Source organism: Sorangium sp. So ce131, from assembly GCF_051519095.1.
Lineage (GTDB): Bacteria > Myxococcota_A > Polyangia > Polyangiales > Polyangiaceae > Sorangium.
On record NZ_CP150455.1, the window covers coordinates 8,923,783 to 8,981,453 of the forward strand.

Below are 57,671 nucleotides of genomic sequence, written 5' to 3' on the forward strand. Positions count from 1 at the left end.
CTCAAGGTCGCCGCGCTCGGCGGCAACCCGACGCTCGCGATGGCCGTGATGGCGCCGGGCAACAGCAGCGACGTGATGACCGCGCTGCAAACGTACCTGAACCAAGGCGCCCAGTGGTCCCCGAGCAACCCGGGCCTGCCGCTCTCGTACAAGGTCAACCACCTCGCCACGGACAACGTGCTCAAGCTGGCGTACGCCAGCCGCTACACCGTGCCCGACTGCCACCTCAGCGCCGACAAGCTGCGCGTCACGCTCGAGCGCATCGACGTGGTGAACGACGGCGACAACATCGGCAAGGGCGACTTCAAGTACGGGTTCGGCGTGTCGCGCACCGACACGTCGGGCGGCCTGAACACGACGGGCGACACCTACAAGCGGGCGAACGGCGAGCAGATCCACATCGGCCGCTTCGAGGACATCCTCGTGGAGCAGCGCGAGGGCAACTGCTTCAACGTGCGCATCAAGGTGAACGAGTACGACGACGGGTTCAACAGCGTCCACACCTCGCTCTATCCGCACGATCCGGAGCTCCGCTACTGCTTCAACGCGGGCAGGAACATCTGGGAGCTCAACCGCTCGCTCCCGAAGGAAGGCGACACGAACATCCTCGAGATGGTCGGGGGCCCGGTCAAGGTCAACGTGCGCTTCAGCGTCTCGCGGGTGAACGACTGCCCGAGCGGCTTCGTGTCGGACGGCACGGTCTGCGTCGTCCCCTCCGCCTTCGCGATCAACAAGGACGCCCGCAACGAGGTGACGGCCTGCTACGACGACGCGATCATGATCGACGCGCGCAACCTGTACGCGACGTCGAGCCACGTGCAGCGCGCGCAGGATCACTTCTTCGTCGAGGTGGGCCGGACCAGCGCGGACATGGCGGCGTGGTACGAGGGCGCGAACCAGTGGATCCCGATGGGCCAGAACTTCCCGTTCCTGCTCGAGAACCGCGTCAACCTGGCGGGCTTCCTGAGCTACCACGGCCTCTCGCTGCAGCCGAACGCGTACTACAGCGTGAAGCTCGCCGCCGACCCGTGGAACGAGACGCGCAAGCGGCTCTTCGTCCGCGGGAGGCAGAGCTCGTTCACGATCAACGACAGCGCGAGCGCGACCGTCGGCGTGGCGCACGACGGGGACATCCTGCTGAACGGCGCGGACTCGTGCACCGCCGGGAACGTGTACACGCTGACCGTGCAGGGCCCCGGCGGGGCGCTCGCGCAGGGCGCGCTCGGCGCGGCCGAGGTCAAGGACCTCGGCAAGCTCGACGTCCGCGCCTTCGCCAAGCAGCGCGGCCTGGAGCTCGTGCCCGGGAACACGTACTCGGTCTCGCTCGCGGTCAGCAGCGGGCATACCCAGACCAAGAGCGTCGCGATCTCGGCCTGCCCGTCGTTCACGAAGTGGAACGGCTCGGAGTGCGTGACCGCCATGGACACGTCGGTGTGGGACGCCGACAACGACAACTGCCTCGTGAGGACGGGCCCGGGGACCGTGGGCGTCGCGAGCTGCGCCGGCAGCCTCCCGTCCTTCGAGCTCCTCCCGTTCGGCGACAACCTCGTGCGGCTCCAGTTCCTGGGCACGTCCGAGTGCCTCGCGGCGGCCGACTTCACGAACGCGCCCGCCGTGACGCGGCCGTGCGGCTACGGCGACAAGGGGCTCTTCGAGGTGGTCCAGCTCGGCGGGGGCGTCGTCCAGCTGGTGAACGCCGACAGCGGCCAGTGCGTGAGCTTCCAGCCCTCGGGCTCCGCCATGCTCACGAGCTGCACGAACACGGAGCCGACGCGCGTCAAGTTCGACTGGGAGCGCGGGACGGCCGTGGTGTCGAACCTCGCGACCGGGGCGACGGTCACGGCGCAGTCCACCTTCGGCGGGTACTCGGCCGCCCGGATCAACGACGGCGACCGCAGCACCGCGCTGGGGGGAGCGACCAGCTGGGCCAACCTGTCCGCGTCCTCGCCGGGCGGCGGCCTGCCGCAGTGGGTGGACCTCAACTTCGGCGCGCCGAGGACGTTCTCCCAGGTCCGGGTGTACACGACCGCCTCGTACCCGATCCGGGACTATGACCTCCAGTCCTGGAACGGCACCAGCTGGCAAACCATCCTCGCGGTCACCGGCAACACGCAGGCGCTCCGCACGGACACGTTCCCCGCGGTCACGAGCGATCGCCTGCGTGTCCTCTGCCGGCGAGGCCCGGACGCACAGCCCGTCTACGCCCGGCTGAACGAGGTCGAGGTGTACTGAGGCGCGCTCCCGCGGAGACCCCTCCCGGGATACTCGCCGGGGCACGGCCGCCACGAAGGGGCCGTGTCCCGGGCGACGGAGCGAAGGGCGGGCGCGTCACTCCGGCGAGCTGGCCGGAGGCGTCCTCACCTCCTCGAACACCTCGGCGTCAGGCAAGGAGAGCACCTCCCTGCCGGCCGGCCCCAGCTTCTCCCTCGGCACATCACGGAAACGCGCGCGGAAGGCCGCCGACGGACGGAGGGTGATCGCCTGTCCGGTCGATTTGCGCCGGTAGGTCGTCTCGACGCCGGCCTCGGTCGCCTCGACCAGGCTGAGGTTCAGCTTGCCGAGGCTCGCGCCGGTGGCCGCGGCGGCGCCGTCCGCGATGCACGAGAACTGCACGTTCCGCGGGCTGTGGTGGACGACCTCGAGGTCGAAGCTGCCCTGCGCGAGCCCGAGCTTCGCGATCGCGTACCTCCCCATCCGGTAGCCGGCGACCGCCCACGGCCCCGCCCCGCCGTGGATCGCGGCGACCGCGCGGAGCTCGTCGTCCCGCGGGTCCGTCGCAGGCCCGCCCGGCGAGGGCCGGTGGCCGTGCGCTCCGTGGCCGTGCGCTCCGTGGCCGTGCGCCCCGTGGCCGTGCTCTGGGCCCAAAGGCCGCTGCTCGTGACCCGCGGCGTGGCGCGGGCCGTCCGCGGCGCCGGCGCCGCCGCAATGAATCGACGCCACGGCGACGAGGAGAATCGATACCGCGCTGCTCACCGCCTGCCGCATGTCCGGGCCCTCGCGAGGCGAGCGACGTGTCCCCGCGCGCGGGCGACGTCAAGGGGGTCGAGGCTGCGCGCGAGCGCCGAGGACCCGCGCCGGCGCACGGACCTTGGACGGTTTCGCGCCGCGGCGCGCCGGACCGGGGTAACATGCGGCCGTCATGCCACGCGCTCCCGTCCGCCTTCCCTTTCCCCTGGGGCCCGAGGGCCTCGCCGACGAGGTGACACCTCGCGGGGCCAGGTCAGCGGGTGGTCCTCGCCCATGACGCGCGCCGAGTCGGAAGGCCTGTGGGCGGAGGCGCTGGTCGGCCGGGTCCTCCGCGGCAAGTGGCGCCTCGATCGCATGCTGGGCTTCGGCGGGATGGCCGTGGTCTACGCCGGCACGCACCGCAACGGCATGCGCGGCGCGGTGAAGCTGCTCCGCCGCGAGCTCTCGGAGGACGAGGAGGCGCGCTCGCGGTTCCTGCGCGAGGGCTACGTCGCGAACCGCGTGGACCACCCCGGGATCGTCCGCGTGCTCGACGACGACGTCACCGAGGACGGCGCGGTGTTCCTGGTCATGGAGCTGCTCGAGGGCGAGACGGTCGAGGCGCGCCGCATGCGCGAGCCGACCGGGGTGCTCCCCGTCGCCGAGGTGCTCGGCATCGCGGACGACCTGCTCGACGTGCTCGCCGCGGCGCACGAGCGCGGGATCGTCCACCGCGACCTCAAGCCCGACAACCTGTTCCTCACGCGCCAGGGCCAGCTCAAGGTGCTCGACTTCGGCATCGCGCGGCTGCGCGAGCTCGCGGCGAGCCCGGTGAACGCGACCACGCGCGCCGGCACCCTGATGGGCACGCCGCAGTTCATGCCGCCCGAGCAAGCGAAGGGGCAGTGGGACCGGGTCGACGCGCGCACCGACCTCTGGGCCGTCGGGAGCACGATGTTCCAGCTGCTCTCGGGGCGGTACGTGCACGAGGCCGAGACGCTGCCGCTCCTCCTGCTCGCGGCCATGACCCAGCCGGCGCCGCCCGTCGCGAGCGTGGTCCCCGGGCTCCCGCCCGCGATCGCGGGCGTGCTCGACGTGGCGCTCGCGTTCGACCCGGACCGGCGCTGGCCCAACGCGCGCGCGATGCAGCACGCGCTCCGCCAGGCGCGGAGCGGCGCGGCGATCGAGCTCCCCCCGCGCGCTCCCTTCTCGGAGCTCGGGCGCCCGCCCGTGCAGGCGCACACGCCGGCCTCGTTCCCCGAGCCCGCGCGCCTTTCGGCGCAGCAGGCCCCAGGCTTCTTCGGCGACCCCGCGCGCCCGCCGGCGCCGGCGCACGCCCCGGGCAGCGGGCCGCGGGGGCCGGCGTTCGGCGCGATGGGCACGGCGAGCGGCGCCGTCCTGCCGGAGCGCCCCGCCGGCGCGCCCCGCGCGGCGCCGCGCGCGGCCATGGGCGCGCTCCTCGCGGGCGCCGCCGTGGTGGCCCTGGCGATGGTGGGCGCGGTCCTCGTGTGGCTCGGCTCGCGCACCCCCGGCGACGCGGCGGACCCGGCGAGCGCCTCGGCGGTCGAGGCCGAGCCGCGGCCTTCCGCGGGCGCCCCGAGCGCGCCCGAGGCGCCGATCCACGCGACGCCGTCCGGCGTCGAGCCCGCGGCGTCCGGCGCCGACGTACCGGCCGTGGCGCCGTCGTCGCCGGCGCCACCGATCACGTCGGCATCGGCATCGGCGGCGCCGGCGAGCTCGCATGCGCCCCCCTCGCCGCCCGGCCCCAGCACGAGGCCCGCCGGCGGCAGGCCGCGGGGGCCCGCCGCGCCGTCCACCGCGCCGGCGAAGACACCTCCCGCGCCGGCGCCGGCGGAGGACCCTTACAACCGGAGACGTTGAGGTCGCACGGATGCCAGGATTGAGCTCACGCAGACGACGATTCCGAGCCGGGGTGCTCGCCGCGGGAGGGGCCGTGCTGCTCGCCAGCCCGGGCGCATCCGCGCAGCCGCGCGATCCCGCGGCCGCGGAGGTGCTGTTCGACGCCGGCAGGGCGGCGCTCCAGGCGAAGGACTACGAGACCGCGTGCGCGAAGCTCCGGGAGAGCTACGAGCTCGATCCGGCGCCCGGGGCGCTGCTCAACCTGGGCGACTGCGAGGAGAAGCGCGGCAAGGTGGCGACGGCGTGGTCGGTCTTCCGGCAGCTCGCGCGCGACCTGCCGGCGACCGACGACCGGCGGCCGATCGCGCAGGCGCGCGCGGCGGCGCTGGAGGGCCGCGTGCCGAGGCTCGTCATCCGGCTCGCGCCCGGCGCGCCGGCGGACACCGCGGTCCAGCGCGGCGGGCTGCCGGTCGGCGCGGGCTCGCTGGGCACGCCGCTCCCGGTGGATCCCGGCGAGATCCACGTGACGGCGACGGCGCCGGGCCGGATGCAGAAGACGTTCACCGCGCGGCTCGCCGAGGGCGAGCAGGTCGAGCTGCTCGTCGCGCCGGAGGAGCCCGCAGCGGCCGGAGGGGGCGCGGGGACCGCGCTCCCCCCGAAGGAGGCCCCGCGGGAGGCCGGCGGCTTCCCCTGGCGCACGGCCGGGTGGATCAGCGGCGGCGTGGGCGTGGTCGGGCTCGGGCTCGGCGCCGTGTTCGGGCTGAACGCGCTCGCAAAGAAGGGCGACGCGGAGGAGTACTGCGACGGGCGCAACCGCTGCACGCAGCAGGGCATCGCGCTGCAGGAGCAGGGCGTCACCTTTGGAACGATCTCGACGGTCGCGTTCGTCGCGGGGGCGGCGGCGCTGGGCGCCGGGGCGGTGCTCGTCCTGACGGCGCCCAGCCCGGCGCAGACGTCCTCGGCCCCGCGGGCGACGCTCGGCGTGGTGCCCGGGGGCGCCGTGGCGACCGTCGTGTTTTGACGAGCGGCTCCCACGACGCCTCACAGGCTGCGACCGGAGCGCCGCGAAAGGCGCTCCGGCGGGCCGTTGACGCCCGGGAGAGCGGCGGCTTTCATCGGGGCATGCGTCCAGACCTCTTCGACGGCCGGAGCGACGACCTGCGTGCAAACCGCAGATCCGGCGATGGCGGTCTCTCTGCGGCGACCTCGACGGCGCCGCGCGGCGGGGGACCGAAGTGATGAAGCGCGCTGTCGGAGGGATTCGAGCCCTGTGCGGCGCCGGGCTGCTCGCCGCCGCTTCCGCCGCGGGCTGCAATGCGATCATCGGTCTCGAGGTCGGCGAGCTGGATCCCTCGACGGGCGGCGCGGGAGCGACCTCGTCGAGCGCGTCGTCGGGCGACGGCGGCAGCGCGGGCGACGGCGCCGGCGCGGGCGGCGCGGGGGATGGAGGCGGCGCGGGCGGCGCGGGGGGTGGCGGCGGCGGCGAAGAGGCGCTCTGCAGCTACGTCCGCGCGGGAGATGGCGACCCCCCAGCGGGAGAGTGGGGCGCGCTGGCCGGAAGGGAGATCGTCGACATCGCGGCGGGCGCTCGCACGGTGACGGCCCTCGTCAACGGCCCGCAAACCTTCTCCGTCGCGAGGTGGACCGACGCCGGCGCCCTCGACAGCGGCTACGGGATGGAAGCGACCCTCGTGACAGGCAGCATCCGGGGCGAACGTCTGGCCATCGGCGGGGAGAACACCTACATCGCCGGCTCGGCGGAGCCGGGCGCCGAGACGCCGGTGCTCACGGGCGGATGTCAGATCAGCGCGAAGGCGGATCTCAGCCCCAGGGTGAGCTTCGTGGCCGCGCTCGACGAGAAAGGCGCGTGCCAATGGGCCTGGAGCGTGGACGCCGTGTCCAACACCACGCCGCTCGACCTCGTGGCGACGCCCGAGTCGGTCCTCTTCGCGTTATCGCTGTCAGGGGCCCCGACCACGAGCAGCGGCGCTTGCACGCTCGGGTCCGGCGCCAACAATGCCGTGGCGGAGCTCATCTCGATGACCCCCTCGGGGACATGCCGGTGGAGCCAGGCGCTCGGGCCGTGGGAGGTGGTGCGCATCGCGGCGCTCGTCGTCGATCCGCGGGCGATGGATGTGCTGGTGATCGGCGACTACAGCGCCCCGGATGGCGCCATCGCGATGCAGGGGAAGACGCTCCCCCGCTCCCTGGACAGCGACCTGTTCGTGGCGCGCGTCCGGCTGGCCGACGGCGGCCTGAGGGACGTCACCACGATCAACGCGCCGGGCCGCCAGGCCGCGGCGCGGCACGGGGCCGCGCTGATGGAGGACGGCGACGTCGTGATCGCCGGGACCTACTCCGGTCCGTCCTTCGATTTCGAGGACGACCAGTGCCCGTCGATGCCGCCCGCGGGAGAGAAGGACAACACGTTCGTCCTGCGTGTCTCGGATGGACAGGTGCTCTGGAGCCGCGGGTTCGGCGACGAGGTGGAAGATCAGCTGGTCACCCGCGTGGCGGTGGACGAGCAGGGCTCGATCTACGTAACGGGGACGCTCGAGGGCGAGATCGACCTGGGGAACGGCCCGCCGCTCACCGCCCCGCCGGGTCAGATCGCGAGCTTTCTGATCGTGATGAACGAGCACGGCAACGTCCTCTCGTCCTCCGCGCTCGTGGGCGAGGAGACCGTGTGGACGTGGCGGGTCGCGCCGGGTCCGACGCTGCGCGATCCCCTCTACATTGCCGGTCAGATGACGAAGTCCTTCTACCTCGTGCCCAGCGATCACCCCATCGCGGAGAAGGGAGAGGGGTTTATCGCTCGGCTCGCCGGCCTGTTGTGATGGCGGCGCGCCGCGCGCGGCACGCCGCGCCGAGAGCTCACGACATCCCCGCACGCGAGCTCAGGCGCTGCGACCGGACCGCCGGCGCCCATGTCCGGATCGGCGTTTGGCGCGGGCCGACCGCCGGTTGACGCCGGGGGGAACGACGGGTTCCATCGAGGGATGCGCTCGATTCCTCCTTGCTTCGGTCTCGCGCTCGCCGTGTTTCCCGCCGCAGGCGCCGCGCTGAGCGGAGGGTGCGGCTTCCCGGACGTCGTCGTCGTCGGGGACACCGGCTCCGCGGGCGCAGGCGCGGGCGGCGCGAGCTCTGCCTCCGCGTCCCCGAGCACCGCGGCCGGGTCCTCGGACGCGGCGGGCTCGGGCGGCGGCGCGGCGGGCTCGGGCGGCGGCGACGGCGACGGCGGCGCGGTGACCTCGGGCGGCAGCGGCGACGGCGGCGCGGCGGTCTCGGGCGGCGGCGGCGACGGCGGCGCGGCCTCGGGCGGCGGCCCGGCCGCCTCCAGCTCGGGCGCTGGCGCGGCGACCTCGGGCAGCGGCTCGGCAGCCACCGGCTCCGGCGGCGGCGTCGTCGACTGCGACGTCGACAGCGACGGCTACCGGTCGACCGCGTGCGAGGGCGGCAACGATTGCAACGACAACAACAGGCTGGTCCACCCGAACCAGCCCAGCGTGTTCTACGACACGCCGATCTCGTCCGGGGGCGGCTTCGATTACGACTGCAGCGGCGAGGAGGAGAGGGAGTTCCCCGCGGTCAGCTGCTCCGGCCTCGTCTGTACGGCGGCGACCAACGTGTTCCTGGCGAACGTCGCGTGTGGAAGCCGGGGCCCGCTCGGCAACTGCAACGCCCTCTGCCAGTCGACGATCACGTATCCCGACTCCATCAGGGCCTGCCATTGAGCCCGCGCCCGCGCGATGGCCGCCGCGAGGATTGCACGCAACGGAGAACCGAGGTGATGAAACGCGATCGTAGGAAGATCCGGTCCGTCCTGTCTTGCGCCGGCCTGCTCGCCGCCGCGGCGGGAGGCTGCAACGCGCTCATCGGGCTGGAGGTCGGCGAGCTGGACCCGTCGCAGGCCGGCGCGGGCGCCGCCCCGAGCGCGGCGTCCTCCACGGGAAGCGCGGGCGGCGGCGGCGCCGGCCCCGGGGGCGCCGGCCCGGGGGGCGCCGGCCCGGGGGGCGCCGGCCCGGGGGGCGCCGGCTCCGGGGGCGGCGACGCGGGCAGCGGGGCCGGGGGGCCGTTCTGCGACGGCCCTGGGGGCGAGGTCCTCACCGAGCCGCCTTCCGGCTGGGGCGAGACGGTCGGCTTCCACATCGGCGACCTCGCGGCGCTGGAGGGCACGGCGACGGCCGCCATCAACGAGGTCGCCGCGGACGGCAGCGAGAAGCTCACCGTGGCGAGGTGGAGCCCCGCAGGGGCGCGCGACGCCGGCTACGGGCTGTCGGCAGCTGGTGCCTGGGGCACGCACCTGGCTGTCGGACCAGGCTTCGCTTATGTGGCCGGCGACGCGACGAAAGGGCTCGATCTGCCCAGGTCCGAGGGGCTCACCGCGTGCCGCATCGGCGCCCCCGTGCTGCAAGCGACCTACGAGCCCAGCTTCGTGGTCGCGCTCGATCCGGCAGGCAAGTGCAGCTGGGCCTGGGGCGTCGATTCTCGCGGCGGCGCCACCACGCGCGGCCTCGCCGCGACCTCCGAGTCGGTCGTCATGGCCGTGGAGGTGGTGACCGAGGGCACGACGTTCGGGCGGTGCGCGCCGGCGGGCGGCGTCCCGCAGGAGTCCGTTCTGCTCGCCGCGCTCCGCCCCGCGGACGGCGCCTGCCAGTGGAGCCGGGTCCTCGGGGCGCGGGGGCCCGTGACCCCGAAGGTGGTCCTCGCCGACTCGAGGGCCGGATCGCGGCTCGTGACGGTGGTGGGCGACTACGACACGCTGAACGGACCCGTCTCGTTCGGCGGGGAGACGCCGTTCGAGTCGATGGACCGCGATCTCTTCGTCGCGCGGTACGTGTCGAACGACGGCGCGCCGCGGGAGGTCACGACGCTGAGCTTCGAGGGAGATCAGCTCGTGGCGACGCACGGGGCCGCGCTGCTCCCGGGCGGCGACGTCGTGATCGTCGGCACGTACCGCGGGCGCCTCGACTGGGGGGACGGCTGCTCGGAGCTCCCCGACGCGGCCGAGACCGACAACTTCTTCGTCGCGCGCGTCTCGGACCACGGCGTGGCATGGAGCCGCGGGTTCGGCGACCCGACGGCGAGCCAGACCGCGACGGGCGTGGCGGTGGACTCGGTCGGCTCGATCTACGTCACGGGGCAGTTCGAGGGCGAGCTCGTCCTCGACAACACCGGGAGCTTCACGACCGTGCCGGGGACGCCGGCCGGTTTCCTGATCAAGATGGATTCCAGAGGCAACATCCTCTCCGGATCCAAGCTCGGAGGCGACGACGTCGACCCCGTCTCCCTGTGGGCCGTCGCGGCGGGCCGGGTGTCCAGAGATCCCGTCTACGTCGCGGGCACGGTGACGGGGACCCTCGACCTGGGCTTTCCAAGGCCGCTCGGCAGCGACACCGATCAGGATTCACACGCGTTCATCGCGGGGTTCACGGGCATCCCCTGACCCGCAAGCGCACGCCTGAAGCAGCGGCCGCCCTCGATCACGCGCTGACCGCACGTCGACTCGCGATCGCCCCGACCCCCACTCGCCCGACCGCACCCGAACCCCGCTCGCCAAGGGAACACACGCCCCGCGGCATGCATCAGGCGAGCCGCGATCAACACATAAGGCGCTCCCCGGTATCGAGGGTGTGCATTCCCAGGCAACGGATATATTTCCAGCCGATGTCCTGCGCTGAACGGGGCCCGCCCGAGGGCTGCACTGCGCTGCGCTCCGCTCCTCGATCTCAGCACCTCACGCCCAGCTCAGCTTGGCATTGCGCCGAGGCTGGACCGATGGCGAGGCCGGCGGCGGCATGTAATAGAGCACGCACAGTAATGAAATGTGCTCTCAGGAAGGTTCAGGTCGCGTCCTGCGCCGCGCTGCTCGCCGCCGTGGCGGGAGGTTGCAACACGCTCATCGGCCTCGAGGTCGGCGAGGAGGACCCGGCGGGGACCGGGGCCGGCGCGCCCCCGTCCGCGAGCAGCTCGTCCGCGGGCGGCGCGGGTGCGGGCGGCGCGGGTGCGGGCGGGGACGACGGCGCGGGCGCGGGCGGCGGGGACGGCGCGGGCAGCGGCGGCGGGGCTCCGGCCTGCAACCAGGTCGACCCGGCCGCCGCCGTCGCGCCGCGGGGCCTCTGGGGCGACACGATCGGCGACGACGTGCGCGACATCGCGGCGGGGGACGGCGCGGTGACGGCCGTGGTCAACGAGGGGGCCTCGCTCACCGTCGCGCGGTGGAGCGCCAGCGGGGCGCGTGAAGCCGGGTACACGCTGTCGGCGCCCGGCGTCTCGGGGATGCACCTCGCCGTCGCCGCCGGCGCGGCGTACGTGGCCGGGGAGGCGGCGGAGACCGCCTCGCTGCCGTCGAGCCAGCGCTCCGGCTGCCGCATCGGCCCGCCCTCGGGGAACGGCGAGCGGCCCAGCTTCGTGGCGGCGCTCGACGCAACGGGTCGATGCACCTGGGCGTGGAGCATCGACGCCGACGGCGGCACCGCCGCGCGCGGCGTCGCCGCGACGTCCGACGCGGTCGTCGTCGCCGTCGAGACGCTGGGCAAGGGCAAGGCGTTCGGCGCGTGCGAGCTCAGGTCCGACGTTCCGGAGCGGTCCGCGCTGGTCGCCGCCTTCACGCCGGCCCGGGGCGCGTGCGCGTGGCACCGCGAGCTCGGGACACGCGAGGCCGTGACCGTGCGAGCGCTCGCCGCCCGCGCGGTGGCGGGGTCCGGCGCGGTGGCCGTGGTGGGCGACTACGACGCGGCGAACGGGGCCGTCTCGCTCGGCGGGGAGGCGCCCGTCACCTCGGAGAGCCGCGGCCTCTTCGTCGCGCGCTACGCGTCGCGCGACGGCGCCCCCCAGGCCGTCACGACGCTGAAGCTCGGCGGGGCGCCGAGGGTCGCGCCGCACGGGGCCGCGCTGCTCCAGGGCGGGGACGTCGTGATCGCCGGCAACTACGCGGGAACGTTCGACTTTCAGGACACCTGCCCGCGCATGCCCGACGCGGGCGCCACGGACAACGTCTTCGTCGCGCGCGTCTCGGGCGACCACGTCGCGTGGAGCCGCGGGTTCGGCGACGCGACGGCCGACCAGACCACGGCCGGCGTGGCGGTGGACGACGCCGGCGCGATCTACGTGACGGGGCTGTTCACCGGCGTGATCGATCTGGGAGCGGCCGGGAAGCTCACGGCCTCGGCGGGGAAGCAGGCGGGGTTCCTCCTCAAGCTCGACGCCGAGGGCAACCTCGTCGCGGCGTCCAAGCTCGAAGGGGACGGCGCCACGGACCTGCGGGCCGTCGCGACGGACAGGGCCTCGGGCGCCCTCTATGCCGCGGGGAGCTCGACGGGGCTGCTCGACCTCGACCTGGATCTCGGCCAGCTCGGCAGCGCCGTCGACGGGCCGCACGGGTTCATCGCGGGGCTCGCGAGCCCGCGCTGAGCCAGCCACCGGCCGTGCCGGAGCCCCACCGCGTCCGGCCGGCCGCTCAGCCGCCGGGCGAGAGCTCGATGGGATAGACGACCGTGGTCTTCTCTCCGGCCGCCGGGAACCTCAGCGCGCGCGTCGCCTCCACCATGCACGCCTCCAGGGTCGCGTCGCGCAGCGTCGTCGTGGCCGGGTCGACCTTCACGTCGGCCACCGTCCCGTCGCCCAGGATCGCGAAATCGAGCGGGATCGTCCCTGCCGCGGCCGGGCTCCGCTCGAGGAGCTCCTCGTAGCAGACCCGGAACCGTCCGAACTGGCCCCGCACAACGGCCTGGATCTCGTCGCGCAGCAGGTGCTTCGGCAGCGGCACCGCCACGGGCGCCGCCGGCAGCGCCTCCATCGCGGCGAGCGCCTCCTCGACCGCGGGGAGCTGCGCCCGGCGCGGGGCGGCGATCAGGATCACCGGCGGCGCGCCGCTGCGCTCGCGCGCGGCGATGAGCCCCTCGCCCTTCGAGAGCCGCTCGACCACCTCCGCCGAGGGCAGCGGCAGCTCCGCGTCGTACCGCGCGGGGATGTGCAGGTCGCCGAGGTCGAAGTAGAAGACCGCGAGGCTGGATCCGAGCCTCGCGCGGGCGGCCGGGATGCCGACCCAGCTGCCGGTCCGCGATGACCGCGCGTGGATCGGCAGCCTGTCGTCGCAGCGGGGGCAAGCCTCGCGCCGGAGCTCGCGGATCGCGGGCGCGAGCGCGAAGGTGCCGAGCCGGTCGCTGACCTCCCTGCTCCCGCCGAACGAGTGCACCTCGATCTCGATCTCCCGCGGCCCGGCCTCCGGCGCGGGGAAGTACCGCGCGAGCGCGCGGGCGAACGGCGACGTGTGCTCGTGCTCGCCCGGCTCCCCCGGCAGCGGCGCCTCCCCGCGCCCGGTGAGCAGCAACCGCAGGCGCTCCTCGGCCGCGGACTGGAGCGGCCACGACGGGCTGTCCGCCCGCTCGCCGAGCAGCGCCTCCACGGCGGCGATCGCGCCCTCGCGATCCCCCTCCGCCTCGAGCAGGCGGCTCATCGCGAGCCGCGCCTGATCGCGCTGCTCCGGAGCGGCCGCCGGATCGGCGAGCGCCTCGTCGAGCGAGCGGCGCGCGGCGCCGAGCTCGCGGCCGGTGTCGATGCGGCGCTCGGCCTGCTCGATCGCGAGCGCGACCGCGGCGCGCCGGTCCTCGCCGGCGGAGAGGTCGGCCTGCGCCTCGCCGTTCGGCGCGCCGGGCGCGCCGGGGGTCGGCCCGTCGACGCACGCGGCGGGGGCAAGCATCCCGAGGATCAGGGCGGCGGCGGCGGTGTGGTGATGGATCGTGTTCATGGCGTCTCGTTCCCTCCGGCGCGCGGCCAGCGTGCGGCAGCGCGTGAGGGGTATCTTGCGCGTCGCCCTTGTTGGCTCCGTCTTTGCCATGTCACCGTTCTGTCTCCGGCGCCGGAGCGCGGGTGAACCGGTAGCCGGCGCCCCGCACGGTCACGAGGTGCCGCGGCGATTTCGGGTCGGGCTCGAGCTTCGCCCGCAGCCGGTTGATGAAGTTGTCGACGGTGCGATCGGTGCCGAAGTAGTCCGCGCCCCAGACCGCGTCGAGGATGCGCTGGCGCGGCAGGAGCGCGCCCTCGCGCTCGACGAAGAAGCGCAGGAGCTTCATCTCGAGCGCCGTGAGCTCGACGGGCTCCCCGCGCCGCTCCGCGCGGTGGGCGCGGAAGTCGACGACGACCTCCGCGAACCGCACGACGGCGCGCTCCGCCTCGCCGAGCCGCCGCCGGCGCAGCGCCGCGTCGACGCGGGCGAGGAGCTCGGAGACGCCGAACGGCTTCACGATGTAGTCGTCCGCGCCGAGCCGGAGCCCCCGCACCTTGTCCTGCTCCTCGCCCTTGGCGGTGACCATCAGGATGGGCAGGTCCACGTCGCGCCGGCGGAGCTCCTCGCAGATCTCGAAGCCGTTCATCCCGGGCAACATCACGTCGAGCAGCACGAGGTCGGGCCGCGCGGCGAGCGCCGCCTGTAGCCCCTCGGCGCCGGTCTTCGCCACCTCGACGCGGAAGCCCGCGGAGCGCAGCGTCTTCTGGAGGCCGAGGCGCAGCGTCGGGTCGTCCTCGACGACGAGGACGGTCTCCAGCCTGCCTTCGGGCGTCTTCTGGGTCATGGCGTCTGCTCCTTCGGTCCTCTGGGTCCTGGGATCCACAGCGTGAACGCGGCGCCGCGGCCCGGCTCGCTGTCGACGCGGGCGCTGCCGCCGTGCGCGCGGGCGACGTGCCGGACCAGCGACAGCCCGATGCCGCTGCCCGAGACGGCGCGGCTCAGCCGGTCGTCGGCGCGCTCGAACGGCTCGAAGATGCGGCGCTGATCGCGCCGGGCGACGCCCGGGCCGCGGTCCTCGACGGCGATGGCGACGCCGCCCCGCTCGCGCGCGACGCGGACGCGGTAGGGGGCGGCGAGCGGCGCGTACTTCAGGGCGTTGGCGAGCAGGTTGTCGACCGCGAGCTGGATCTGGCCCGCGTCGATGCTCGCCTCCGCGGCCGGGTCGAGCTCGCGCACGACCCTGGGCATCTCCGGGTTCCGCTCCTCGAAGGTGTCGATCGAGGCCGCGACCGCCTCGGCGACGCGGGCCGGGGCGCGCCCTGTGGCCGCGCGCCCGGCCATCATCCGGCTGAAGCCGAGCAGCCGCTCCACGGTCTCGCCGAGCCGCCGCGACTCGCGCCCGAGCGCCTCGAACACCTCGCGGTGCTCGTCCGGCGCGAGCCGCCCCTCCTCGAGCAGCTCCGAGAGCATGCGCACCGACGCGATCGGCGTCCGGAGCTCGTGGGAGACGGCGGCGACGAAGTCGGTGCGCAGCTCGCTGGAGCGCCGCGCGGCGCGCATGCGCGCGAACAGGAGCGCGGCCAGCCCGAGGGCGAGCGCCGTGGCGGCGGCGCCGACGCCGACGAGCAGCCGCTTGCCGCGCGCCGCGTGCCGCTCCACGGCCGCTGGATCTGCGGGCGAGAGCCGCACGGCGAGCTCCGGCGCGATCGTCAGGAGCGCCGCGGGCGCGCCGCCGACCTCGGGCGCGACCGGCGCGCGCCCGGCGGCCCCGGCGAGCACGTCGGCGCGGACGTCGGGCGAGAGCGGGCGCGCGTCGCCGCGGAGCCAGCCGGCGAGCGAGCCGGCGTGGATCACGAAGCCGGCGGAGCGCCCGTCCGGGAGCGCCCGCAGCGTGCCCGCGGAGGCGCCCGCGCGCCACGTGACGAGCCCGCGCGCGTCGGGGCGCGCGCGCAGCGCGGCGTCGACGCCTCCGCGACGGAGCTCGGCCACGAGCGCGTCCCGCTCGGCGCGCGGGGCCGCGAGCGCCGCGCGCGCCCGCTCGCGCGGCTCGCCCGCGAGCGCGGCGTCCACCTCCAGCGCGGTGGCCTTCCGCTCCGCCTCGGAGAGCCCCGCCGCGTGCGCCTCGAGCCACACGGCGACGGCGCGCTGGTCGACGGAGACGGCGCCGCCTCCCGCGGCGTCGAGCGCGAGGACGGGCCAGAGCCACCGCCCCGCGGGCGACCGGGCCTCGGCGCAGCGCGCGAGGAAGTCGCGCCGCGCGCCGGGGCGGGCCTCGGCGTCCGGCCCGGCCGCGGCGCGGGCGAGCGCGGCGCAGCCCTCGGGCGCGGGCGCGGCCGGCGGCGCGGCCTGGGGCGGCAGCAGCACGGATCGGTCCGGGGCGAGCAGCACCGGCGCCGCGAACGGGGGCGCAATCCTGGAGAGCGCCGCGGCGACGGCGTCGGGGGCGCCGTGGCTCGGGAGGGCGGCGAGCGCGGCGGCGGCCCTGTCCGTCGCCTGGTCGAGCGCGCCCGAGAGGCGCGCGGACGCCGTGGACAGGCCGAGCGCCACCTCGCGGCGGGCGCCGTCGGCCTCGTTGGAGAGCGCGCGCAGGCCGAGGACGCCGACGCAGATCGCGGGCAGGCTCGCCGCGGCGGCGAAGAGCGCCCAGTCGCGCAGCCGGCTGGCCCGAGCGGAGAGCATGGCCGAGGATCTCACGGCCATGTCACCGGCGTGTCACCGGGCAGGGCGGCCCCGGTCGGGCGCGCCCCGGGGCGAGGCGCGCGAGGCCCGGGCCTCAGAAGCGGACGCGGAGCGAGCCGCCGGTCGGACCGACGACCAGCTCGGGGGCGTGGAGCGACGCCGCGCGCGGGATGTCGTTGCGCACCCAGACCTCCTGGTTGGAGACGAGGCCCGCGACGAGCAGCACGAAGCCCGACACCTGGGTGACCCCGTTCAGGAGGATGAGCGAGCCGGTGACCTGGCCGTCGTCGTCGTCGAAGTCGACGTCGTCGCCGCTCCCGAGCGTGATGAACGGCCCGCCGAGGGGCAGGAGCAGCGGCGCGTAGCCGCCGCTCGTGCTCGACCCCTCGCTGAGGATGGTCCCGCCCGTCAGCGCCGCGATCGCCCACGCTCCGCCGAGGACGGCGGTCCCCGCGATGATCATCCGGCGGTTCATCTGCGTCTCGAGGCGGTAGCCCTCCGGGGGCGTGCCGCGCTCCTTGTAAGGCAACGTCCGCGGCATGCCGAGGATGACCGGCGTCGGCGCGTACGGCGCGTCGCCTGGCGGCGGCGCGTAGCCCGGCGGCGGCGCGTAGCCCGGCGGCAACGTGTAGCCGGGCGGCGGCGCGTGGCCCGGCGGCGGCGCGTAGCCGGGCGGCGGCGCGTGGCCCGGCGGCGGCGCGTAGCCCGGCGGCGGCGCGGCCGCGTGGCCTGGCGGCGCGCTCGGCGCGGGCGACGGGGCGACGTCTTCCGCCGCCGCGGCCGGCGCGGCGAGCGCGAGCGCGCCGAGCAGCGCGGCCATCGAGTGGACAGTGCGGATCGCGGTCACGTGCGTCTCCCTCCAGGGTGAGAGCTCCCGGCGACGGCTCGCCGGCTCAGAAGCGCCATTGCAAGGCCGCGGACGACGCGCCGATCGAGACCTCCGGCCAGCGCGAGGCGGCGTGTGTCACGCCGCTCGATCCGACATCGAACTGGCGCTCCAGGTAGACATCCTCGTTGGCCATCCCGGCGGCGATCAAGATCAGGCCGCCCACCTGGAGCGCCATGTCGACCGTGAGCCAGAAGGTGCCCGCCCCCTCGGCCTCCAGGGTCGACGTCGCGATCGTCGGACCGACGAACGGAAGGAACAGCGGCGCGAACTCGTCCTCCTCCGCAAGCGACGCGATGCCCGCGACCGTGAACGAGACCGCGTACGGAACGATGGTCGTCACGAGGCCCGCCCCGACGAGCGCGCGATCCGCCCTGGTCTTGAGCGCATAGCCGCGGGGGATCGGATCCCCCGCTTCGTAGACGATCGTCCGCGGGTTGGCCCACGGCGGCAGCGCCGGTGGCGGCGGGATGTAGCCCGGCGGCGCCGGCAGCAGCTGGGCCCCTGGAGGCGCCTGGGGCGCGGCCGGCGCGCCCGCCGCGCTCTCGAGCGCGGGCCCCGGCGGCGCGTCCCCGTGCGGCGCCTGCGCGGCCGCCGGCGCGGCGAGCCCGAGCAGCGCCGCGGTCGCCGCGGCGGCCTGCGCTGCGAGCGCCACGGCTGCGCGGGCGCGGCGCGGGCGCCGCGCTGCGGGGCGGCGAGGCGGCATGATTCTCCCTTCCTTTGGCCTTGTCGGCATGCTGGCTCCGGTCGCGCTCGCGCGGCGACTCCAGGGAACTGCGGGTGACATCGGTGCGGCGACGCCAGGATACGCGGACAGCGCGCGAACTCAACGGCGCACGAGCGCGGGCGGCGCGGCGCGGCGCGGCCTCGATCCGGCCGCCGCACGCGAGCGCCGCCGCGTGGCCGGCGGAATCGGCGCCGCATCGGGACCAGCTCTGGAAGCACCTCCCCGCCCTCATGGGAGAACGCCGCTCCGGTCCTGCCGCGAGGCGCGGCTGGAGGTCGGCGCGCGCTCGAGCCCCGCGATCGCCGCCGAGCTCGATGGCGCACACATCATCTCACTCCTCACTCGGCGCGAGCTACCACGGCGCTGCCAAGTCGCGGCGACAGACCGAGCGGACGATCCACCGTCAGAACGCCGGAGAGGCGCGGGTCAGCCATCGATGAGCAAGGTTCTCTGGATTGCTCCTAGGACTTTCGACGCAGCCGAAGCGCCCATGATGCCACGCGTGCTCTCGACCGCATGGTGCACCGGGACAAGGTGGGTTGAATTGTGGAGGCAGATATCATCTCCTTCTTGGACGGCTTGAGCCGCGCCTGCGAGGTCGAGCGAATCTGACGCGGCGGACGCAGAGGGATCCGCCATGGCGCCGCCACCCCTGAGGCGGCACTTTCCCCGCGTTCTCCCGTCGTTTCACGTCGGTATGGCCTTTGCGAGAGGCCCAGCGTCATGCCGACGCTCGAGCACAACGCCCTCGTCGAGATGTTCCGCGAGACCCCGGAGCTCGCGCCCCGCTTCCTCGTGACCCTCTTCCACGTCGATGTGCCGCAGCATGCCTCGGTCGCGGTGGTCGAATCGTCGCTCGACCAGCTCATCCCGGTGGAGTTCCGCGCCGACCTGGTGCTCGAGCTCCGAGACGCGAACGGCACGCTCGTGCTGGCCATCGTGGTCGAGATCCAGCGCGACGAGGACCCGGACAAGAAGTTCTCCTGGCCCGTTTACGTCACGGTCGTGCGCGCGAGGAAGCGCTGCGACACGGTCGTCCTCGTGGTCGCGCCGGGCGCCGACGTGGCCGCCTGGGCGGCGGAGCGCATCGACGTCGGCCTCGGCTTCGGCCACGTCAAGCCGCTGGTGCTCGGTCCGGCCGTCGTACCCGAGATCACCGACCCGGCAGAGGCGGAACACGACACGGAGCTCGCCGTGCTCTCGGCGGTGGCGCACGGCAACGGGCCGAACGGGCTCGCCGTGGTCCAGGCGGCGCTCGTTGCTCTCGAGCGGCTCGACCAGGAGCACGCGGCGGTATACTTTCAGGTCATCTGGAACGGGCTGCGCGAGCCCATGCGGCGGGCTCTGGAGGCGTTGGTCATGGAACGACAGATCGAAGGCGAGGCGACGTTCCCCTCATTCGTGCAAAAGCTCATCGATCGCGGCAAGCTCGAGGGCATCCGCGAGGGCAAGCTCGAGGGCATCCGCGAGGGCGAGCTCAAGGGCAAGAGGGACACGCTGCTGCGGCTGCTTGCGCGTGCAGGGATCCCGCTCACCGAGCACGAGAGCGAGCGCATCCAGGCATGCACGGATGTCGCGACCCTCGACCGCTGGATCGACAACGTCCTTGCGGCGAAGACTGCCGCCGATGTGCTCTCCTGACGGTTCTAGGGTGCAGCCCAACAAGCGATGATGCTGACGGGCGTTGCCCGCCGCTTATCGACAGGTCATTAAGTGACAATGGCGACATCACACGGCACGCTACATCGAATGATGCCTGACATCCCGCAATCAGTTTCGGAGCTCGTCGACCTGCTGGCTGCCATGCCGGGCACGGTGGCCGTCGTCCTGGGTGGCTCGCGCGCCCTCAATCGCGGCGACGAGGGGAGTGACTGGGACCTCGGTGTGTACTACCGCGGCACGATCGACCTGACCGCGCTGTCCACGCGCGGGACCGTGTTCCCTCCAGGCTCGTGGGGACGCGTGATGAACGGAGGCGCGTGGCTCGAGTGCGGCGGGGAGAAGGTCGACGTCCTCTTACGGGATCTGGACGTCGTCGAGCATTGGACCAAGCGCGCTCAGGAAGGCGAGTTCGAGCGGGACGCGCTGCTCGGTTATCTGGCCGGGATTCCGACTTACAGCCTTACGGCAGAGCTCGATTCGTGCGTCGCGCTCCGGGGGCACGTCGAGGCGGCGCCGTTTCCGCCGAAACTCGCGATAGCCGCACCGCGGGTCTGGCGCTTCTGCAGGTCGTTCAGCCTTGACTACGCGCGGATGCACGCGAGGCGCGGCAACGTGGCCGGGGTCGCGGGGCAGGCGGCGGCTGCAGTCATGGAGGAGGCCCATGCGATCGCGTGCGAGCGCGGCCAGTGGGTATGCAACGAGAAGCACTTGATCAAAGCCACCGGCCTCGGCGACCTCAACGCCCTGTTTGCGGAGATTCCAGTTGAGCGCGCGAGCCTTCTCCAATGGGTGGGTCTCGTCGCGGACCAGCTCGGCGTGCCGAGAGACGAGGCGACGCCATGGAAGAGGGGTACGTTGTGAGGGCGCGCTCGTCGACTAACTGCGGCGTGCAGCGAACGCCGATCGCCGACACGCCGGCGTGCCAGGGCGCGCTGCGCCGGGGCAGCGCCTCCAGGTGTGCGGCATATATCCATTTCACCGGAGGCCGGTGACACCGGAGCTCCTGGCATCAATGTCTTCCGTCTAGAGGGATTCGATCCAGCAGGCGTCCCCTCGCGAACTCGTTCAATTACATGGCCGTGCTCGACAGCGCACATGTGGTCCGCACGCTTGAGCCTGATATTGCCGCCATCAAAGCGCTGGATCGCAGCGGGGTGATCGTGACCGCGCCGGGAGACGACAAATACGACTTCGTGAGTCGCTACTTCGCCCCGGCGAAGGGCATCCCCGAAGATCCCGTGACTGGCGGCGCACATTGCATGCTCACGCCGTACTGGGCCAAGCGGCTGAACAAGATCGAGCTTCGCGCCTTCCAGGCTTCGCCGCGCGGGGGAGAGCTGCTGTGCAGGCTCGCCGGCGATCGCGTCGAGATGGAGGGCTCTTGCGTCTTCTATCTGGAAGGCGAGGTGCAGTTTTGAAGGCTATGCGCGCCGCGCGTGTCGCCCGACAATGCCATGCACGCGACGTGCGAAACGCACGCGCGTGACGGCGAGCGACCCCCTGCGGGACGCCCACACGCGCCGCCGCCGCGGTCGTCCCCGCCCCGCCGTGGTGCACCACCTCGGCGCCCCTCGGGAACAGCGTCTGCGTCGGCGTGCTCCGAAGTCGGCGCGTCGTAGTCGCCGACGCCACCCTGGGAGACCGGGTACCCTCTTGTCGGGCGCGGCCCGAGGTGGAGCTCCGGCTCATCCAGGAGCACCCAGCCGCCGGGTCCGCCCATCGCCGAGGAAGGCGCTGCCGAGCTTCATCAACTCAAGATCCACGGCGCTATGGGCTCCAACGTCTTTGAACACCTCGGCCAGCCAGCCGATAGCGCCGATGCGCTGAAGGTGCCGCAGGGGTGAGGTATCGCTGGTGGCCTCCGCCAGCGGCGGCCTCCAGCGCGCGGAGCTCGGAGCAGCGCCGCGCCGTCTGAGCTCGTCCGGGCGGGTCGGCGACGGGGATCGCACGACGCTACACAATCGCACACTGCGGTCTCGCAGGATCCGATGACGCAGGCTCACCCCTCGACTCCAAAACCGCCGTTCAGGGTCAACGATGTGAGCCTTCCTCCTATATCCACATCACCCCTTGTTGTCTATGCGATGGGTCCTTGACAGCCCACTCCTCCACGTGATGCAGTGTCTCGAGGGGGCGGGCATGTATCATCGGTACCAGCAGGGGTTCCCTGCTCGCAGCCGCTTGCACGGCATGAGGAGATCGCTGGTCGTGGGGCTCGTGTCCGCGCTCTCGGCATCATGCTCGCCGGAGGAGCCCGGTCACCCCACGGATGCAGTCGTCATCGGGGCCATCCTCCCCTTCTCTGGGAGAGAGTCGGCCATCGGCGGCAACCTCGAGAAAGCCATGTTGCTCGCGCTCGAGGACCTGAACGCTGCGGGTGGGCTCGACGGCAGGCCGTTCGACATCGTGAGCCGAGACAGCCACTCGAGCGTGGAGCGCGGGTTGCATCAAGCGCGCGAGCTGCTCCAGACGGGAGAGGTCGCCTACCTGGTAGGGCCCGAAGAGGATGACCTCGTCCGTGAGATCACGCCGGAAATGAGGACGCTCGACCGCTTTCACATGCTGCCGGGGTACGCCGCGCCTTCCGTCGCGCGCAGCGATACGAGGGGGGGCGCGATGCGGCTCGCCCCTTCCCCGTTCGCCATCGGCTGTGCGCTGGCGAAGCTCGCCGTGCGCGACGGCGTCGCCACCGTGAATAGCCTCGCCGCGCGGGACGACTACAACACCAACGTCAGCAGCCGGTTCATGACCATCTTCGTGGAGCTCGGGGGCAAGGTCCTGCCCTCGACGACGTTCACGCCGGGCAAACAAGCGTACACGACCGAGCTCGAGTCCAGCTTCGAATACCGCGCCGAGCGCACGTTGCTGGCCGCCTACCCGACCAGCGCCTCGACCATCGTGACCGAATGGACCGCCTCCGGACGCCCGGGGACGTGGTTTCTTGGTCCTGCGCTGCGCACGGAGAGGCTGCTCGCCAACATCCCTACAGGCTCCCTCGATGGATACGTCGGGGTCACACCTTCGCTCAGCCTGCAGAGCGAGTGCCGCATCACGGACGCAGCCCGAGAGACGGTCGACTGCAGGACCGAGAACGCCGCCGCCTTCGTCGCGCACTTCTCCCGCCGGTGGGACCGTGAGGAGCCGTTCCCGGCGGCGCACTTCTACTACGACGGCGTCGTCCTCATCGCGATGGGCCTCGTGTACGCACAGGCGACGCGCGGGGAGATTCCTTCGTCTGGATACGAGCTGCAGCAGATCATCCGCGACCTGAGCAGCCCCGCCCACGAGAGCGCCTCGTGGCGGGATCTGAGGACGGCGATGGCCAAGCTGCGCGCGGGGATCCCTCTCCGATACGTCGGGGCGGCCGCAGAATACGAGTTCGACGAGCACGGAGAAAATGAGCATCATTTCATGCAAACGTGGACGATCCACGGTGATGCCTTCGTCGACCTCGGCCCCGCTCCCGTCACATGCAAGTCTTGGAATTGAGCCCGATGCAAGCTCGACGCTCACGCAGCCAGAGTTTGCCGCGCGCGGACGAACGAACCACGAACGGGGAGGAGCCTCATGACGAAGATTGGACGATGCTGGATGACGGCCTGCGGGCTCGCGCTGATGACGACGGCATGTGGATCGAGCGATGCACCCGACGTCCCCACGGAGGAGAGCCCCACACCCATCAAACGAAGGCCGACCCCCGTCACCGAGTTCACGCCGGTGGAGCTCGAGGCGACGGTCGATGATCTCATCGCCGAGCTCAACGAGCACGCGAACGAGTCCATGCACGCGGAGATCCTGCTGAAGATCGTCAACGGCTTCTTCGCGCCGGTCACCACGGCTGCGAACCGAGCCATGGGCGAGCTCGGGATCACGGGGAACGTGGTCGGGCGTCTTGAAGAGCCGGGCGATCAGGAGGAGGCGGTAAGGCTCCAGAATGAACAGATCGAGCAGACGGTCGCGGGGGGCGCCGAGGCCATCGGCCTCGCGCCCTTCGGCGACGGCAACGCATCCGCCATCGATGCGGCCGTCGCGAAGGGGATCCACGTCGTGACGCTCGACGCCGACGTGGAGGACTCGAAGCGCTCCATGTACGTCGGGACCCTCAACGGGGCAGCCGGTGCCACGGCAGGGGAGACCTTGCTCAAGGTGCTGCGCCCGCCGCCGGGCACGGTGCTCATCCACGGCAACGTCAACCCGGTCTGGGCTACCGGGCTGGAACGAACGCAGGGTGCTCAGCGCGTGTTCGAGGAAGCCGGTTACAAGACCGTGGTGACCCAAATCACCTTGACGGCCATGGGCGACGTCGAGGACGCCGGATCGATGAGGACCCAGATCGAGACCGAGGACCCGCCCGTCGTGGGGATGATCGGCATGTTCAACGAATCGTATCGGTGCGCGATGGCCGCGGAGGACGCGGGCAGGACGGACATCCCCATCGTCGCCTTCGACTTCGATCCGAAGACCGTCAACTACATGCGCAAGGGGCTCATCAACGCCACGCACACGCAGCGGCAGTACTACGAGGGCTACCTCGTGCCCTACATCCTCTACGGCATCAAGAACCTCGGCCTCGACGCGACCAAGAGGATCCTCGCCCCGCGGATGGCCGACGACAGCCGCCTCGACACCGGCATCGACGTGATCACGGTCGACAAGCTCGACGCCTACAATGACTTCCTCTACGCGCTCGGCGTCAGCCAGTAACGCCGCGTGATCCCGCCGTGGTCAAGCGCGCGGACGTGCTGAGCGCCTACTGGCGGGTGCGCTCGCCGATGGTCAGGAGGACGCGGCAGCCGGCGCGCTCGCCGCTGCGGACCTCGAAGGCGTGGCCGTCGTCGCCGGCCAGGGCCCAGTGATGGAGCGTGAGCGGGCCGCAGCGCTGCGCCGGCGGGTCGAGCAACGCGGTGTTGCCGTGGACCGCGAAGGTCCACGTGCAGCCGTCGCCGTCGGTGGCGGCGGCGGTGTGCGGTCCGGTGCGCTCGAGCGTGATGCTGCCGAGCTGGGGCTCGTAGCTCGGGCCGTGCTGTCCATGATCGCGGCAAGCCAACACCATGAAACCCGACGTCGAGAGCCACCGCCGCTTCCTGTTCGCGATCGCCTACCGCATGCTCGGCAGCGGGGCCGACGCCGAGGACGTGGTGCAGGACGCCTACATCCGCTACCTGGCCGTGCCCGAGACCGAGGTCGAGTCGCCGAAGGCCCTGCTCGGCACCATCGTCACGCGGCTGTGCCTCAATCTGTTGGGCTCGGCGCGCAACCGGCGCGAGACCTACGTCGGCAGCTGGCTGCCCGAGCCGATCTGGAGCGAGGTCGACGCGCTCGACGCCTCGTCCCCCTTGGACCGCTGGCAGTCGGTGTCGGTGGCGTTTCTGGTGGTGCTGGAGCAGCTCTCGCCGCTCGAGCGCGCGGTCTTCGTCCTGCACGAGCTGTTCGACTACGACTACGCCGAGATCGGGCGGATCGTCGAGCGTACGCCCGCCGCCTGCCGCCAGCTCGGGTCTCGCGCCCGCGAGCACCTCGAACGGCAGCGGCCGCGGTTTCCGCCCACCCCCGAGGCCCACCGCGAGCTGGTCGCGCGCTTCGCCCGGAGCGTGGGCTCGGGCGACCTGCGCGGGCTGATCGACCTGCTCGCCGAGGACGTCGTGCTCGACGCCGACAGCGGCGGGCGGTTTCCCGGCGCCGTGCTGGCGCCGTTGCGCGGCCGCGAGGCGGTGGCGGGCTTCGTCGCATCGACCCCGCGGCTCCCGGCCGGCCCCTTCGACGGGGCGATCGGCGACATCAACGGTGAGCCGGCGCTCCTCTTGCGCGACCGCACGGACGCGGCGATCCGCGTCGTCATCACGCTCGAGATCGACGGCGGCGTGGTGCGCGCCATCCGGGCGATGGCCAATCCCGACAAGCTGCGGTGGCTCAATGTCAGCCGCGATCGGGGCTAATCAAGGGCTCGCTTCAGGGCGGCGAGAACGGTCCAAAGAAGCCGGCGATGAGCGTCAGCGCGCTGGTCGCGTCGACGAAGCCCACATCCATGCCATCGAGCGATGCCGCGCTCCCGCCCTCGAGGCGCCAGCGGAAGTGCACCAGGCCATGAGCCTCGATGGCTCCGCTCGCCGGTACGATGTCCCCCGCGACCGAGGCCTGGAATTGGGCGATGGTCGCGTCGAGGCCGCGCCGACCCAGCTCATCGGCCGTCGGGTCGACGTAACGAGCTCCGTCCGTCCAGCTCTGCTCGATCAACGCGGCGCGCGCGGCCGGCTCGCGCTCGTTCCACGCGGCCTGGTAGGCTCGGACGACCGCCGACGCCGAGGCCGGATCGGTCGGTGGCTGGGCGGCGAGCGCGAGCCACGAGGCCCGTCCGTCGGCGTCCACGGCGCCGAAGAGGACGCTCTCTTCGTCGCCCCGCCGCACCTTGACGCGGAAGACGTCATGATGGGAATCGACCTTCGACTCGAGGAGCCACGGCCCGCCGGCGAGCAGCGCCGCCGGCGCCTCGGGCACCTCGCTCCGCCCTCGCGCATCGACGTAGAAGGCCGTCGGCCCGAGCTGCGCCCGCAGCTCCGCCTCCTCACCTTCGGAGAGCGCCCGCGTCAACCCCTCGACCAGAGGCGCCGCGAGCGGGTTCGGCGGCGCGAAGGTAGGCGCCCCGCCGGTCCCCTGTCCCGCGGAGGCGCCACCTCCGCCGACCGAGCTGTCGTTCCCCCCCGCGCCGGCGCTGTTCGCCGAGCTGTCGTCGGAGCAGGCGGGCAGCAACCCCAGCAGCATGAACGCGCTGGCCGCGGCGACGCCGGCCCACCCGGGACCAGAAGGGAGCTTTGCAGTGTCTTTCACGATGTCTGTCTCCGTGCCCCTCGCCGGCGCACCCCGTGCGCGCCTCCCAGGGCTGCCCGCGAACCTTGACGACGATCCGCTGCTCGGGCTCTCGATTTCGGCCGGGCGGCGCGTCCGCCGCGACGAGCGGTAGGCGTGGCGGCGCGAGCGGCGCGCCGCCTTGAGCTGGACCGCCGCCGCTCTCTGCTTCGGGTCGATCCAGCCGAGGTCGAGCCCGGCCTTGATGCTGGGCGCCAGAAGCAGCGGAAGCGCGGCTATCGTATTTCCCGTCACACGGTGGGCACAGTGCCCCCGTCGATCAGGTACTCGCTTCCATGGATGGACGCCGCCCTGTCGGAGGCAAGGAACGCGACGAGCTCCGCGACCTCTTCGGGCCATGCGGGACGCCCGATGGGGATACCGCCGAGCGCGTTCATGATGCCCTGCCGGGCCGCGTCTTCACCTGTACCGGCGTGGTCGGCAAGGCGCTTCACCATGGCGTCGGCTGCCGTCGTGCGGATCCATCCCGGGGCGATCGAGTTCACGCGGACGCCCTTCGGCCCGAGCTCCTTGGAGAGCGCCTTGCTGTACGTGGACAACGCGGCTTTCGCGGACGCGTACGCGATCGTCGCGTCGTGGAGCGGGAGCCGGCGCTGAATCGACGAAACGTGGAGGACGACCCCCGAGCCTCGCGCGACCATGTGCGGGAGGAGCGCGCGATCGAGACGCACGGCGGCCATGAGGTTGAGCGATAGCTCGTCGTGCCAGATGTCCTCGGTGAGCGACGCAAAGCCGCCGCCCGGTGCAGAGGATCCGCCGAGGGTGTGGACCAGGATGTCGATCCCGGAAAGCTCGCCCAAGACCGTGCGGACGACGGCGTCCACGCCCGCTGCCGTGGCGAGGTCGGCCTGTACGAAGACGTTCGGCGACTGACCTGCCGGGAGCGCAGAGCGCGCCGTGGTCACGGTCACGGCGCCCCCAGCTCCGAGGCGGCGGACGATGGCCTCGCCCGTCCCCTTGGTGCCGCCTGTGACGAGCACGCGCTTGCCGGCGAACTCCTCGGGATCGATCGAGAATTTTCGGGGCATGTTCATCCGTCGATCTCCAGGCGCGCGATCCGATCTCGAAATTCGGGTACTTGCATGGGCGGTGGTTCCTCCTGGGGGGACGACGGCACGCGGCCCGTCACGTGGGCCCCCTCGCACGCAAAGTTGGGCTAGGCTCATCGGGTGGCAAGAACGCACAAAAAAGTGGGGTACGCACCCGAAGGTGAGTACGAAGAGCCCGCCACCCCCGAGATCGCGGCCGAGCGCGTCGAGGAGGCCCTCCAGCTCATCAAGGGGCGCTGGAAGCTGGTGATCCTCTTTCGCCTCTTCGGAGGGAAGGTGCAGCGCTTCTCGGAGCTCGAACGCGCCATCCCTGGCGTCTCGCAAAAGATGCTGATCCAGCAGCTCCGGCAGCTGGAGCGCGACGGGATGGTGTGGCGCGTCACGCACCCCGAGGTGCCGCCCCGGGTCGAGTACGGGCTCACCGAGTGGGGGCAAGCGCTCTGCCCGGCGCTGGACACGCTGCTGCGATGGGCAGCGAAGCGCGGCGCGTCCTCTCCCGTCGACGCGCGTTCGTGTGATGGCTGCCCCGACTGTGACGCCTGATGTGAAACTGCGTGAGATTGGCGAGCATCCGGCGCCATGCCGTCGATGCGAGCGGCGGGCTCGACGCTCGGTCCGCCATCGATCTCGACGTGGAGCGCCTTCGATGCGCCCGCCGTGGCCCCCCGCAGCTCGAGGTGATACTCGGCGGGGCTGCCGCGGAGCACCGTCAAGGGACGGTCAGTACGCTGCGCTCGCACAGCCCGAGCGCGTATTCGGCTGACCATTTCCCCGCCGCGGGGAACCCACCGCAGTCCGCATCGCTGGCGCCGGGGGACTTGAGCCAGTAAAACGCGTCGACCAGCGGATGGCCGGTATCTGCAGTCGGCCGGGAGCCGAGCGCACGGCCGGGCGGGTTGGCCCACGCCGGGCAGTCGCCGTCGTGTGTTCCGCCGGTGTAGGGCCCCAGGCCGTTGCGGGCCGTGTCGACGACGAAGTGTTTCCCACCAACGCCGGCGCTGACCTTTTCACCCCACGCGATCTCGTTCGCGGTGAGCTGAAAATTGGCGTTGTTCGTGCTGAAGCCGTCCGCCCGCTCGATGCCTGCTTCCTTCAGCCTGCTGATCACCACGTCGGGCGTGTGCCACGCGCTGTGCCCCGCGTCGATGTAGACGTGCGCGTTCGGCCTCGATTTGAGCGAATACACCGCATATTTGAGCAGATCCAGGCGCTCGATCTTCTGCTCTTCCGACAAGCAGCTCATGTAGGCGATCGCGTCGGGCTCGAGGAAGACAATCGCCTTATCGTCCCCGATCCCTCTCGCAAAGCCGTCGATCCAGTCCCGGTACTGGCTCGCCTCCGTGAAGCCGCCCTCGGAGAAGCTGCTGCAGTCGCGGTGCAGGATGGCGTATGCCCCCATGACCGGCAGGGCGCCGGCGGCTTTGACCGTCGACACGAAGTTCTTCACCTGGAACTCAACGCCGTTCGAGTTGCCCGTCTCGGTCCACTCGGCGAAATAGCGCACGGGCTTCGCCGCGTCCGCGATCTTGCGCAGCTGCTGCGCGTCCTCCTGCCGTCCTTCCGCCGACCAGGTGGCCACCGTCGTCGCGGCCGGCGAGCGCGGGTCGACGTAGAATTTTTCACCGGCGAAGGGGTTCGATGTCGGCGGTTCTCCCAGTGTGACGGTCACGTTGTCCAGCACCAGATCTCGGTCGCATAGCGAGGTCGAGGCGTCGTTCGAGTAACGCACCTCGAGCGAGTGCGCCCCCGCCGATAGGTTCAGCGCTGCGCTGTAGGTCGTGTAGGTCGTGCCGGAGACCGTCGCGTTCAGCACCAGGTTGCCGTCGACGTACACCGCGGCCACCGGCGAGCCATCGCACAGGTTAGCGCGGGCCCGGATCGCGACCTGCTGGAGCGCGCCCGAGACGGTCGTCTTCGCCGATCCGTTGGTGTAGAAACGAACGGCCTTCGACGCCGTCGCCGAGCTGTCCGAGTAGACCCTCACCACCGAGCCGCTGAGCGACATCGTGTCAGCCTCGATGACCGATGATGCCGCCGCGGCCGACTCCTCGATCTCGACGACGGCGTCGCCGCCCTCGGTGCTGCCGGCGACGCAAGACGCAAGTGCCCCGGCGAGACCAACCATCGCCGGCGCGAGGCGCACCGAAGAGGCGCTCGAGCGGTGTTGATGTGCAAGAAAAGGAGCTCGATACGAACGATGCATGCTCTCTCCCACGAGGATAAGACGGTGTACGCTCGCCTGGGGCGTCGCCCAGGTCCGAGACGAGCCCGTAGGCCGGCAAAGCTTCTCTGTGACGGTCGATGGAATCTACGTATGCCGACGATTGAGCGCAACCCCACCGGAGCGACCACCACAAATCTTAACGTATCGCTGCCTCGCTGCCTCGCTGCCATCGTCATCTCATCATCATCGCATCATCGCCTCACCACCTCACCACCTCACCACCTCACCACCTCACCACCTCACCATCAAATTACATGCCATGAAACGAGAAAATATCATTGTTGACGTCGCGCGTCTGTGAGCCCGGCCGGCTCCCCCGCTGGAGCCGGCCGGGCCTCCCCTGTCTACGCGTCGTGCTCGTCCCCGCCGTGCTCGTAGGGTGGTGTGGGCGACGGCGGAGGGGCGCTCTGCCGGGGCTCGAACTCGGGGCAGGAGGGAGGGCAACACGAGGTCGGCTGCCGTGATGAGCTCTCGGCCGCGCGATCTCGGGTGATAGCAGGATGGCGTTCTCCCTCCGGCCTGCACCCGCTCGAAACCGAGGCGAGCGGTCTCCGGCGAAGAACACGAGCTGCGGGGCTCGGTGCGCACCACGGCGAGCGAGAGGATCGGCACCGAGGTGCTGCCCGCGGCGCTTGCGGCCTTCCGCGAAGCGCTCCCTGGCATCGCCGTAGAGGGAGGTGCGATCCGTCGTCGCGCCCTCCCCAAACCCCGGTGGATGCGACGGATCGGCAGCGTTGCCCTAGCTCCGCTCGCCGAGCAGCGCGTCCAGCTTTTGATAACAGGCTTCCATGCCCTGATCCATGCCGGAAGCGAGCGCGCCGTCGCGGTCTTCTTTCGAGTCGTAGGTTTGCGTGATGCTCATCGCAGTGGCGGCGCCCTGATCGGCGAACTGGTGCTTTTCCACGAGCGAGCCAATCGTCTGGCCCGACCCCAATGCCATCGTCTCCGTGTGAACGGCGTGCTCGTGCAGGGCCACCTCCGTGAATTCGCCCCGGAGTGTCATGACCGGATTGGCTTCATCGCTCTTCCACGCCACCGAGAGCTTGCCGCCCACGCGCGCATCACACTCGATGGTGGCCACGGTCCAGCCCGGCGGCGGCAGCATCCAGCGACGCATCTTGTCCGGAGTGAACATGGCCTCCCACACCAGCCGACGAGGCGCGTTGAACGTGCGGGTGAGGACGATGGTGGTGTCCGTGGGGGTTGAGATTTGCAGGCCTTGGGGTGAAGTGGTGTTCATGGTGTTGTGACTCGTGACAGACGACCGAGAGGGGTCGGAATGGGTTGAATGGCGGTGAGACGCTCAGGTCCGGCGGGCACGCGCTCGCTCCTCGGACTTCATCTCATCGAGCAGCGAGTCCAGCGCTTCGAAGCGGGCCTCCCAGTGCTGGCGGAACGACTCGGTCCAGAGCGTCGCTTCCTTGAGCGGCGCGGCCTCTAGGCGGCAGAAATGCTGCCGGCCTTCGACGCGGCGCCGGATGAGCTTGGCGTGCTCCAGCACGCGCACGTGCTTGGTGGCCGCCGGGAAAGTCATTTTCAGGGGCGCGGCCAGCTCGCTGAGGTTGCGCTCCCCGCCCGAGAGTTGCCGGATGATCGCCCGCCGGGCCGGGTGGGCCAGGGCGTGAAACACGAGGTCCAGCCGGGGCGAGTGATCTAAAACCATCTGGTTTAGTATACCAAATGGTTTCACGAGGTCAACCACGAAGATCGTCCCGCGCGCACGTGCCGCTGTCGGGCTGCTCGATCCCGGCGCGCCGCTGGTCTCGCTCAGCTCGGCGGCGAGCCTGTTCTGATCGGGCCTCCAGCGCAGGAGGCCGTCGTGCTCACCTCTCGGCTGTCCTCGCGCTCACCTCTCGGCTGTCCTCGTGCCCACCTCTCGGCCGAGGAGCCGCTGACCGCATACAAGGAGCGCGTCCTCCGACGATGGATCCTGATTACAGAGGTTTCCACAGCAGCTTGGCGTAATTGCCGATCCATAGCTGAAGCTTCTGCCTTGGACGACCCTTGACATACCGCTCCTCGCTGTGATGCGCTGTCCCTCAGGTCGCGCAGGTAATCGATGCTACCTGCCGTGTCGAATCGCTCCGGGGGGTCAGACACGTGGTGCGCTCGTCTCAGCCGACGCCTGCTTTGTACTCAGACGGCGCTGCTTGTGGGGCTCGCCTCCTTCGCCTCGACGTCATGCGCCTCGGAAGCGGCCGAGCCCCCCGAGGCGGCGGTCGCCATCGGGGGCCTCGAGATGGGATCGAGCCTGCCTTCCGGGCGCGCGCCGGTCGCAGGCTCCTGGCCGCCCGTCCCGCCGCCTCGATCATCGCGACCGAGCGGGTCGTCTCCGGACGCCCGGGCACGCTCCAGGTCTGATCTGCGCCCAAGGTACCGCGCGCGACCGCACGAACCACGCACGAACGAGCGACAACATACGAGGAGGGGTCTCATGAAGATGACTGGGCGAACATGGGCAGCGGCCATCGGGCTCATGCTGATGACGGCGGCATGCGGAGAGGGCGATACGGACACGGCGGGGACGGCCACGCCCATCAAGCGACAACCGCTCCCTCCGAACGAGTTCATCCCGATGAAGATCGAGGCGATCATCGACGAGCTCGTCGCCGAGATCAACAAGGGCTCGACCGAACCGATGCAGATCGCGGTGTTGCTGAAGTCCCTCGACGGCTTCTTTGCGCCGATCGCCACGGGCGCGAACCGAGCCATGGGTGAGCTCGGGGTCTCCGGGAGGGCCACGGGGAACGTGCTCGGGCCTTTCAGTACTGAGACAGAGCTCGAGGAATTGACGAAATTCCAGACTCAACACATCGAACAGTCGGTGGCGGACGGCGCCGAGGGGATAGTCATCACGCCCGTCGGCGAAGGCAACGCGGCCGCGCTCGACGAGGCCATCGCGAAGGGGATCCCCGTGGTGACGCTCGACGCCGACCTGGTGAGCTCGAAGCGCCAGATCTACGTCGGGGTGCTCAACGAGTATGCCGGGGCCCTGGCAGGGAACACCCTGCTCAAGATGCTGCCCGAGGGGCCGGGCACGGTGCTCATCCACGGCTGGGCCGACCCGATCTGGGTCGACGGTGTCAATCGAACTCAGGGCGCCAGGGAGGTGTTCGAGGCAGCCGGTTACCACGTTCTGGTACATCAGTCCATCTATCATGACCAAGCCATGGACGTCGAGTTGATGAGAGGCGAGATCGAGGACGCCGACCCGCCCGTCGTGGGCCTGATCGGAATGTTCATCGACTCGTATCGATGCGTGCTGGCCGCGGACGCCGCGGACGCGCCGGACCTCCCCATCGTCACCTTCGACTTCGCGCCGGAGACCGCCGGGTTTATGCGCCAGGGTCGCATCAAGGCCACGCACGTCCAGCGGCAGTACTACGAGGGGTACCTCGGGCCCTACATCGTCTACGGCATCAAGAGCATCGGCCTCGACGCGATCAAGGAGATCCTCGCGCCGCAGCTCGTCGAAGGCAGCCAGTTTGACCTCGGCGTCGACGTGGTCCCGTGGGAGAAGGTCGACGCCTACAACCAGTTCCTCGACGAGGTCGGCGCAGAGCAGTAGCGGCGTCGCAGCGCGAGGAGGACCTCGCGCTGCCCCGGTCCCCTCGGGGCTCTTCTTGAAGCGGAGATCGAAGAAGCGGAGGAGCGCCTGCCGGAGCGCCGCGGCCTCGGCGGCCGGCTTCTCGAACGCCGCGGCGGCCCGCTCCTGCCGCTGCTGCGCCGCCTGCCAGCGCGTTTGCGTGACCCGCAGGAGCTCGATCTTGTCGCGGAGCCCATGGATCTCCTCGCGCGTGAGCGGGGGCTCGTCGTCGGCGAACGGGGTGCGCGCGAGATCCGCAACGTCGCGCTCGGCGGCGAGCTGAATCCGGCTCGACCCGATGACGCGCCGAGCGACCTTGCGCGGGAAGTAGAGCGTGCTCTCGCCGAGCGACTCGGCCTCTCGGAGCAGCTCGGCCTCCCGGGGAATGTGCCGTGTTGGATGATTGGGAGAGCCTGCGTGTCACGGCGCGAAGAAAATGATGTGCCGTATCGGGGGTTGAGACAGCCTGCGTGCCGCGACGTGAGGAAGGTGATAGGCCGAGCGCCGTCACCGCCGCGCGCAGCGGACTGCGGAGCTGGTGAAGAGGTGCCGAAAGCGGGAATTGCCACTTAGGACACAATCGCAACGCGCAGGACGGGGAACTTGTTGCGAAGGACACAAATAGGACCGCGCAGGAGGACGCCGGAGCCGCGCAGGAGGGCGCCGAGGCTGCGCAGGAGGGGCGCCGGCAGCGCGCAGGAGGGCGCCGAGGCTGCGCAGGAGGGGCGCCGGCAGCGCGCAGGAGGGCGCCGAGGCTGCGCAGGAGGGGCGCCGGCAGCGCGGCCCCCTCGCCCTCAGCGCAGCGCCTCGTCGGCGGTCGCGGCGGTGAGGGCCTGGTCGAGCCAGCGCTCCAGCGTGCCCTGATCCATGCAGGCCGCGAGCCGAGCCTCCACGTCGGCCGGCAGCGCCAGCCCGCGCTTCGCAAGCACGCGGCGGACCGCGATGCGCAGGCCGTCCTCCTGGCCCTCCCTGCGGCCCTCGCTGCGGCCCTCGCTGCGCGCCAGCGACAGCGCCCCGCGCTCGTCCTGCAGGGCGATGCCCGCGCGGATGTACGCGTCCCACTCCTCATCGGTGAACCGCGCCACGCGCGCCACCTCCAGCGCGTCCGTGAACGGCTCTTCCGCGAGCGCCTCGGGCACCACCCGGAGGTTGCTCGCCTCGCGAAAGAAGAACGCCCACTTCTCGATCGTCGTCCGCGGCCTCTCGCCGGCGTCGTACTTCGGCAGCTCGAGGAACACGAACTGCAGCTGCCCCAGGCCCCGCGCTCCGCCGTGCTGCTCCTGCATCCGCCAGCGGCTCAGCATCGGCACCCGCAGCCCATCGCGCCCGGGCCACAGCTCGAAGTCGCAGATCGTCACCCCGATGACGTCGTTCAGCTCGGGATACCGCTGCCCAGCGTCGAGCTGGCCCGTGTAGGCCTTCGCGACGTTGTACACCACGCGCTTCTCGAACCCCTCCACGTTGAGCACCTGCATCTCCACGACGTACCGCGTGCCCTGGGCGTCGACACACTTGACGTCCACGATGGAGTGCTTGAGCTCCGCCACCTTGGGCCGCTGCTCCGGCGACAGCAGCTCCACGGCCACGATCCGGTGCGCCGCGTCCAGCTCCAAGAGGTCGTTCAGCAGCGCGATGAGCAACGGCTTGTGCTCCTCGCTGCCGAAGATCTTCTTGAACACGAAATCCGTCTTGGGATCCGCGAACAGAGGGCGCATGCCCCCGATCTACCTCGCCACGGCCGAGATGTCGCGCGCCGGCCCTGGATCTCGCGGTGCGCCCGTGCCCTCCTTCACGAGCCCGCGCGGCGCTGCTTGCGCGGGCGACGCGCCCCATCGCACCCTCGCGCGCGATGCTCGCCAGAAGCTCGCTCCGCCGGCCTGCCCGTGCCGCGGCCGGCGCGGCGCTCGCCTGCGCCTCGCTCGGGTGTGCGCCTCCCCCCGCGCTCGGCCCCTCGACGCCGCGCCCGCTCCCGAGCCTGCGCATCGAGGACGGCGACCTCGATCGCGCGCCGCGGACCGTCTCGGCGGCGGAGGCGCTCCGCGATCTCGACGTCGCGCGCTACGCCTTCGCGCACGCCTACGCGGGCCTCGACGGGCGCTCGCCCTCGCCCTCCCCGCCGTCGATCGCCCGAGCGGAGCGCGCGCTCCGCCGCCGCGCCGCGTGGCGCCCCGACGACTTCGCGCGGCTCCTCCGCGACCTGTTCGCCGCCCCCGACGGCCACCTCGTGTTCGGCTACGGCGGCCCCACGCCGCTCCGGCTCGCCGCCGCCCCGCCGCGCTCGTCCCTCCTGCCGTCCAGCAGCGCGCCGCTCTTCGAGCGCGCAGCCGCCGCCACGCCGGCGCCCCTCGCCCCGCTCTCGCCTTCGCTCGCCCCGCTCTCGCCCCAGCTCGCTCCGCCCTCGCCCTCGCTCGCCCCACCCCATCGCCCCGCCCTCGCCTCGCCCGTCGAGCTCACGCGCACCCCGAGCGGCGTGCCGGTGCTCGCCGTCCGCACGTTCAGCGCCGCCGCCGCGCCGGCGCTCGAGGCGCTGCCCGCGCTCGTCGCCGAGCTCCGGCGCGCCCCCGCCTTCGTCGTCGATCTGCGCGGCAACGCCGGCGGCGACTACCGCTACGCGGAGCGCTTCGCGCTCGCGCTGACCGACGCGCCGCTGCGCGCCCTCGACGAGCGCGAGGTCCTCTCCGTCGCGGCCGCCGAGGGGCGCGCGAACAGCGCCCGCCGGCGGCTCGCGCGCGGCGACGTCCCCGAGGCGGCGCGGCCGCGCTTCCTCGAGCACCTCGCCGCCCTGGAGCGCCTCGCCGCGGCGCTGCGCGCGCGCCCCTCGGCCGCGCCGCCGCGCGTCGACCTCACGACCCGCGGCGCCGCGCTCCGCGGGCGCGCGCCGGGGCCGCTCGCGGGGCGCGCCGTCTTCCTGGTCGACGGCGGCTGCGCCTCGGCGTGCGAGATGCTGCTCGCGCTCGTCCGGCAGATCCCCGGCGCGCTCGTCGCCGGCCAGAACACCCGCGGGGCCATGAGCGTCGGCGAGGTCGCCCTGTTCCGGCTCCCTCGCTCGGGCGTCACCCTCTCGCTCGGCACCCGCGCGTTCGGCGATCCGCTCGGCGACTTCGCCGAGACGCGCGGCTTCGAGCCCGATGTCCGGCTCGGCGGCGCCGACCCCACAGGCGACGCGGCGGCGCTCGCCCTCGGCGCTCAGCTCACCGCGACAGCCGGTAGGTCGCGTCGAACGGCGAGCCGCCCTGCGGCACCTCCCGGATGACGCCGCGCTCGGGGTTCGCCGCGAGGTGGCGCAGGATCCAGAAGACCGTCTCGAGATCGTCCGAGCCCGCCGCGCGCGCGACCTCCTCGAGCGGAAGCGCGCGCCCCGTGGACTGCCGCGCCGCGGCGAGCGCCGCGAGCACCTTGGCCTGGAGCTCAAGCACCTGCTGCGCCGCCTTCTTGCCGGCCTCCACGCCGGGCTGGTGGTACGCGTTGATGTTCACGAGCGACGCGTACAGCCCGACCGCCCGCTCGTAGAGCGCGATCAACATGCCGACCGCGCGCGCGTCCACCGCCTCGATCGTGATCGCGATCGACTCGCGCCCGCTGTCGGTCAGCGCCTTGCGCGTCCCGAGGAGGAAGCCGGAGAGGTAGTCGCCCGTCGTGACGCCGGGATCGACCTCGAGCGCGCCGCGCGCGGGCGAGCGGTCGCGCAGCACCTCGATGAACGTCACGAAGAAGTTGTCGAGCCCGTCGCGCAGCTGCTGCACGTACGCGTGCTGATCGGTCGACCCCTTGTTGCCGTAGACGGCGATCCCCTGGAAGACCTCCTTGCCCTCGCGATCCAGCCGCTTGCCGAGCGACTCCATCACGAGCTGCTGGAGGTAACGCGAGAAGAGCTCGAGCCGGTCCTTGTACGGGAGCAGCACCATGTCCTTCCGGCCCACGCCGCCCGTCGCCGAGTACCAGGCGAGCGCGAGCAGCGCCGCCGGGTTCCGCGGCACCTCCTTCGCGCGCGTCACCTCGTCCATCTCGCGCGCCCCCTGCAGCATCTCCAGGATCGGCAGCCCCTGGAGCGCCGCCGGCAAGAGGCCGACCGCCGACAGCTCGCTCGTGCGCCCGCCGACCCAGTCCCACATCGGGAAGCGGGCGAGGAAGCCGTGCTTCGTCGCGTACCGATCGAGCTCGCTCCCCTCCCCCGTCACCGCCACCGCGTGCGCGCCGAGCGAGAGGCCGAGCCTCCGGTACGCCGCCTCGAGCTCGAGCATTCCGTTGCGCGTCTCCTTCGTCCCGCCCGATTTCGAGATGATCACCGCGAGCGTCGCGCCGAGATCGTCGCCGATCGCGTCGAGCGTGCGGTCGACGCCGTCGGGGTCCGTGTTGTCGAAGAAATGCAGCTGCATCCGGTCGGCGGGCGAGCCGAGCGCCGAGGCCACGAACTGCGGCCCGAGCGCCGAGCCGCCGATCCCGACGACGAGCACCCGGCGGAAGCGGGCGGCCCGCTCCGGGCGCACCCGCGCCGCGTGCACGTCCGCGGCGAAGCTCAGGATGCGGGCGTTCGTCCCCTCGATCGCGGCGCGGAGCGCAGCCTCGGGCGCGAGCTCCGGCGCGCGCAGCCAGTAGTGACCCACGCGGCGGTCCTCGTCGGGGTTGGCGACGCTGCCGCCCTCGAGCGCCGCCATCTCGGCGAGCGCCGCCTGGATGCGCGGCTCCATCGCGGCGAAGAAGCCGTCCTCGAAGCGGATCCGGCTCACGTCGAGCCAGAAGCCGAGGCTCGGGTCGTGGAAGAGGTGGTCCCGGAATCGGGCCAGAGGAGCGAGAGAAGCGGGCGATGCGGCGGGGGGGACGGCGGGCGCCGGTCCTCGACCCCCGGTTGCGCGGTCTTGATCCATGCGCCCCTTCTACCGCTTCTCCCCACCGTTTCTCCAGGCGCACGACCCCCTTGTCCGGGCGAAGTTCCGCCCCAAGGGCGGGGGCGCCGGAAAAGGACTCTGGCGTGCCGAGCCGACACGCGTTATTTGCACGCCGAACACGATGCAGCTTGATTTCGGAATCAATGCAGGGCTCGTCGAGGAGCTCTATGCCCAGTACCTCGAGAACCCGGAGTCGGTAGACCCCGGCTGGCGCGCGTTCTTCGAGGGCAAGAACGGCGGCGCCTCGTCGCCGGTCAGGCTGCCCGCCCCGGCCGCCCTGCCCGCCGTGCAGCCGCACGTGCTCAGGCCGGTGGAGCCCGGGAACGGGAACGGGAAGAAGACGAACGGCGAGGCCACGAAGACGCTGGAGGCCGCGTTCGCCCGGACGCTGAGCGAGCACCCGACCTCGACGGAGACGTCGCGGGACCTCCAGGTGCTCGCGCAGGCGGCGCTGAAGGCGCGGGTCTACGCGCTCGTGAACGCCTACCGCGTGCGCGGCCACCTCTTCGCGCACGTCGATCCGCTCAACCTGCCGCCCGCCACGCCGCCGGAGCTCGACCTCACGAACTTCGGGCTCGTGGTCGAGGACCTCGACAAGGCGTTCCCCACGACCGACCTCGCCGGCGTGCCGCCGGTGCTCACGCTGCGCGAGATCATCCGCCGGCTGGAGGAGACGTACTGCCGGCAGATCGGCGTCGAGTTCACGTTCATCGAGGAGCCGGAGGCGCGCCAGTGGCTCCAGCAGCAGATGGAGTCGACGCGCAACCGCCTGACGCTCGACCGCCAGAAGCAGCTCCGGATCCTGACGAAGCTCTCGGACGCCGAGATCTTCGAGCAGTTCATCCACAAGTCCTACGAGGCGGGGACGAAGCGCTTCTCGCTGGAGGGCGCCGAGAGCCTGATCCCGCTGCTCGACCTGCTCATCGAGCGCGCCGGCTCGCACGGGGTCGACGAGATCGTGGTGGGCATGGCGCACCGCGGGCGGCTCAACGTGCTCGCGAACATCATGGACAAGAGCCTGCGCGAGATCTTCGCCGCGTTCGAGGACAAGGACGCGGAGCGGCACCTCGGCAGCGGCGACGTCAAGTACCACCTCGGCTACTCGACCGACCGGACGCTCGAGAACGGGAAGAACATCCACCTCACGCTCACGTTCAACCCGAGCCACCTCGAGTTCGTGAACCCCGTCGTCCAGGGGCGCGTCCGCGCGAAGCAGGACCGGCGGCTCGCCGACAGCGCCCCCGACGCGCGCCGGCGCGTGATGCCGCTGCTCATCCACGGCGACGCGGCGTTCATCGGGCAGGGCGTCGTCGCCGAGACGCTCAACATGATGAACCTGCCCGGCTACACGACCGGCGGCACGGTGCACGTCATCGTGAACAACCAGGTCGGCTTCACGACCGACCCGGCGGACTCCCGCTCGACGCGCTACGCGTCCGACATCACGCGGATGCTGAAGGTCCCGGTGTTCCACGTGAACGGCGAGGACCCGGAGGCGGTCGCGCACGTCGCGCAGCTCGCGATCGACTACCGCACGCGCTTCCGCTCGGACGTGGTCATCGACATGTACTGCTACCGGAAGTACGGCCACAACGAGGGCGACGAGCCGCGCTACACGCAGCCGCGGATGTACGCGGCGATCGACAAGAAGCCCACGGTCCGGCAGGTCTACGTCCGGCGGCTGATGGAGCTCGGGCAGATCACCGAGGAGAAGGCCGACGAGATCGTGGTGCGCCGCCGCGAGGCGCTCGCGGCCGCGCTCGACGAGGTGAAGCAGAAGGGCTTCGCGCCGGTGCTCTACTCGATGGGCGGCGTGTGGTCGCACTACCGCGGCGGCCCCGACGCGGCGACGCCGGAGGTGCCGACGAGCGTGCCGGCGGAGAGGCTCATCGCGCTCTCGGAGAAGGTCCTGGAGCTGCCCGAGGGCTTCAAGGGGCACCCGAAGGTCTTGCCGACGCTCAAGCAGCGGCACGAGCGGCTCGTCGCCGGCGAGCCGTTCGACTGGGGCACGGGCGAGATGCTCGCGTACGCGTCGCTGCTCGCCGAGAAGACGCCGGTGCGGATCTCGGGGCAGGACGTGCAGCGCGGCACGTTCAGCCACCGGCACGCGGTGCTGCGCGACGTCGAGACGGGCGCGAGCTACGCGCCGCTGTCGCGCGTCGCCGAGGCGCCGGCGCACTTCGACGCGTACAACAGCCCGCTCAGCGAGGCGGGCGTGCTCGGCTTCGACTTCGGCTACAGCCTCGACTACCCGGACGGGCTCGTCATCTGGGAGGCGCAGTTCGGCGACTTCCTGAACGGCGCGCAGGTCATCGTCGACCAGTTCCTCACGTCGAGCGAGGACAAGTGGCACCGGCTGAGCGGCCTCGTCCTCTTCCTGCCGCACGGCTACGAGGGCCAGGGGCCGGAGCACTCGAGCGCGCGCGTCGAGCGCTTCCTCCAGAACAGCGCGGAGGACAACATCCAGGTGTGCAACCTGACCACGCCGGCGCAGCTGTTCCACGCGCTCCGGCGGCAGGTGCACCGGCCGTGGCGCAAGCCGCTGATCATCGCCACGCCGAAGAGCCTGCTGCGCGTGCCGGCGACGTCGAAGGGGCCGCACCGGCCGGTGTCGACGATCAAGGACCTCTCCGAGGGGAAGTTCCAGCGCGTGCTGCCGGACACGAGCGGCGTGGATCCGGCGGACGTGAAGCGGATCCTGCTCTGCTCGGGCAAGGTCTACTACGACCTCGCGATCGCGCGGGAGACGCGCGGGCTGAAGGACGTGGCGATCCTGCGGCTGGAGCAGCTCTTCCCGCTGAACGACGAGATCGTGAACGCGCTCGCGCCCTACAAGGACGGGACGCCGCTCGTGTGGGTGCAGGAGGAGCCGCGCAACTACGGCGCCTGGTACTACATCCTCGCGGTGCTGCAGCAGCGCATCGGCGACCGGCTGCCGCTCACGTGCGTGAGCCGCGCGCCGAGCGCGAGCCCGGCGACGGGGTCGCGCGCGAGCCACCTGCTCGAGCAGAAGATGCTGGTGGACGACGCGTTCGTGGGGGGCAAGCGGTGAGCGGAGGAGGCGCGAGCCTGCAGGACAGGTACGCGCCGGAGGGCCGCTGCTTCGGCTGCGGGCCAGCGAACGAGAAGGGGCTCCGGGTGAAGAGCCGCGTCGAAGGGGACGCGGTGGTCTGCGATTTCACGCCGGAGCCGCACCACCAGGCGTTCCCGGGGATGCTCAACGGCGGCATCATCGGGGCGCTGCTCGACTGCCACTCGAACTGGACGGCGGCGCACCACCTGATGGTGGCGCGGGGGGCGGAGGCGCCGCCGTGCACGGTGACGGCGGACTTCCACGTGAAGCTGAAGAAGCCGACGCCGCTCGGGGCGGTCCACCTGCGGGCGCAGGTCGTGGAAGCCGAGGGGGACCGCGTCGTGGTCGAGGCGACGCTGGAGGCGGGGGGGCGGGTCACGGCGACGTGCCGGGGGACGTTCGTGGCCGTCAAGGAAGGGCATCCGGCTTACCATCGGTGGTAGCGGCGGGGCGGGTGGCTCCGGGGGGAGCGGCGGGAGCGGGGGGAGCGGGGGCTGCCAAGACGCACGCGCCGTGGTGAGGGGTCGCGCTCGCCGGCGTGGCGCGGGGGGCGCTGGCCAATCGGCAAGACTGGGACGAAGGAGCTTGCGCACGGGACACCACCCGGCATGTCTCCCTTCGGGCCATGCCAGCTGGGACGTTATGGTGCGCGCCACACAAGGCGCGCCTGAGACGCAGCGCCGTGAGGGACCTTATGGTACCTCGGTCGGTGCTCGACGCGCCCCCCGCGCCACGCCGGCGAGCGCGACCCCTCACCACGGCGCTCCAGCCCCTGAGGTCAGGGCAACTCGGTCGATGCGCCACGCCGCTGCCGACGAGGACAGACATCTCCCATAGACCGGCTCCGAGTCCCATCGTCACCAGCGATGACGATACCAAGCTGAAGTCGATTCGCTCGACACGTGCTGGACACAACGGGGCTCGCGCGTGGCAGCGACCGAGGGATATTGTCCCTCGGCGCAACACGGCAGACATGAAATCGGTTTCTCGTTGATCCTCCAAATTCGATCCCGTAAGGTGGTCGACATCGGCCAAGGCGGAGCAGATGGGCAACACGAATGCTCAGGTGTCCTTGAAGGCGGAAGAGGCGCCGGCCGACACGGTGCTCGCGGGCGGTGAGGGCGCGTTGCTGGTTCAGGGCCGGCAGCAGGGGCTCGGGGAGTCGAACGACGACTCGGTCGAGGAGATGCTCGCCGGGGCCCGCGCGGACTGCGGCCAGAAGCGTCCGTGACGCTCGCGGGAGCGCCGGGACGGGGGCGCGGGAATCCTGGTTCACAAGGGGGGCTCATCGTGATCACCATTCTCCTCGTCGAAGACAACGAGATGAACCGTGACATGTTGTCGCGACGCCTGCTGCGGCGCGGGTACGCCGTGCTGACCGCCGTGGACGGCGAGTCGGGGGTGGATATGGCGCGGTCCGCGCGGCCGCAGCTGATCCTCATGGACGTCGGGTTGCCCAACATCGACGGGCTGGAGGCCACCCGGCGGCTCAAGGGGGACACGCGCACGAAAGACATCCCTGTCATCGTCCTCACCGCGCACGCGATGAGCGGCGACAGGACGCAGGCCATCGAGGCGGGAGGCGACGACTACGACATCAAACCCGTCGAGATCGAGCGGCTCGCCGCCAAGATCCAGACGCTGCTCGGACGGGAGCCGCAATGAAGCGGCCGACAGATCACCCCGCCGGGCGCAGCGCCGCGGAGCGGAGCAGGCACGGACGGCCGGAGCTCTGGAGATCGCTCATCGCACACCTCCGCCACGAGCTGCGCACCTCGCTCACCGCGATCATCGGCTACGGCGACCACCTCCTCGAGTGCCTGCCCCTCGACGCCTCGATCAGCGCCTTCGACGCGCTCAACGGGCTCAGAGAGATCGGCGCCTTCGTGCTCAGCCAAGTCAACGAGCGCATCTCGGAGGAGGCGCTCGTCAGCGCCGATCCGCAGACGCTGGTGCGGAGCCTGCGCGAGCTCGACGAGGTCACCTCGCCGCACACGAGCAGGATCGAACCCCTCTGCGCGGAGCTGCTCTCGAGGTTCGAGTCCGAGGAGAGACTCACGTTGATCCCTATCCTGTGCAGGATCCAGGCGGGCGGGGTGACGCTGCGCAACCTCATCTCGGGGTACTCGCACAACGCCCTGCCGAAGGCCCCGTGGCTGACGCTGCCGCTCGGAGAGGAAGAGCCCTCCACCCCCGCCCCGCTCTCCCGCTCGAGGACCGGACACTTCGGCGGGCGCCTGCTCGTCGTGGACGACCACTCCGCGAACCGCGACATGCTGAGATCGTGCCTCGAGCGGCGCGGATACGAGGTGCACGAGGCGCCCGGAGGACGCTCGGCGCTGCAGCTCATCCGCGAGAACGACTTCGACTTGATCCTGCTCGATCTCGTCATGCCGGACCTGAACGGCCTGGAGGTCCTGGACAAGCTGAGGGCCGAGGGGCGCCTCGACCTCGCGCCGGTGGTCCTGCTCTCCGCGTCCGACAAGCTCGGCGACGTGGCGCGCGGGATCGAGTGCGGCGCCGAGGACTACGTGACCAAGCCGTTCAACATGGTCCTGCTCCACGCGCGCATCCGCGCCTGCCTCGAGCTCCGACGGCTCAGGCGCTGCGAGGAAGCCTACGTCACCCTGCTCCGGGAGCACAGGGCGCGCGCCGAGGAGGCGCAGCGGACGGCGCGGAGCGCCGCGGGCGAGCAGGAAGGGACCTGAGCGGGCGGGACGCTCCGGCCAGGGCGCGCCGGGCGGCGGTGGAACACCCTGGCAAGAGCGCCCGGGCGCGGCGGCGCGGAGCGGCAGACCATGCAGGTCATTCACACCATCGTCAAGGAGAGGCGCGAGTACAACAGCCTGGTCGCCAACGCGACCATGGAGGACTACTCGCTGCGTTATGCGCCGAGATCGTTCCGGAAATGGTCCCCGGCGCTCCTCGCCAACACGGCGCTCGGCGGGATCTCGTTCCTGGCGCTGGAGGCCATCGGCGGCTCGCTGGTCGTCAATTACGGATTCACGAACTCGTTCTGGGCGATCCTGGTCTGCAGCGCCATCATCTTCCTCACGGGGCTGCCGATCACGTACTACTCGGCGACCTACAACCTCGACATGGACCTCCTCACGCGAGGGGCCGGGTTCGGCTACATCGGCTCGACGATCACGTCGGTCATCTACGCGTCGTTCACGTTCATCTTCTTCGCGCTCGAGGCCTCGATCATGGCCCAGGCCCTCGAGCTCTACTTCGGGCTGCCGCTCGTCCCCGGGTACCTCCTCTGCTCGGTGGTGATCATCCCGCTCGTGCTCTTCGGCGTGACCCTGATCAACAAGTTCCAGCTCTGGACCCAGCCGCTGTGGCTCGTCCTCATGGTGCTGCCGTTCATCTTCGTGCTCCGGAAGGATCCGGAGGCGCTGTCCGGCTGGGCCAGCTTCGCCGGCAAGTCGCCGAGCGGCAACACGTTCGACCCGCTCCTCTTCGGGCTCGCGGCGAACGTGAGCTTCTCCCTCGTCGTGCAGATCGGCGAGCAGGTCGACTACCTGCGGTTCATGCCGGACAAGACGAGATCGAACCGCCGCCTGTGGTGGACCGCGCTGATCCTGGCGGGGCCGGGGTGGATCGCGCTCGGGGGCGCCAAGCAGCTGGCCGGCGCCTTCCTCGCGTCGCTCGCGGTGAGGCACGGGTCGAGCGTGGACGCCGCGCTCCGGCCGGTGGTGATGTACGTGGCCGGCTACGAGCACGTGTTCTCGAGCCGCGGCCTCGCGCTCCTCGCGGCGACGGCGTTCGTCGTCGTCTCGCAGATGAAGATCAACGTCACCAACGCCTACGCCGGGTCGCTCGCGTGGTCGAACTTCTTCTCGCGGCTCACGCACCGGCACCCCGGTCGGGTCGTGTGGCTCGTGTTCAACGTGGCGATCGCGCTCCTCCTCATGATGTTCGGGGTCTTCCATACCCTGGAGAAGGTGCTCGCGATCTACTCCAACGTCGCGATCGCGTGGGTCGGCGCGATCGTGGCCGACCTCGTGGTCAACAAGCCCCTCGGCCTGAGCCCGCGAACCATCGAGTTCAAGCGGGCGCACCTCTACGACGTCAACCCGGTCGGCGTCGGCGCGATGGGCGTCGGCGCGGCGGCGTCCATGGTCTGCTTCGCCGGGCTGTTCGGCCCCGCCGCCGCGGCGTACTCCTCGTTCGTCGCGCTCGCCGTCGCGTTCGCGCTGTCCCCCGCGATCGCGTGGCTCACCAAGGGCAAATATTACATCGCCCGGCACAACACCCATTTCTCCAGCCGCAAGGACGACGGCATCACCCAGTGCTGCGTCTGCGAGCGCGGCTACGAGCCGCAGGACATGGCGTTCTGCCCCGTGTACGAGGGGGCGATCTGCTCGTTGTGCTGCACGCTCGACGCGCGCTGCCACGACGTGTGCAAGACGCGCGAGGCCGGGTCGTCCGCGCGCCGGGCGACGGCGCTCCGCGCCTTCATGGCGGAGCGGCTGTCGGCGCGGCTCTCGTCGCGGCTGCCGCGCTTCGCGCTCGTGTTCCTCGCCATGGCGGGCGGCGTCGCGGGGCTCTTCTGGCTGTTCTACTGGAACGCCAGCCTGACCCCCGAGGCAGAGGCGGAGGTCAGCGCCGCGTTCATCAAGCTGTACGCAGCGGTGGTGGTCCTCATCGGCGTCGGCGCGTGGTGGCTCGTCCTGTCCTGGGAGAGCCGGGAGCTCGTCGAGGAGGAGCTGGATCGCCAGAACGAGCAGCTGCAGGAGGAGGTCGTCCAGCACAGGAAGACGGAGCAGGCGCTGTCGCAGGCGATGGAGAGGGCCGAGCTCGTGAACCGGCAGCTCTCCGAGGCCAAGACACACGCGGAGGCCATGGCGAGGACGGCAGAGCGCGCGAACCTGGCGAAGAGCCAGTTCGTCGCCAACATGAGCCACGAGCTGCGGACGCCGCTCAACGCCATCCTGGGATACAGCGAGATGCTCCAGGAGGACGCGATCGACCTCGGCAACCAGGCGTTCGTGTCGGACCTGAAGAAGATCCACCAAGCCGGCGCCCACCTGCTCGGCCTGATCAACGACGTCCTCGACATGTCGAAGATCGAGGCGAGCCGGATGGAGCTCCACCCCGAGTCGTTCGAACTCCAGATCCTGCTCGACGAGGTCACCTCGACCGTGCGCCCGCTGGTCGCGCAGCACCGGAACACGCTGTCGGTCCACCGGCCCGACGGGCCGATCACCCTGCACGCGGACCCGAGGAGGATGCGGCAGATCCTCTACAACCTGCTCAGCAACGCGGCGAAGTTCACGGCGAACGGGGCCGTGCGGGTGCGGGTGACGCTCGACGGCGCGCCCGGCGGGCCGATCCTGCACCTCCAGGTCGAAGACGAGGGCATCGGGATGACGGAGGAGCAGCTGAAGCGGCTGTTCCAGCCCTTCGCCCAGGCCGACTCGTCGACGTCGCGCAGGTACGGCGGCACCGGGCTGGGCCTCATGATCACGAAGCGGCTCGTCGAGCTGATGGGCGGCACCATCGAGGTGAGGAGCCAGAGCGGCGAGGGCTCGACGTTCAGCGTGCGGCTGCCGCTCGTGGCGAGGCCCGGCGAGGCGGCCCCGCGGAACGGGGCGGCGGACGGCGACGGTCGCGCCGTCGTCGAGGGGTGGACGCCGAGTCCTGGGGACGTGCACCGGCTCGTCCTCGTGGTGGACGACGACGCGACGGTGCGCGACCTGCTCCAGCGGCACATCGAGGCGCTCGGCCACCACGTGGCGCTCGCGGCGGGCGGGAAGGAGGCGCTGCACCTCGCCGGCAAGCTGTTCCCCGACGTCATCACCCTGGACCTGCTGATGCCCGAGATGGATGGCTGGCGGGTGCTCTCGGTCCTCAAGTCGACGCCGGCGCTCGCGTCGATCCCCGTGGTCGTCATCTCGATCGTCGAGGAGCGGGGCATCGGGTATTCCCTCGGGGCCGCGGACTACATCACCAAGCCGGTGGAGCGCGAGGCCCTGGAGCGCGCGCTCGCGCGCTGCGCGCTCCGGGACGGGCGCAGCCCGCGCGTCCTGGTGGTCGAGGACGACACGTCGAGCCGGGAGGTGCTCGAGGCGATGCTGCGCCGGTCGGGCTGCGGCGCGTTGCCGGCGGCGAACGGGCGGGTCGCGCTCGACCTCCTGGAGAGCGGCGCGGAGGTCCCCGACGCGGCCATCGTCGATCTGATGATGCCGGAGATGGACGGGTTCGAGCTGATCGAGCGGCTGCGCGTCGACGCGCGCTGGCGCCGGATGCCGCTGATCGTGCTCACGGCCAAGGAGATCACGGACGACGACCGCGCGCGGCTGCGCGTGGGCACGGAGAAGGTGTTCCAGAAGGGCCAGCTCGGCCTCCAGGAGGTGCTGAACGAGGTCCGCCTCTGCATCGAGGCCGAGGACCGGGCCGGCGCCGTCCGGGCCGCGGAGCCGACCGGAGCGCCCGGGAGGTGAGCTCGGCGGACCGGCGCGCGCGGGCCGGCGCGTGGGATCCCTCCCGCCCGCGCCCTTCCGCGCGCGAGGCGCGCGCCGCCACGGGTCGGGCCGGCTCTGATTCCGGCCCCGCGCCGCCCGCCCTCGGCTACCCTGCACGCCTGCGCGCCGCCGTCGCCGCGCGCCCTGCCCACGGATGCGGTTGTACGTCGCCCTCGCCTACTTCGAAGGCTGTCCCTTCGACTTCCTGAACAGCCCCGCCGCGCTCCGCGGCGCGCTGGAGGCGGCCGTCGCCGCCGGGCCGTTCACCCTGCTCGAGGTCGTGGTCGTCCCGTTCTCGCCGCACGGCATCACCGCGTGCGCCGTCGTGGGCGAGTCGCACGTGGCGCTGCACTCCTGGCCCGAGTCGGGGCGGCTCTTCGTCGACGTCGCCTCGTGCAGCACGCTGGAGAGCGTCCGCCGCGCCGTGGCCGCCATCGGGAGCGCGCTGCCCGAGGGGCGGCTCGCGACCCTCGACGAGCGGATCGTCGACCCCGGCGCCGCCCGCGCTCCCTGAGGCGGCAGGGAGAGCGGCGGTCACCCGCTTCGGATACGGGCCCATCTCGACGTTTTCGGTGCTCAGCGCACAGGAGTGCGCTTGCGCGCCGAAAACGCCGATCTGGGCCCGTCTCCTGTGCGGGTGACCGCCGCTCTGGGACGCATGTACCAGGAGGCGGCGGAAAAAAAACCGCTCTGGCGCGGCGCGCGCCGGTCGGGGGGCCGACGCGCGCGGCGTCAGGCGGCGCGCTTCACTGGCTGCCGATGATGCGGCGGAGCGGCTTGTTGAAGGCGAACATCGCGGCGCCGGCGCCGATGCCGAGCACGGTGAGCATCAGGAAGAACATGTCCTTCGACCAGCGCTCGTAGAAGATGCCGAGGTAACCGCTCAGCGTGTTGCCGAGGAAGCTCGAGATGAACCACATGCCCATCATCATCGACACGATCCGCACCGGCGAGACCTTGGTCACGAGCGACAGGCCGATCGGGGACAGGTAGAGCTCGCCGACCGTCAGCAGGAGCGTGCAGAAGAGCGGCCAGAACAGGCTGCCCTTGCCGTCGCCGACCGCCTGCGCGCCGAGGATCATCACGATGAACGAGAGGCCGAGGATCGTGCAGCCCATCGCCATCTTCGAGACGCTCGTCGGCTCGGTGCCGCGCCGCGCCTGCCAGCGCCAGAACATGTCGAGGAGCGGGGCGAGCACGATGATGCAGAGGGGGTTGAACGACTGGAACCACGTCGACGGGATCTGGAAGCCGAGGACGCTCGGCCACACCGTCTTCTCGTCGGCCCAGGTCTGCATCGTGTTGCCCTGCTGCTCGTAGACCGCCCAGAAGACGATGTTCAGCGCGCACAGCGCCACGAGCGCGCCGACGCGCTTCCACTCGTCGCTGGTGAGCGGGTGCTTCTGATCCCCGGCGCCCTCGGCCGTCTTCATCAGGTTGTCCTTGGCGAGGTACTTCTGCCCCATGATGTAGACGACGAGGCCAAGGCACATCCCGACGCCGGCGGCCGCGAAGCCGTAATGCCAGCCGTAGACGGCGGCCAGCGTGCCGCACACGAAGTTGCAGATGAAGGCGCCGAGGTTGATGCCCATGTAGAAGATGGTGAAGGCGCCGTCGCGGCGCGGATCACCCTTCGGGTACAGGCTGCCGACCTGCGTCGAGATGTTCGGCTTGAAGGCGCCGTTGCCGAGGATGAGCAGGAGAAGCGCGAGAAAGAACGAGTTCTCGAACGCCATGACGAAATGGCCCATGGCCATCAGGACGCCGCCGACCACCACGGTCCTGCGCTGCCCCCACACCCGGTCGGCCAGGATGCCGCCGAAGAGCGGCGTGAGGTAGACAAGACCCGTGTAGAGGCCGTAGAGCAGCGACGCCTGCTCGCCGGGCGCGCTCGGCAAGAGGCCCCGGATGAACTCCCAGCCGAGCACCGAACCCGGGTTTCCAGGGATGAGATCGCACGGCTGCGCGTGCTGACGGCACCCCTGGTACGCCTCGCGCGCGGTGACGAACAGGTAGTTCGCCATGTACAGCTTGAGCAGGCCGCGCATGCCGTAATACGAGAAGCGCTCCCACATCTCCGCGAAGAAGAGGATCACGAGCCCCGGGGGGTGCTTGAAGCGCCTCTCGAAAGCGGTGACAGGGAGGGCCGGTTCGGTTGCTTGCTCGCTCAATGCTACCTCTCCACGAGCTGGGACCACGCTGCGTGGTCGTCGGGCGATGCAGGGGATCGTAGGGGGCGCGGCCCCGGAACTGCGCGGATGCTAGACGATCCGCGGCGCCCGCGTCACGCCCTTGTTGCGCAAGGTGTCGACCCGGGCGAACGGGTGCGCCGCGTGGGCGCCCACGCCGGTGACCGGTGGCCGGTGGTCAGTCAGGTCGACGCCACGAAGCGCGGCCGCGCAGGGCGCGCCGAGCCGGCCGCGAGGGCAGCGCAGGGGTCGAGCGCGCCATGGTAGGACCTGCGGCGTGGGCCGGCGGCGCCATGACCCCGGCGGGGCGTGGAGAGGCCGGAGGGCAGCGGAGGCCGGAGGCCAGCGATACCGCTGAGGTCGGTTGCCCTGGAGCCGGCGTCGTGGAGACAGGCGGTGCCGGGGGCAGCGCAGGCGGCGCCGTGGGCGGCGCCCAGCCATGCGGCCGCCGGTGCCTGGACGGAGCGAGCGCGTGCTTGCGCGCCTGGACTCCTCGGAACACCGCGGCCGTCCGCGCGCGCGCCGCCCCGGCGGATTTCCGGACCACGCCGCGGCAGCAGGGGAGATCCACGTCGAGCGCTTCCGGTGGGCCGCCGGCCGCCGCAGATGCTCTGCAATGCGATCTCAGAACACCCGCTCCGTCCCGAGGGACAGGGCACGATCGAGGTGGTGGTTCCTGATTCCGTTCCTCCCGGGCTGCGCCGGGGACGGGCCCGCGCCGCCCGCGGCGTGCGCGCCCGGCGAGGAGCACTTTCGCGACCGGTGCGTCGCGCCGGCGGCCCGCTACGAGCCCGACGAGCGCATCGACCGGGACAACGTCGTCGCCTTCGGCGCGCCGCTCACGCGGCTCTCGCTGCCCGATCCGCCCCGCAGCGGGTTCAGGATCATCGCGCCGCCGCGCACCCTGCCGCCTGGAGCGGAGGCGACCTTCTGCCTCTCATGGCCCTTCCCCGCCATCGAGCACGAGACCGTCTATGCCGCGCGCGTCTACACGACGGCCGGCTTGCACCACAGCAACGTCATCGCCAAGCCGGTCGATCCGGACCTCGGGCCGAACCCGTACCCCGACTGCCACCCTGGCGCCGACGACCCGTACGGCGATCTGCCGGCGATCATCCCCGACGTCCTCTTCGCGAGCTCCACCCAGGTCGTCGGCCGCGAGACGGTCGTGTTCCCGCCCGGGATGGGCTTCACGCTCGACACGTCCCGCGAGATCGCGACGAACATCCACCTGCTCAACACGTCGCCCGAGGACGCCGTGATCGAGGTCGCCTACGACTTCTTCACGATGCCGCGCTCGGAGCGCGCCGAGGAGCTCGTGCCGTTCGTCATGAACATCAACGACTTCCTGGTCCCGCCGCGCGCCACCCGGAGCGTCGGCGCCACGTGCACGACGTTCGGCGGGAACATCGTCTCTCTCATGCCCCACACGCACCGCTACGCGGACGCCTTCGACGTCGACATCGTCCGCGAGCCCGGCGGCGAGGCGCGCCGCATCTACGAGGGCGGCGCGTTCGACCTGGAGGGCGATATCGCGGTGTACGAGCCGGCGATCGCGCTCGAGGCCGGCGACTCCATCCGGTATACGTGCAGGTTCCGGAACACCTCGGATCACGAGCTCAGGTTCGGGCTGGGCGACGACGAGATGTGCACGCTGTTCGGGTACATGTATCCGCCGGAGAAGCAGTTCGCGGCGGTCGCGATGGTCGACGGAGAGCCGTGCACGTCGTTCGGGATCGGGTTCTTCCGGTAGGCGCCGTTTCTGTCTCGAAGGCCGCTCCCGCTCGCCGCTGCGCGCTGCGGCCGCGCTCTCCAGCGGGTCCTTCGGCGGTGGGCCGCTCGGCGGTGGGCCGCCCGCGCTCCGGTCGCTCGCCACCGGGAGCGCCCCGCGGTACATAGAGCCCGTGCGGACCTTCAACATCGCCGGCCCATGCCGCCCGGAGCGACATTACATGGTCCCGGCCGGGCGCCGGCTGCCGGGGTTCGACGCGCTCGTGGACAAGCAAGCTTACTTCGTGGTCCACGCTCCACGCCAGACGGGGAAGACCACCACGATGAAGGCGCTCGCCCGGCGCCTCACGGAGGAAGGGCGGTATGCGGCGCTGCACTTCTCGTGCGAGACCGCGCGCGCCTTCCCCGAGGACGTCGAGCAGGCGGTGAAGGGGGTATGGCTCGCGGTCGAGAACGCCGCCCGCCTGGAGCTCGCGCCGGAGCTCCGGCCCCCCGCGCCGATCGAGGTGCCCGCCGCCGGGTACCTCCAGACCCAGCTCACGCGCTGGGCAGAGATCTGCCCACGCCCGCTGGTGATCGTGTTCGATGAGATCGACGCGCTCCTCGGCAATGGCCTCATCTCCGTGCTGAGCCAGCTCCGCGCGGGATTCCCGGACCGACCTGTCGCCTACCCCTGGTCGGTCGTGCTCTGCGGGGCGCGCGACGTCCGCGACTACAAGGTCGCGAGCGGCGGCGGTCCAGTCCGGATGGGCAGCTCGAGCCCTTTCAACATCAAGGAGGAGTCGCTCCGCCTCGGCGACTTCACGGAGGCCGAGGTCCGCGAGCTCTACGGGCAGCACACCGCCGAGACAGGGCAGCGTTTCCTCGAGGAAGCGCTCGCGCGGGCCTTCGAGCTCACCCAGGGGCAGCCGTGGCTGACGAACGCGCTGGCGCGGGAGGTCGTCGAGAAGATCGCGGTCCCCGCGGACCAGCCCATCACGGCCGCCCACATCGATGCAGCCAAGGAACGCGTGATCCTGGCGCGGGCGACGCACCTCGACTTGCTCCTCGCCCGCCTCGAGGAGGAGCGCGTGCGCCGCGTGCTTGAGCCGGTGCTCGCCGGGGAGCTGACGGGCGGCAAGACCTTCGACGCGGACTTCGAGCATGCGGTCGATCTCGGGCTTGTCGCTCGAGGGCTGCCGGTGCGGATCGCCAACCCTATTTACCGCGAGATCATCCTCCGCGTGCTCGCGAGCTCGGCCGAGGCGGCGATCGACGCCGAGCCGCAGCGCTACCGGACGACGGACGGGCACCTCGACGTGGACCGGCTGCTCCGCGGTTTTGCCGAGTTCTGGCGGCAGCACGGCGAGATCGTCGTGGAGCGGATCGATTACCAGGAGGCGGCGCCGCAGCTCGTCCTGATGGCGTTCTTGCACCGGGTGGTGAACGGGGGCGGCGTCCTCGAGCGCGAGGTCGGCGTGGGGCGCAAGCGGATCGACGTGCTCGTGCGGTGGCCGTATGTCGACGCGGCGGGGCGGCGCGCGGAGCAGCGCGTGGCGCTGGAGATCAAGGTCTGGCGCGACCGCGACAAGAAGGGAGATCCGCTGCACCAGGGGCTCGGCCAAATTGACGAGTACCTGCGCCGGCTCGGGCTCGACGAGGGGGTGCTGGCGATCTTCGATTGCAGGAGCGCGGCGGCGCCGATCGAGGAGCGGACGCGGTTCGAGGAGGCGACGACGCCGTCGGGACGGCGGGTAACGGTGCTGCGGGGGTAGGCGCGTCGGGGATCCCCGGGGGTGACCTGCGCGAGCAGGGGAGTCGCATCGGCGGTAGAACTATTTCATCCGGGATCCTGCGAACGAATATCTCGAGGGTGCCCTTCCCCACGACAGCGCCGATCCAACCCGGAATGCGCCAGCGACGCCGGCGATGTACGCGGACGGCGGGAGCTCGTGGCACGGTGGCTCGCCCCTGCGTTCATCTCCGGTCACACCATCGCCTCCAGCGCAGCCGTCGTTCGCGGGTCGACGGCGATCGGCTCCTGCTCCAGCCACAGGCCGCGCGCCGCGAGCCGCCGCACGAGATCGGGGGTGTCGCGCAGGTCGACGTCGGCCGGCCACGCGCCGCGATGGCCCTTCGCCTCGACGAGCTCTTCCCAGAACGGCGGCACGAACCAGCGGAGATCGGGGCGCACGCCGCGGAGGTGCTGGAAGATGCGGACGCCGTTGGGATCGAGGTCGCCGAAATGCACCACGGCAGCGTGCGTCAGGCGCTCGAGCAGCCGGGTGACGGTCGCCGTGTCCCACCCCGGGACGTGGGCGAAGAGCCAGCCCTCGATCGCCGTGAGATCGCAGAACGCCCCGAGGTTCTCGACGAGGAGCGCCGCGCGGACGGCCCCTTCGAGCGCGAGCCCCCCCTTCAACGCACGCTCGGGCAGCGACACCTCGCCCAGCACGGCGGCGACGGCCGCGAGATCGACCGCGCCGCGCGGCGTTCGGGCCACGAGGCCCTCCGGCGGCCGGAGCCTCACCGAGCCGTCGTGCATGGCCTCGACGTCGCCGAGGGCGGCGAGCCGCCGCCCGGTGAGCGCCGCCTTCGCATGAGGGGCGGCCAGCGCCGCAGCCGTCCGCCGGTTGAGCCGGTCCGGGAGCGCCGGCAGCCCTTCGGCGCGCCGCGCGTCCTCGAGCGCGGCCCAGCCGTCGGGCGTGGGCGGGAGGCCGCGCGCGGTCAGCTCCGCGAGCCCCGCGCCCCACGCCGGCCAGATCCGATCGAGGAGCGCCGCGAGCTCGCCGCGCCGGCCCTCGACGAGGCCGAGCTCGTCCCGCCGTCCGGTCCGCCTCGTCCAGGGCAGCTCGGCGAGGGCGTCCCACGCCGCGGCCTGCGCGCGGCGGCGCCTGAGCGCGCCGCGCACGAGGAGCTCGAGGAGCGCGAGCCGCTCCCCCGCCATGTGCCACATCACCCCTCGGCCCGCGTGCGCCGGCCGCTCACCAGCACCTCCTCACGCCCGTCCGGCGTGGTGCGGCGAACGAGGCGGTACGTGGTGTTGCCCTCCGCGCGAGCGACCTCGGGCGCGGCGATCAGGAGCTGCAGGTCGAGCGTCTGGCAGAGGTCGAAGAGCACGCCCAGGTTGTCGTGCGAGAGCCGGTTCGCCTCGTCGAGGAACAGGAAGCGGAGCGATCCGTGGGACTTCTTCCCCCTCAGCAGGGTCGCGTCGCGCTCCCACTCGGTCAGGACGACCATCATCAGCGCCGCCCCGACGCCGATGGCCTCGCCGGTCGACAGCCGCGTCGGGTTCGCGACCTCCCAGTCGGCCCCGGCCTTGCGGCGGATCTCGACCTGGAGGTGGACGTACTCGCGGTAGTCGAGCAGGCGCTGGCCGCCCGTCCGCCCGCCGCCGTAGCGGCGGAAGATCTCGTCGAGGGCCTCCTCGATCGGCATCTCCGCCTGGAACAGGAGCCCCTGCGCCGCGCCCTCGCGCAGCGCGCGCAGGACCTGCTCCATCCTCTCCACCGGGTTCAGGCGAACGCGGATCCCCTGGATGCTGCCGAAGCTCACGCCCTCGAGGTTCTTGCTGAGGCGCGTGACCTGTCCGCGCGCCTTGCGGATCTGGACGTCGATGCCGCGGGCCACGTCCTCGCTCGCGCCGCGCAGATCGCTCTCCTGGCGGGCGAGGCGCTCCTCGAGGCTGGAGAGCTGGTCGCGCAGGCGGAGCAGGGCGTCGCGCGGATCGTCGACCTCGGCCACCTGGGCCGGCAGCCGCCGGCGCAGCCAGTCGCGCACGGTGAGCCAGAGCTCGAGGTAGGCGTCGGCGAACGCGGCGTCCGAGGTGTCGCGCAGCACCTGGAGCTCGGCGAGCAGCGCGGCGCCCCCCTGCGCGGCGCGCAGCCGATCGAGGAGGAGCTCGCGCCGCGTCCTCGCCTCCTGCACGAGGTTCACATGGCCGCGCACGTCCCCCAGCTCGCCCGGCGCTCCGGCGAGCAGGCCGCCGAGGAGCCCGTGGCGCGCCGCGCGCTCCCGGAGGTCGTCCCACCGCTTCACCGCCGGCTCGGCCTCGCGGCGCTCGCTGGCGAGCTTCTCGTCCGCGTCCTTCACCCGCCCTTCCGCCTCGCGGAGGGCGCCCTCCTGGCCGCCGCGCGCCGTCAGAAGATCGTCGCGCCGCCGGTCGTGGGTGCGGAGCTCCTCCTCGAGCCGTGAGACCTCCCCGGCCGCCGCCGCGGCGGCCTGCTCGCTCGGCGACGGCACGCCGAGCTCCTCGAAGCGCTCGGCGGCCGCTGCGCGCTCCTGCGCGGCGACGCGCCGCCTTCCGTCGGCGTCCTGGAATCGCGCCGTGGCCTCGTCGAACCGCTCGTCCGCGCCGCGCGCGGCCGCCTCGGCCGCGCGGAGCTGTTCCTCGGCTTCACGCAGCTGCTCCTCGAGCGCCGGGACGAGCGCCTGGCCGTCGGCGAGCCTCCGCGGCGCCTCGTCCCAGCCGAGCGCCTCGACGTTCGCGCGCACGTAGGCGAGCGCGTCGATCCCGGCGTCGAGGCGCTCCCTCCGCGCCTTGAGCTCGAGGGCGCGCTCGCGCAGGCGCCCGACGTCGTCGTCGGACAGCGGCGGCTGGCGCAGCGTCGCGAGCTGCCGGTCGACGAGCTCCGCGTGCCGCCCCTGCGCGGCCACGCGCGCCTTCGCCGACAGCGCCGCCGCCCGCTCCGCCTCGAGCGCGCGGGCGCGCTCGCCCTGGTCGGGCGGATCGAGCAGCATCGCCTCGCCGAGGAGCGCGCGCAGCCCGTCGACGCGCGGCCGGAGCGCCCGCGCCGCCTCGGCGTGGCGCGCGGCCGCGACGCGGTGGCGCTCGAGCTGAGCTCCGGCCTCCCCGATCGCGCGCCTCGCGGCCGCGAGCGCCGGCGCCGGATCCCCCGCGAGCCACACGGCGTGCCCGGCGAGGAGGGCCTCGCCGTCCGCGGCGAGGCGCTCGATCTCCCGCCGGCGCGCGCTCGCCTCGTCGAGCGCGCGCGCCTCCGCCTCGGCCTGGCGGCGCAGGTCTGCGGCGCGCTCCTCCCGCGCGCGCCGGCCGAGGCGCGGGCGCGACGGGACGCGCGACACCCGCAGCGCGATCCCCTCGTCGACCGCGACGTCCCGCTCGCCGACCTCCACCGCGCTCCTCGCGGAGGCCAGCCCCTCGAGGTCCGCGTCGCGCGCGACGAGCAGCACGTCGGCGAGCGCATCCGGGCGCCCCGCGATCGCGCGGGCGGCGCCCTCCGGATCGTCTACGACCAGCGCCTGCGCGAGGCCTCCGAGGCGCGCCTCGAGCTCCGCGGCCTCTGCGAGCGCGACGTCCTCGAAGCCGAGCGCGACGAGCTCCGCGCCGAGCCGGTCCTTGAGCGCGAGCAGCTCGGGGGCGAACGGACCACCGGCCGAAAGGAGCTCCCGCGCCTCCCGCAGCAGCCGCTCCTGCGCCTCCCGGGCCAGCTCCTCGGACCTCCGCGCCGTCGCGAGCTGCTCCGCGAGCGCGGAGCGCGCGGCGTCGAGGGTCGCGCGGTCGGCCACCGCGACGCCGAGGTGCGCTCCCAGCCGAGCGGCCCGCGCGTCGTGCTCGCGCCACTCGGGCTCCTGCGCCGTGAGCTCGCGGCGCCGGGCCTCGAGGTCCTTCAGGAGGGCCTCCGTCGCAGCGGCCGCCGACCTCGCCGCCCGCTCCTGCTCTTCGTGGTCCGCGCGCTCCGCCTCGACCTCGCCGAGGAGCCGCCCGACGAGCGCCGCGGCCGGCTCGCCGGTGAGCGGTACGCCGAGCTGCTCCGCCTGACCGCGAGCGCGCGCCTGCCTCGCCTCGAGCCGGCGGGCCTCCCCGAGCTCTCCCTCGATGGCGGGGAGGCGCCCGGCGAGCGCGGCGAGCTCCCGGTGGCGCCGGAGGGCCTCGACGGCGGCGCCGTGCGCGCGCGACGTGTCGACCTCGCCGCCGGCGAGCGCGCGCAGCGCCTCCATCACCCCCGCGTGCCGCCTCCGGTGGTCGTCCGCGTCCGCGAGGCGGGTCGTCGCGTCGCGGCGCTCCCGGTCCGCGGCGTCGAGCTCGGCGCGGGCCGCCGCGAGGCGGCCGCCGAAGCCCTCCGGGGCGAGCGGCGCCGCGCCGAGGCACGCCTCGGCCTCGCGCAGGCGCCG

41 protein-coding genes and 3 pseudogenes (2 of these 44 only partly in view) are annotated in these 57,671 nt (G+C 72.0%); 25 read left to right on the plus strand and 19 right to left on the minus strand.

The window, feature by feature from the left end; all coding sequences use genetic code 11:
- Positions 1 to 2,232, plus strand: the 3' portion of a protein-coding gene (locus WMF43_RS32145; protein WP_437670608.1) for a thiol-activated cytolysin family protein. It extends 1,014 nt beyond the left edge of the window; the window shows 2,232 of its 3,246 coding nt (coding positions 1,015–3,246); its start codon lies off the left edge, out of view; its stop codon occupies positions 2,230 to 2,232.
- A 96-nt stretch (positions 2,233 to 2,328) separates the two neighbouring features.
- Here WMF43_RS32145 and WMF43_RS32150 read toward each other — a convergent pair whose 3' ends face one another.
- Complete coding sequence (locus WMF43_RS32150; RefSeq protein WP_437670610.1) at positions 2,329 to 2,973, minus strand: FmdE family protein; 645 nt, start codon at positions 2,971 to 2,973, stop codon at positions 2,329 to 2,331.
- A 267-nt stretch (positions 2,974 to 3,240) separates the two neighbouring features.
- Here WMF43_RS32150 and WMF43_RS32155 point away from each other — a divergent pair, with 267 nt between their 5' ends.
- The 6 genes from WMF43_RS32155 to WMF43_RS32180 all read left to right on the plus strand — a co-directional run bounded on the left by WMF43_RS32155 (position 3,241) and on the right by WMF43_RS32180 (position 12,219).
- On the plus strand, positions 3,241 to 4,827 hold the full coding sequence (locus WMF43_RS32155; RefSeq protein WP_437670612.1) for a serine/threonine-protein kinase: 1,587 nt from the start codon (positions 3,241 to 3,243) through the stop codon (positions 4,825 to 4,827).
- A gap of 52 nt (positions 4,828 to 4,879) precedes the next feature.
- Entirely contained in the window at positions 4,880 to 5,827 is a 948-nt protein-coding gene (locus WMF43_RS32160) for a tetratricopeptide repeat protein (RefSeq protein ID WP_437670614.1), read from the plus strand.
- Positions 5,828 to 6,044: 217 nt separating this feature from the next.
- On the plus strand, positions 6,045 to 7,643 hold the full coding sequence (locus tag WMF43_RS32165) for a hypothetical protein (protein ID WP_437670616.1): 1,599 nt from the start codon (positions 6,045 to 6,047) through the stop codon (positions 7,641 to 7,643).
- A 162-nt stretch (positions 7,644 to 7,805) separates the two neighbouring features.
- The gene (locus tag WMF43_RS32170) at positions 7,806 to 8,540 is read left to right on the plus strand and encodes a hypothetical protein (protein WP_437670618.1); all 735 of its coding nucleotides are present in this window, start codon (positions 7,806 to 7,808) and stop codon (positions 8,538 to 8,540) included.
- 56 nt (positions 8,541 to 8,596) lie between these two features.
- Complete coding sequence (locus WMF43_RS32175) at positions 8,597 to 10,252, plus strand: SBBP repeat-containing protein (RefSeq protein WP_437670620.1); 1,656 nt, start codon at positions 8,597 to 8,599, stop codon at positions 10,250 to 10,252.
- Between the two features lie 374 nt (positions 10,253 to 10,626).
- Positions 10,627 to 12,219 carry a hypothetical protein gene (locus WMF43_RS32180; protein WP_437670622.1) on the plus strand — a complete coding sequence of 531 codons (1,593 nt, stop codon included), beginning with the start codon at positions 10,627 to 10,629 and terminating at the stop codon, positions 12,217 to 12,219.
- A 46-nt stretch (positions 12,220 to 12,265) separates the two neighbouring features.
- On the opposite strand, the gene WMF43_RS32185 is transcribed toward WMF43_RS32180, so the two are convergent.
- From WMF43_RS32185 to WMF43_RS32205, 5 genes are all read right to left on the minus strand, one after another.
- Entirely contained in the window at positions 12,266 to 13,555 is a 1,290-nt protein-coding gene (locus tag WMF43_RS32185; protein WP_437670624.1) for an AgmX/PglI C-terminal domain-containing protein, read from the minus strand.
- 91 nt (positions 13,556 to 13,646) lie between these two features.
- The gene (locus WMF43_RS32190) at positions 13,647 to 14,378 is read right to left on the minus strand and encodes a response regulator transcription factor (protein ID WP_437670626.1); all 732 of its coding nucleotides are present in this window, start codon (positions 14,376 to 14,378) and stop codon (positions 13,647 to 13,649) included.
- The gene (locus WMF43_RS32195; protein ID WP_437670628.1) at positions 14,375 to 16,213 is read right to left on the minus strand and encodes an ATP-binding protein; all 1,839 of its coding nucleotides are present in this window, start codon (positions 16,211 to 16,213) and stop codon (positions 14,375 to 14,377) included. The genes WMF43_RS32190 and WMF43_RS32195 overlap by 4 nt, the downstream gene beginning before the upstream one ends.
- A gap of 94 nt (positions 16,214 to 16,307) precedes the next feature.
- A complete protein-coding gene (locus WMF43_RS32200) occupies positions 16,308 to 17,060 on the minus strand; it encodes a hypothetical protein (protein WP_437670630.1) in 753 nt (250 codons plus the stop codon).
- 46 nt (positions 17,061 to 17,106) lie between these two features.
- Complete coding sequence (locus WMF43_RS32205) at positions 17,107 to 17,805, minus strand: hypothetical protein (RefSeq protein WP_437670632.1); 699 nt, start codon at positions 17,803 to 17,805, stop codon at positions 17,107 to 17,109.
- Positions 17,806 to 18,549: 744 nt separating this feature from the next.
- Between WMF43_RS32205 and WMF43_RS32210 the strand changes: the two genes are divergently transcribed.
- From WMF43_RS32210 to WMF43_RS32220, 3 genes and pseudogenes are all read left to right on the plus strand, one after another.
- Positions 18,550 to 19,467, plus strand: coding sequence for a hypothetical protein (locus WMF43_RS32210; RefSeq protein WP_437670633.1), 918 nt, complete (start codon positions 18,550 to 18,552; stop codon positions 19,465 to 19,467).
- Positions 19,468 to 19,575: 108 nt separating this feature from the next.
- Entirely contained in the window at positions 19,576 to 20,349 is a 774-nt protein-coding gene (locus WMF43_RS32215) for a nucleotidyltransferase domain-containing protein (protein WP_437670635.1), read from the plus strand.
- Between the two features lie 194 nt (positions 20,350 to 20,543).
- Positions 20,544 to 20,906: pseudogene (locus WMF43_RS32220) on the plus strand (PhzF family phenazine biosynthesis protein); the annotation flags it as partial.
- 121 nt (positions 20,907 to 21,027) lie between these two features.
- On the opposite strand, the pseudogene WMF43_RS32225 reads toward WMF43_RS32220, so the two are convergent.
- Positions 21,028 to 21,120 (minus strand): annotated as a pseudogene (locus tag WMF43_RS32225) (hypothetical protein); the annotation flags it as partial.
- Positions 21,111 to 21,205: pseudogene (locus tag WMF43_RS32230) on the minus strand (Uma2 family endonuclease); the annotation flags it as partial. The pseudogenes WMF43_RS32230 and WMF43_RS32225, both read right to left, overlap by 10 nt.
- A 473-nt stretch (positions 21,206 to 21,678) precedes the next feature.
- On the opposite strand from WMF43_RS32230, the gene WMF43_RS32235 reads away from it, so the two are divergent.
- Together WMF43_RS32235 and WMF43_RS32240 are read left to right on the plus strand one after the other, a co-directional pair.
- The gene (locus WMF43_RS32235; protein ID WP_437670637.1) at positions 21,679 to 22,977 is read left to right on the plus strand and encodes an ABC transporter substrate-binding protein; all 1,299 of its coding nucleotides are present in this window, start codon (positions 21,679 to 21,681) and stop codon (positions 22,975 to 22,977) included.
- Between the two features lie 78 nt (positions 22,978 to 23,055).
- Positions 23,056 to 24,192 (plus strand): substrate-binding domain-containing protein, encoded by a 1,137-nt coding sequence (locus WMF43_RS32240; RefSeq protein WP_437670639.1) that lies wholly within the window; start codon positions 23,056 to 23,058, stop codon positions 24,190 to 24,192.
- A gap of 46 nt (positions 24,193 to 24,238) precedes the next feature.
- Here WMF43_RS32240 and WMF43_RS32245 read toward each other — a convergent pair whose 3' ends face one another.
- On the minus strand, positions 24,239 to 24,541 hold the full coding sequence (locus WMF43_RS32245; protein WP_437670640.1) for a hypothetical protein: 303 nt from the start codon (positions 24,539 to 24,541) through the stop codon (positions 24,239 to 24,241).
- On the opposite strand from WMF43_RS32245, the gene sigJ reads away from it, so the two are divergent.
- Positions 24,540 to 25,424 (plus strand): RNA polymerase sigma factor SigJ, encoded by an 885-nt coding sequence (sigJ, locus tag WMF43_RS32250; protein WP_437670642.1) that lies wholly within the window; start codon positions 24,540 to 24,542, stop codon positions 25,422 to 25,424. The two genes, WMF43_RS32245 and sigJ, sit on opposite strands and share 2 nt — an antisense overlap.
- Positions 25,425 to 25,437: 13 nt before the next feature.
- Here the strand turns inward: sigJ and WMF43_RS32255 are convergent, their stop codons facing one another.
- Positions 25,438 to 26,313, minus strand: a complete 876-nt coding sequence (locus WMF43_RS32255) for a hypothetical protein (RefSeq protein WP_437670644.1) — start codon at positions 26,311 to 26,313, stop codon at positions 25,438 to 25,440.
- Between the two features lie 269 nt (positions 26,314 to 26,582).
- Positions 26,583 to 27,386 carry an SDR family oxidoreductase gene (locus tag WMF43_RS32260; RefSeq protein WP_437670646.1) on the minus strand — a complete coding sequence of 268 codons (804 nt, stop codon included), beginning with the start codon at positions 27,384 to 27,386 and terminating at the stop codon, positions 26,583 to 26,585.
- 135 nt (positions 27,387 to 27,521) lie between these two features.
- Here WMF43_RS32260 and WMF43_RS32265 point away from each other — a divergent pair, with 135 nt between their 5' ends.
- The gene (locus tag WMF43_RS32265; protein ID WP_437670648.1) at positions 27,522 to 27,944 is read left to right on the plus strand and encodes a winged helix-turn-helix transcriptional regulator; all 423 of its coding nucleotides are present in this window, start codon (positions 27,522 to 27,524) and stop codon (positions 27,942 to 27,944) included.
- Between the two features lie 166 nt (positions 27,945 to 28,110).
- Here the strand turns inward: WMF43_RS32265 and WMF43_RS32270 are convergent, their stop codons facing one another.
- From WMF43_RS32270 to WMF43_RS32280, 3 genes are all read right to left on the minus strand, one after another.
- A complete protein-coding gene (locus WMF43_RS32270; protein WP_437670650.1) occupies positions 28,111 to 29,604 on the minus strand; it encodes a glycoside hydrolase family 6 protein in 1,494 nt (497 codons plus the stop codon).
- A gap of 760 nt (positions 29,605 to 30,364) precedes the next feature.
- Positions 30,365 to 30,865, minus strand: a complete 501-nt coding sequence (locus tag WMF43_RS32275; RefSeq protein ID WP_437670652.1) for an SRPBCC domain-containing protein — start codon at positions 30,863 to 30,865, stop codon at positions 30,365 to 30,367.
- Between the two features lie 63 nt (positions 30,866 to 30,928).
- Complete coding sequence (locus tag WMF43_RS32280; protein ID WP_437670654.1) at positions 30,929 to 31,327, minus strand: ArsR/SmtB family transcription factor; 399 nt, start codon at positions 31,325 to 31,327, stop codon at positions 30,929 to 30,931.
- 732 nt (positions 31,328 to 32,059) lie between these two features.
- Between WMF43_RS32280 and WMF43_RS32285 the strand changes: the two genes are divergently transcribed.
- A complete protein-coding gene (locus WMF43_RS32285; RefSeq protein WP_437670656.1) occupies positions 32,060 to 33,193 on the plus strand; it encodes a substrate-binding domain-containing protein in 1,134 nt (377 codons plus the stop codon).
- 812 nt (positions 33,194 to 34,005) lie between these two features.
- Here the strand turns inward: WMF43_RS32285 and WMF43_RS32290 are convergent.
- A complete protein-coding gene (locus WMF43_RS32290; protein WP_437670658.1) occupies positions 34,006 to 34,926 on the minus strand; it encodes an Rpn family recombination-promoting nuclease/putative transposase in 921 nt (306 codons plus the stop codon).
- A gap of 134 nt (positions 34,927 to 35,060) precedes the next feature.
- On the opposite strand from WMF43_RS32290, the gene WMF43_RS32295 reads away from it, so the two are divergent.
- Positions 35,061 to 36,464, plus strand: coding sequence for a S41 family peptidase (locus WMF43_RS32295; RefSeq protein ID WP_437670660.1), 1,404 nt, complete (start codon positions 35,061 to 35,063; stop codon positions 36,462 to 36,464).
- Here WMF43_RS32295 and WMF43_RS32300 read toward each other — a convergent pair.
- Positions 36,403 to 38,076, minus strand: a complete 1,674-nt coding sequence (locus tag WMF43_RS32300) for a glucose-6-phosphate isomerase (RefSeq protein WP_437670662.1) — start codon at positions 38,074 to 38,076, stop codon at positions 36,403 to 36,405. The two genes, WMF43_RS32295 and WMF43_RS32300, sit on opposite strands and share 62 nt — an antisense overlap.
- A 142-nt stretch (positions 38,077 to 38,218) precedes the next feature.
- Here WMF43_RS32300 and WMF43_RS32305 point away from each other — a divergent pair, with 142 nt between their 5' ends.
- The 7 genes from WMF43_RS32305 (at position 38,219) to WMF43_RS32335 (ending at position 48,154) form a co-directional block, all read left to right on the plus strand.
- A complete protein-coding gene (locus WMF43_RS32305) occupies positions 38,219 to 41,149 on the plus strand; it encodes a 2-oxoglutarate dehydrogenase E1 component (protein WP_437670664.1) in 2,931 nt (976 codons plus the stop codon).
- The gene (locus WMF43_RS32310) at positions 41,146 to 41,613 is read left to right on the plus strand and encodes a PaaI family thioesterase (protein ID WP_437670666.1); all 468 of its coding nucleotides are present in this window, start codon (positions 41,146 to 41,148) and stop codon (positions 41,611 to 41,613) included. Before WMF43_RS32305 ends, WMF43_RS32310 begins: the two co-directional genes overlap by 4 nt.
- A 602-nt stretch (positions 41,614 to 42,215) precedes the next feature.
- The gene (locus WMF43_RS32315; RefSeq protein WP_437670668.1) at positions 42,216 to 42,401 is read left to right on the plus strand and encodes a hypothetical protein; all 186 of its coding nucleotides are present in this window, start codon (positions 42,216 to 42,218) and stop codon (positions 42,399 to 42,401) included.
- A 59-nt stretch (positions 42,402 to 42,460) separates the two neighbouring features.
- The gene (locus tag WMF43_RS32320) at positions 42,461 to 42,835 is read left to right on the plus strand and encodes a response regulator (RefSeq protein WP_437670670.1); all 375 of its coding nucleotides are present in this window, start codon (positions 42,461 to 42,463) and stop codon (positions 42,833 to 42,835) included.
- Entirely contained in the window at positions 42,832 to 43,878 is a 1,047-nt protein-coding gene (locus WMF43_RS32325) for a response regulator (protein WP_437670672.1), read from the plus strand. The genes WMF43_RS32320 and WMF43_RS32325 overlap by 4 nt, the downstream gene beginning before the upstream one ends.
- 90 nt (positions 43,879 to 43,968) lie before the next feature.
- Positions 43,969 to 47,619, plus strand: a complete 3,651-nt coding sequence (locus WMF43_RS32330) for a hybrid sensor histidine kinase/response regulator (RefSeq protein ID WP_437670674.1) — start codon at positions 43,969 to 43,971, stop codon at positions 47,617 to 47,619.
- A gap of 175 nt (positions 47,620 to 47,794) precedes the next feature.
- Positions 47,795 to 48,154, plus strand: a complete 360-nt coding sequence (locus tag WMF43_RS32335) for an S-adenosylmethionine decarboxylase family protein (protein WP_437670676.1) — start codon at positions 47,795 to 47,797, stop codon at positions 48,152 to 48,154.
- Positions 48,155 to 48,386: 232 nt separating this feature from the next.
- Here the strand turns inward: WMF43_RS32335 and WMF43_RS32340 are convergent, their stop codons facing one another.
- Positions 48,387 to 49,811: a peptide MFS transporter gene (locus tag WMF43_RS32340; RefSeq protein WP_437670677.1), complete on the minus strand. Its 1,425-nt coding sequence runs from the start codon at positions 49,809 to 49,811 to the stop codon at positions 48,387 to 48,389.
- Positions 49,812 to 50,445: 634 nt separating this feature from the next.
- On the opposite strand from WMF43_RS32340, the gene WMF43_RS32345 reads away from it, so the two are divergent.
- Positions 50,446 to 51,582, plus strand: a complete 1,137-nt coding sequence (locus tag WMF43_RS32345; protein WP_437670679.1) for a hypothetical protein — start codon at positions 50,446 to 50,448, stop codon at positions 51,580 to 51,582.
- A 199-nt stretch (positions 51,583 to 51,781) separates the two neighbouring features.
- The gene (locus tag WMF43_RS32350) at positions 51,782 to 53,314 is read left to right on the plus strand and encodes an ATP-binding protein (RefSeq protein WP_437670681.1); all 1,533 of its coding nucleotides are present in this window, start codon (positions 51,782 to 51,784) and stop codon (positions 53,312 to 53,314) included.
- A 212-nt stretch (positions 53,315 to 53,526) separates the two neighbouring features.
- On the opposite strand, the gene WMF43_RS32355 is transcribed toward WMF43_RS32350, so the two are convergent.
- Together WMF43_RS32355 and mukB are read right to left on the minus strand one after the other, a co-directional pair.
- Positions 53,527 to 54,495: a Wadjet anti-phage system protein JetD domain-containing protein gene (locus WMF43_RS32355; protein ID WP_437670683.1), complete on the minus strand. Its 969-nt coding sequence runs from the start codon at positions 54,493 to 54,495 to the stop codon at positions 53,527 to 53,529.
- Positions 54,495 to 57,671: the 3' portion of a chromosome partition protein MukB gene (mukB, locus tag WMF43_RS32360; protein WP_437670685.1), read on the minus strand. The gene runs 1,245 nt beyond the window's last position; 3,177 of the gene's 4,422 nt are visible here — the last part of the coding sequence; its start codon lies beyond the right edge, outside the window; its stop codon occupies positions 54,495 to 54,497. Before mukB ends, WMF43_RS32355 begins: the two co-directional genes overlap by 1 nt.

Bases quoted from the DNA above. Each gene is read 5' to 3' on its own strand.
- WMF43_RS32270 (WP_437670650.1), bottom strand. From the start codon at position 29,604: ATGCATCGTTCGTATCGAGCTCCTTTTCTTGCACATCAACACCGCTCG.
- WMF43_RS32210 (WP_437670633.1), top strand. From the start codon at position 18,550: ATGCCGACGCTCGAGCACAACGCCCTCGTCGAGATGTTCCGCGAGACC.
- WMF43_RS32355 (WP_437670683.1), bottom strand. From the start codon at position 54,495: ATGTGGCACATGGCGGGGGAGCGGCTCGCGCTCCTCGAGCTCCTCGTG.
- sigJ (WP_437670642.1), top strand. From the start codon at position 24,540: ATGAAACCCGACGTCGAGAGCCACCGCCGCTTCCTGTTCGCGATCGCC.
- WMF43_RS32190 (WP_437670626.1), bottom strand. From the start codon at position 14,378: ATGACCCAGAAGACGCCCGAAGGCAGGCTGGAGACCGTCCTCGTCGTC.
- WMF43_RS32215 (WP_437670635.1), top strand. From the start codon at position 19,576: ATGATGCCTGACATCCCGCAATCAGTTTCGGAGCTCGTCGACCTGCTG.
- WMF43_RS32260 (WP_437670646.1), bottom strand. From the start codon at position 27,386: ATGAACATGCCCCGAAAATTCTCGATCGATCCCGAGGAGTTCGCCGGC.
- WMF43_RS32180 (WP_437670622.1), top strand. From the start codon at position 10,627: ATGAAATGTGCTCTCAGGAAGGTTCAGGTCGCGTCCTGCGCCGCGCTG.
- WMF43_RS32305 (WP_437670664.1), top strand. From the start codon at position 38,219: ATGCAGCTTGATTTCGGAATCAATGCAGGGCTCGTCGAGGAGCTCTAT.
- WMF43_RS32245 (WP_437670640.1), bottom strand. From the start codon at position 24,541: ATGGTGTTGGCTTGCCGCGATCATGGACAGCACGGCCCGAGCTACGAG.
- WMF43_RS32175 (WP_437670620.1), top strand. From the start codon at position 8,597: ATGAAACGCGATCGTAGGAAGATCCGGTCCGTCCTGTCTTGCGCCGGC.
- WMF43_RS32345 (WP_437670679.1), top strand. From the start codon at position 50,446: ATGCGATCTCAGAACACCCGCTCCGTCCCGAGGGACAGGGCACGATCG.
- WMF43_RS32300 (WP_437670662.1), bottom strand. From the start codon at position 38,076: ATGGATCAAGACCGCGCAACCGGGGGTCGAGGACCGGCGCCCGCCGTC.
- WMF43_RS32335 (WP_437670676.1), top strand. From the start codon at position 47,795: ATGCGGTTGTACGTCGCCCTCGCCTACTTCGAAGGCTGTCCCTTCGAC.
- WMF43_RS32350 (WP_437670681.1), top strand. From the start codon at position 51,782: ATGGTCCCGGCCGGGCGCCGGCTGCCGGGGTTCGACGCGCTCGTGGAC.
- WMF43_RS32195 (WP_437670628.1), bottom strand. From the start codon at position 16,213: ATGCTCTCCGCTCGGGCCAGCCGGCTGCGCGACTGGGCGCTCTTCGCC.
- WMF43_RS32285 (WP_437670656.1), top strand. From the start codon at position 32,060: ATGAAGATGACTGGGCGAACATGGGCAGCGGCCATCGGGCTCATGCTG.
- WMF43_RS32155 (WP_437670612.1), top strand. From the start codon at position 3,241: ATGACGCGCGCCGAGTCGGAAGGCCTGTGGGCGGAGGCGCTGGTCGGC.
- WMF43_RS32185 (WP_437670624.1), bottom strand. From the start codon at position 13,555: ATGAACACGATCCATCACCACACCGCCGCCGCCGCCCTGATCCTCGGG.
- WMF43_RS32330 (WP_437670674.1), top strand. From the start codon at position 43,969: ATGCAGGTCATTCACACCATCGTCAAGGAGAGGCGCGAGTACAACAGC.
- WMF43_RS32295 (WP_437670660.1), top strand. From the start codon at position 35,061: ATGCTCGCCAGAAGCTCGCTCCGCCGGCCTGCCCGTGCCGCGGCCGGC.
- WMF43_RS32165 (WP_437670616.1), top strand. From the start codon at position 6,045: ATGAAGCGCGCTGTCGGAGGGATTCGAGCCCTGTGCGGCGCCGGGCTG.
- WMF43_RS32290 (WP_437670658.1), bottom strand. From the start codon at position 34,926: ATGCGCCCTCTGTTCGCGGATCCCAAGACGGATTTCGTGTTCAAGAAG.
- WMF43_RS32315 (WP_437670668.1), top strand. From the start codon at position 42,216: ATGGGCAACACGAATGCTCAGGTGTCCTTGAAGGCGGAAGAGGCGCCG.
- WMF43_RS32240 (WP_437670639.1), top strand. From the start codon at position 23,056: ATGACGAAGATTGGACGATGCTGGATGACGGCCTGCGGGCTCGCGCTG.
- WMF43_RS32235 (WP_437670637.1), top strand. From the start codon at position 21,679: ATGAGGAGATCGCTGGTCGTGGGGCTCGTGTCCGCGCTCTCGGCATCA.
- WMF43_RS32170 (WP_437670618.1), top strand. From the start codon at position 7,806: ATGCGCTCGATTCCTCCTTGCTTCGGTCTCGCGCTCGCCGTGTTTCCC.
- WMF43_RS32325 (WP_437670672.1), top strand. From the start codon at position 42,832: ATGAAGCGGCCGACAGATCACCCCGCCGGGCGCAGCGCCGCGGAGCGG.
- WMF43_RS32275 (WP_437670652.1), bottom strand. From the start codon at position 30,865: ATGAACACCACTTCACCCCAAGGCCTGCAAATCTCAACCCCCACGGAC.
- WMF43_RS32205 (WP_437670632.1), bottom strand. From the start codon at position 17,805: ATGCCGCCTCGCCGCCCCGCAGCGCGGCGCCCGCGCCGCGCCCGCGCA.